This is a genomic window from Streptomyces sp. NPDC002669 (assembly GCF_042889165.1).
Lineage (GTDB): Bacteria > Actinomycetota > Actinomycetes > Streptomycetales > Streptomycetaceae > Streptomyces.
The window spans coordinates 1-56,543 of record NZ_JBIAQQ010000016.1; the positions used below are offsets into that span (position 1 = coordinate 1).

Here is a 56,543-nt window from a genome sequence, read left to right on the forward strand (position 1 = left end):
CCCCGGCCCGCCCCGCCACCCACCTCCCCGGCCCCGTCGACCCCCACCACTACCCCCTCCCGCCACCCACCACCGACTGAACACACCCCGGTCCGGCGTCCGCACGGCCTGCCGCCCCTTGTCCACCCCCGCTTCCCCTCCCTCAGCCGATCCGGAGAACCCCTGGTGCCCGTACTCACCCGTCCTCGGCGGACCGTCCCGTCGAAGAAGCTGCGCATCGTCCTGCTCGCCCTCGCCGGACTCGGACTCATCGGCGCCACGGCGTTCATGGTCCTGTCGAAACAGGAAGGGCCGCGCCCCGTCACCCTCGACGAGGCCCAGCGGCTGGCGTTGGCCCGCTTCACCATGTACGAGGCCGGAACCGTGAAGGTCGAGGCCACCGTCAAGGACGGCGGGGGCACCACGACGGTGCACGGCCTGGTCGACTACCGCGCACGGCACGCCGTCGGCCGGTACGCCGCGACCCGTGCCGGCGGCACGGAGTCCGGGATGATCGCCTGGGACGCCGCCGGACTCGCCGTCCTCTCCGACCCCGTCCCCGAACCTGCATCCGCATCCGCCTCCGCGCACGGCGCCGACGACGTGGCGGCGATCGTGAAGGCGGCCGCCGCCGCGAAGCCGCGCTCCTGGTCGCCCCGCGTCTACACCGGGGACCCGCTCGACAGCGCGCTGCGCCTGATGATGTCGCTGGCGGCCGACCGCCCCGAGAACCCCCAACTGCTGGCCCAGTCGGGCCCGCAGCACCTGCGCGAGGAGACCCTCGGCGGCACCGCCTACGCGGTGTTCTCCGGCCCCAGGCGCAGTGGCGGCGCACGTGACGGCCGTTCACCGCTGACGTACTGGGTCGATGGCGAAGGACGGCTCGCCCGCATGGAGGCCCGCCTCGCGCCGTTGCCGGATCCGGCCCGCCTGGACTTCGCCCCCGCACCGGCCGGCCTGCGCGTCCCCACCCGGCCCTGGCCGGAAGGCCCCGACGCCCCGCGGCCCTGAACCGTCGCGGGACGCGGGCCGGCCCCTCGCACGGGACCGCCACCGGGAGACCGCCGCGCGGGACCGGCCGGAAGACCACCGCACGGCCGTGAAGGGGTCACGGCCGTGCGGTGAGGAGGGTGATGTCCGCGCCCGCCGGTGTCTCCGCGTGACGCGTCCTCCCGCCGTGCGGCGGGAGGTAAGAGCCCCGCACGGCCCCGGGATCAGTCCAGTTGCTCCGGGCCGAGGGCCGGAATTCCGTCGGAGCCGAACCCTTCCCGCACCAACTGGTCGTCGTTCTTCGTGGCGGTGCTCTCCAGCGCGCGAATGGGCTTCTTGCTGCCGTAGATGTAGAGCCGGTCCCCGATCTCCAGCAGATCGAACAGCCGCTTCGCGTCCTTCACGTACATGTTGACGCAACCGGCCGAGCCGGACTGGAACAGGTCCACCTCGGTGCCGTGGAGTGCCTGGCCGCCGTTGAAGAACTGGGAGTAGGGCATGGGGGCGTTGTCGTAGATCGTGGAGAAGAAGGTCTTGTTCTTCTGGTAGACGCGCTGCCATCCAGTGCGTGTTTCGAGTCCGGGCCGGCCGCTGCGGATGGGGACGGGCGCGAAGATCACCTTGTCCTCCTTCTGCACCCACAGGATCTGCCGCGACAGATCGACGCAGGTCACGCGGTAGGACTTGACCGGGCACTCCTTGGCCGCGTTGGGGTTCTCGCGCACCTCGAACACCAGCAGCATCCGGTACGTGCGCAGGTCGGCCGCGCCGTCGACGGGCGTGGTGCCGATGCGCTCCTGCAGTTCCTTGATGGCGAGGCAGTCCTCCCCGGACATCCTGCCGTCCTGCGGGAGGCCGAGCTTCTTCTCCAACTGCCACTGGTAGGGGCCGGTCTCCGCGTCGCATTCGACCGCGGGGGGTTCGCCCCGGCCGGGTGCCGCTGCCGCGTGCGACGCGGGGGCGGCGTACAGGCCGACCGCGGAGCCTCCGGCGGCGAGGGCGAGGAGGGCGCAGAGGGAACGGAGTTCCCTCGCGAATCCAACGGTCACGTCATCTCCCTGATAGTCGGTCGCCGGTCGCGGGGGCACCGTGCCCGGCTTCCCTCTTCAATTATCCGTGACGGCCCCTCACCCGCCACGTGGAGTACGCCGTTGGGGTCCCGAGAATTCCGGTCAAGGGGCGGCGGGAGGCCGACGGTTGGCAAGAGGTTCCGCGAGGGGGTGTCATGGCGGGTCCGTCTCCGGAACCGTCGGACAATTCCCGGAGCCTTTGAGGGGCGGGTCGGATTTCTTGATATCGGAATGTCCCGTCGCGGAGCGAAAGTGCTCCGGGGCCGGGGGCCCGGGGCGTACGGCGGAGTGCGGGGTGACCCCTGAAACACGAGGTGAACCGCACTGCGGAGGGCGGTGGCCGGGGCGGAGGGAGAGTGCCCCTACCTCATGCGGCGAGGTGTCAGTACTCCGGGGCACGAGGGAAAGGCGGCCGCACGGGTTTCCACCGCCTCGCGGAACCCCGGCTGATCTGCGACGCTTCGGCAACCGGCGGAATTCCTGAATCGTTTCGGCTCGTCGGCCTTCCGGGTTCTTCTTTTTCCTTTCCTCGGGGCTTGATTGAGTGGCGATTTATTTTCCGCTTATATACGGCACCTATCCGTTGTTTCGTGAAACCACAGAAGGGCTGACGTGTGACAACGAAGAAGGGCAGAGCCGCTGCCCGGGCCGGAGGGTTGGCAGCGCTGTCGGCGAGCGTCGCGGTCACCGCCGTGCTGCCCGCCGCCCCGGCGGCGGTCGCCGACGCCGGGGACGGCAGCCTGACGGTACGTGTGGTGCGCGAGGTGAACGCGAACGGCAAATGGGACGACGTCCTGGAGCCCGGACTGGGCGGAGTGAAGGTGGTGCTCACCGACACCGCGGGCGCCTCCGTGACCGGCACCACCGAAGCGGACGGCACGGTACGCCTGGTGCCGGGCGACCGGCTCACGGGCGGCAAGTACCGCGTCGAGGTCAAGAACCCCGCGCCGGGAGTCCTCTTCCCCGGGTTCGCCCTGCCCAAGGGCGACCCGGGCGACCCGAGGACCCTGTCGTCCGACGTCGAGTTCGTCGACCTGGCCGGCGGCAGGAACGCCGAGGTGACCACCTCGTTCTGGAACCCCGGCGACTACTGCCGGAAGAACGCCGACCTGGTCACCGCCTGCATCAAGAGCGACGTACCGGGAATGAGCGACCCGGGGACGGCACGGACCCTGGTCTCCCACCCCTACAACGCGCGCGGCAACGACGCGGAGACCACGGACCTCTCCACCAAGGCGCAGACCGGGTCCCTGTGGGGCATCGGTTACAGCAAGCAGAAGAAGTGGATCTTCTCGTCCGCCTTCGCCAAGCGCGGCGCGAACTACGGGCCCGGAGGCCCCGGCGCGATCTACCTGAGCGACCGGAACACGGGAGAGCTGAGCCGGTTCACCACCGTGCCGGACGCCGGCAGCACCCCCCACGACGCCGGCACCGACATGGACCTCGCCTTCCGCACCGCGGTGGGCAAGGAGTCGCTGGGCGACGTCGACGTGAGCGAGGACGGCAAGGACCTGTACGTCGTCAACCTCAAGGACAAGAAGCTCTACCGCTACGACGCCACCGAGAAGACCGCGTCCGCGCCCGAGGCGTCCTACCCGATCCCCGACCCGGGGTGCTCCTCCGCGGGCGACTGGCGCCCCTTCGGCCTCGGCATCCAGGACGGCACCGTCTACGTCGGAGGTGTCTGCTCCGGCGAGTCCACGCAGAACCGCGACGACCTGCGGGCGGTCGTCCGGACCTTCGCGCCCGGCTCCGGCACCTTCACCGGCACGGTGATGGACCAGAAGCTCACCTACCCCCGGGGCAGGGTGAACGGCCCCGGTCCCTGCTACGGCGACAAGTGGTACCCCTGGCGCACCACCGTCCCGGACACCCAGGACGGAGTGGACTGCAAGTCCGCCCAGGCGGGCGGCCGGGAGGTGCCGAACCCGGCACCGCTGCTGTCGGACATCGTGGTGGACACCGACGGAGCGCTGATCCTCGGCTTCCGTGACCGCTACGCCGACCAGTACGGCAGCTTCATCGCGTACGAGGCGGACAGCCCGCGCACCGTGCAGACCTTCGCGGGCGGTGACCTCAACCGCGCGTGCCGGCGGGGCGCCGTGTTCGTCCTGGACGCCAACGGTGGCTGCCCCGACAACGCCACCCCCGCCAACAGCGGGAACCAGGCGGCGGACGTCAAGGAGTTCTACCCCGGCGACTTCCGGCTGGGCGGCTACCACCAGGAGACGGCCCTCGGCGGCGTGGCGCTGTCCAAGGCCGAGGGGACCCTCGCCTCCGGGGTGTACGACCCGGTCGACGTCGTCCACACCTCGGGCACGGGCTTCTTCGGCCGTGCGGACGGCACCGTCGCCGCGGGCATGGGCAACCAGCTGACCAACTCGTTCGGCAAGGCCGGTGGCCTGGGCGACCTCGAAGTGCTGTGCGACGAGGCGCCGTTCCAGATCGGCAACCGCGTCTGGTACGACAACGGCAAGAACATGAAGGACGGCCGGCAGGACCCGGACGAGAAGCCGGTCGTGGGCGCCACGGTCAACCTCTACGACCGCACCGGCAAGAAGATCGCGACGACGAGGACCAACGCCCGGGGCGAGTACTACTTCGACTCCGCCCTGGTCAAGAACGTCGAGCCGGAGGACTGGGTCGCCGGACGCGAGTACGTGGTACGGATGGACAACCCGGCCGACTACGGGCCGGGAGGCCCGCTCGACGGCTGGATGCCCACCCAGTTCGACCAGGGCGACACGGCGGCCAACTCCAAGGGCAGGACCGGCCCGGGTGAGGACGCGTACCCCTTCTACGGCTTCACCGCGGGCGGCCCCGGCGAGAACGACCACGACATCGACTTCGGGTTCGTCGAGCCGACGCGCATCATCCTCACCAAGAAGGACAGCCGTACCGGCGAGGTGGTGCCCGGCGCCGTCTTCCAGCTGTGGCGGGAGAGCAACGGCAGGCCCGGCCTCCAGCGCACCGGAGGCGACCGCGACACCCGGGTCGACGTCGGCTGCGCGACCGACTCCCGCGGCACGTGCACGTTCACACGCATCCAGGTCGGCTCCTACTACCTGTTCGAGACCGATGTCCCCGAGGGGTACCTGAAGCCCGAGAACCCCGTCACCCCGCTGGAGGTCACCACACGCAACTGCAAGGACAATCCGCTGGAGGTCACCCTCACCAACAAGCCCGGTGAGCCCGGAAAGAAGAACGGGCAGCGGTAGACCCGCCCGGTCCCAAAGGCCCGGAGCGCAACCCGGCCCCCCGGCAGGCGCAACCCGGCCCTCCCGGCAGGCGCTGCCCGCCGACGGACCGCAGGCACCGATGCCGGCCCCCGGAGCACGCGCTCCGGGGGCCGACGCCGTACGGAGAGCCGGGCGGTTCCCACCCGCTCGTTCCGGACGGCGTGTTCGAACCCCCTTGTGGAGTGCCGTGGTTGAGGCGGCCACCGCTATTCTTCTACAGTTGTGTAGAAGGTGCGGGGCGGGGTGCGCGTGCTCTGGTTCCCCGTGCTCGTCCGTTGCTTCTGGGAGGGTGTCATGGCTTCGATCGACCTGGACAAGGTGCTGGACAAGGCGTGGGCGGACAAGGCTCTGCCCGAGATCCTCGCGGCCCCGGTCGCCGCGCTCAAGGGGGTGTCCGACCGGGACGGCGAACTCCTTCAGGAAGCCTTCGGGGTCAAGACGGTCTCCGACCTCGCGGAACTGAAGTACGCGCGCTGGGCCCAGGCGCTCGCCGCGCTCGACGTCGCCCCGAAGTAGCCCGGCCGGCCGTCATCGGCGCCCTCCGCCCGGCGGGGGGCGCCGCTGCGGTCGAGGGCCGGTCGGCGGACACGCGCCGGAAAGACCGCGATCCTTCTGACCTCCGAGGTGTCGACCGTGCCGATCGATGAGACCGGATGGGAAATCGCCCTGCTCGACGGTGGGCCCGCCGACGGCGTGCGTGTCCGTGTGGCAGGGCGGCCCGATGTGATTCAGGTGACCCGTCCGTGCGAGACGGAGCCCCCGCACGGTCATGTGCGTGCGGCCGCCCTCTACGTCTACCGGCGAAACGGCTGTGAGGCCGAGGGGCTGCGCTACGGCTTCGATCCGGCGAGCCCCTGAGGCCGGCGGAGCCGGCGCGTCGCGGTGCGGGCGCTCTGCGCTCAGGGGGCGTTCCGGTGGGGAGCGACGGCCGGTGCGGGTCGCGCGGAGAGCTGTTCGGCCACGAGCCGTATCACGGTGAGGGCGGCGGGGGCTTCGATGAAGTACACCTGGCGCCGCCCGTCCCTGCGGGAGCCGACGAGCCCGGCCCTCTTGAGGGCGGCGAGGTGCTGACTGATGGTGGAGGGCGCCCCGCCGATCCGGTCCAAGAGGGTCGTCACGTTGGTTTCCCCCTGCGCCAGGGCCTGGAGGATGCGCAGGCGCGCCGGGGAGGCCAGGAGTCCGAAGGTCGCAGCCGTCTGTTCCAGGACCTCGCCGGGTGCGCCCCCGGGGGCGTCTTTGTCGTCCGCCGTCACCTGCGCGTACCCCTCTCCGGCCGGCGGTGGTGCGCGCTGTCCGAATCTGCGCGCCCCGCTCGGCTCCGGCTCGTTCCGGCGCGGCCCTCCCGCCCCGTGCTTCTACATGAATGTAGATGGTCTGAGGGTATACGGCCTGAAGTGCTGAACCACACACGCGGTTTGGAGGAGTGGGCGCCTCGTGGTGCTCAGGCGTCCGCTCGACTCGTTCGGCGTGTTGTGGACGATCGCCGCCGCTTCGGAGCGGTTCGATTCCCGCTCCTGACCGGTCGTCCGGGGCGAGGGGGTGACGTCCCCTCGCCCCGAACGGTCAGATGGGGGTGGCCGCCTGCAGGATGAGGACGAGCGTGAGCGCCGCGTTCGCCGATGACAGCGCCGACACGGCCGCGCCCGCCGCGGCCCCCCAGGCGGCCAGCCCGACGGTGGTGAACACCGGCGGCCAGACCCGCGTGGTGGGAGCCGGTCCGAGCAGGGCCGCGACCCGCCGCGGCACCGGCCCCGCGGCGGCGAAGTGGGCGAGCGTCGCCACGGGCGCGCCCTGGGAGAACAGGGCGGACTTGCCGACCGCCACGGCCACGGTCCGGCGGCTGCCGACCGCGAGTGCCGCCTCCTCGTCCGCCCATCGCTCCGCGGAGTAGGCCACGGCGGTGCGCAGCGGGCGCAGGAACGGGTTCGCGCGCGCCGCGAGCTGCACGGTGAGCAGGAAGCGGTGGTGGCGGCGGGTCAGATGGGCCCGCTCGTGGGCGAACAGGGCCCGTCGCTCGGGTCCGTCCAGTCCGGCCAGCATCCCGGTGGTGACGACGATCCTGTTCCGCCTGCCGGGCAGGGCGTAGGCGTACGGCACGTGGTCGGGGAGGACCGCCACGGATGTGCTGGGCAGGCCCGCCAGGGCGTGCTCGGCCCGCCGCCGTACCCGATGGTGCCGCCACACGGCCTGCGCGCACGCGGCGAGCACGGCGAGCAGGGCCGGAATGGCGGCGCGGCCGGCCACCTCGTCGTAGGGAACGGCTTTGCGCACCTCCGGGTCCGACCAGCCGTCCGGGAGCGGGTTGCCGGGCAACTGCGCGGTGCCGACCACCATCAGCAGGGCCAGGCACAGCGTGCTGCACACCGCGAGCACGGCGGCGGCACCCGTCAGCAACCAGGTTGCGGTTCTGGGGTGCAGGTGCTGCTCGGCGAGACGGGCGATCGGCCATGCCGTCAAGGGCAGTACCAGAGGAAGGAAGACGAAGACCCCCATGTGGCTACTCTTCCTCCTCCGCCGACGGTTTCGCCAGCAGGTCTCGCAGCAGCCGCTCGTCGCCGGGCGAGAGCGTGGTCACGAAACTCGCCAGCACGGCTTCGCGGTCCGCCCCGGAGTCCAGGACCTTCCGCATCCGCAGGGCGGCGAGACCGGCCTCGTCGGCGACCGCCGTCCACTTGAAGGAGCGGCCGGTGCGCTCGCGCACCACCGCGCCCTTGACCTGCAGCCGGGTGAGGATGGTCATCACCGTGGTGTAGGCCAGCCCCGCACCGAGGCGTTCCTGGACCCAGGCCGCGGTGACCGGCTCGGGTGCCTGGCGCAGCGCGGCAAGCACCTGCGTCTCCAGTTCCCCCTGGCCGCGTCGGCGCGTCGTGTGCTCGCTGTTGTGGTCCGTCATGCCGTCGGTCTCCCGCCTTCCTGCCCCGCCTGCCGCTGGGGCCGGTTCATCGTACTGACCTGCCACCCGGCCACCCCGTCATCTACATCGTTGTAGATTTTCCTCCTCCGGTCCCGCCGTTCCCTTCTCCGGCACCGGGTGTGTTCCGCCCGTAACTTCTACAGTGTTGTAGATTTTGCGGGAACCGGCGACGCGGCATCGAGCCGACACGCCTCGGCTCTGGAGGAGGAGCACGGTGGGAGTCACACTGACCAAGGGGCAGCGGGTCGGCCTGGACAAGGGGGACGGCGGGAAGCTGGACGTCGTGCGCATGGGCCTGGGCTGGCAGGCCGCGCCCCGCAAGGGTTTCCTCGCCAGGTTCGCGGCCAAGGAGATCGACCTCGACGCGTCCGCGGTGCTCTTCGCCGGCCGGGAGCCGGTGGACGTCGTCTTCTTCCAGCATCTGGTCAGCGACGACGGTTCGGTCCGTCACACCGGCGACAACCTCGTCGGCGGTGTGGGGCAGGGCGGCGACGACGAGTCGATCCTCGTGGATCTGGCACGTCTCCCCGCCCACGTGGACCAGATCGTCTTCACGGTCAACTGCTTCACCGGCCAGACCTTCGCGGAGGTGGAGAACGCCTTCTGCCGCCTCGTCGACGAGAACAGCGGCCGGGAGCTCGCCCGCTACACCCTCTCCGGCGGAGGGGCCCACACCGCTCAGGTCATGGCCAAGGTCCACCGCGTGGGCGGTGGATGGAGCATGTCCGCCATCGGGGAATCGGTCAACGGCCGTACGTTCCAGGACCTGATGCCGGCCATCGCCGGTCACCTCTGACCCGGCCGTTCCGACCTGACCGCCTCGTCACCTGCCATCGGGAAGAAGAAGACGGACGCCCATGCTCGGCATCAGCGAACTCGCCATCCTGCTCATCGTCGTCATACTGATCTTCGGTGCCAAAAAACTGCCCGAACTCGCCCGTTCCATGGGCAAGTCGGCCCGCATCCTCAAGAGCGAGGCCAAGGCGATGAAGTCCGATCAGGCATCGGACCCCTCTGCCGCGGCGGGCGCGCCGTCCCCCGGCCACGCCGGCCCGCAGGTCGTCCGGGCCGCCCCCGGCGACGTCACCGGCCCTCCCGCCCCGCGGCCCGACAACGGCACCCCTCGGACCTGACCCCGCTCGGGCCCTGCCCCCTCAACCGGCGGGGCATGCCGACGGGCCGTCATCGTCAACATCCCCGCACCGGAAGGAAACCCGCCCCATGGGCATCATCGGTTGGATCGTCCTCGGCCTCCTGGCCGGAGCCGTCGCCAAGCTCCTCCTGCCCGGACGTGACCCGGGCGGCCTCATCGGCACCACCCTCATCGGCATCGCCGGTGCCTTCATCGGGGGCTGGCTCTCCGCGAAGCTCCTCGACCGCCCCGTACAGAACCAGTTCTTCGACCTCGCCACCTGGGGCGCGGCCATCGGGGGTTCCCTCGTTCTGCTGATCGCGTATCGCCTCCTGTTCGGCGATTCCCGCGATTGATCCACCGGCGACCGGGCCCTCGACGGCGGGGGAGCGACCCGGGCCGGGGCGTTGTGCGTCAGTCCGGGTCCGTCGCGGACAGGGCTTCGGTGACCATGCGGGTGGCGAAGTCGCGGTCGTCGGTGAGCCGGTTGATGTGTTCCGCGAGCAGCAGGGCCGTGGCCTCCAGGGGGCTCATCTCGTTCTCCGTCCAGTCCCCGTACTGCTTGCGCCACAGGTTGGGGCTCAGACCGGTGCCGGCCGCGACCACCAGGCCGGTCATGGTGGGAATCGTCTCGGGAGGGATGCTCCTGGGCATCATCCGCATCGAGGCCACGAACCCCGGCACCACGTACTCGATGACGTCCTTGTCGTGCTCCTCGTAGGTCACCCGCAGCCACCGCATGAAGACGTAGACGAGGGTGCACATGCCGTCCACCACGTCATCGACTTCCTCGGGGCTCAGCGACGCGGCGAGCCGGTCCGTCAACTGCTGCTGTTCCGAGTCGGGTCCGGACGGGGTGCCGTGGATGGCCTTGAGCCGGGAGTCGATCGCCATGATCGCCATACCCACATCGCCGACCGGGGCGTGAGCGGGGTCGCAGAGTGATGACACAGGTTCCTCCTGGGGTGACCGTGGGCAACACGGCGTGTCCTTACGGTAGCGGCCGAAGGGGTGGAGACGGGGCGCTACCCGGACAGTGACTGCCGTGCGGAGGGAAGGAGGAAGGGGAGGAAGCCGGGATCGTCGGGGCCGGACGCGAGGGCGTACGCGAAGCCGGTGCGGCAGCCCGCCGTCACGCGGCTCCGGAGCCGCGCCGTCCCTTGTAGTTGATCTTCATGGTGTCCATGTCCGTCACCGTGGAGCGCAGTTCGCCGTGACCGCATCCGCGCTCCCGGAGGTAGGTCTCCGCACGGTCCTCGGCGATGGCCCCCGCCATCTCCTCGCCGTCCGCGGCGGCGGACACGACCACGTAGCGGAAGCTGAAGTGCTTGAGCACCCGGTCGTACGCGAGCGAGCCCTCCTCGGTGAACTGCATGGCGCTCAGCCCGTGTTCGTCCACCTCGGCCAGCAGCCGGGCACGTGCCTCGTCCGTCAGGCCGTCCCAGGTGCCCCGGACGATCACTCGGTAGGTGTGCTGCGCGCTCATCGTGTTCCGCTCCGCGTTCTTTTCCCGTACGGGCCGCATCGGCCACCGCTCGTGGGCCGTGAAGGGCCAAGGGTACGGCGGCACGGGGCCGGGCGCGCCCGGATTGTTGCCGCGCGGGGCGGGCCGGGGCGGTGCGCCGCCCGTTCCCTTTGCGGAAGTCTGACGGTGGAGCCCCTGGCCGGGGCGTTGTCCAGCGTGTTCCATGGTCATCGGGACGCCCGGACCCGCGGCGGCCCGCGCGAGGGAGCGAGGTTGCCTTGGCCACGACCGTACGACGTGCCGTACTGACTCTGCCCGCCGCACCACTGGGCCCGGAGAATCCACTGCCCGCCCTGCGGCCGCTCGACCGGACCCATGCCGTCGACGAACGCACCCGGGCCGCGCTGCCGCGCGACATGGCCCGCCAGATCGGCTGCGCGCAGCCGGCCACCGTGCTGCCGACGCGCGTCCTGGACGGTTACGGGCGCGAGCGCGTCCCCACCGGCCTGGACGTGATCGTCATCGAGAACGACCGGCTGCGGGCCACCGTCCTGCCCGGGCTCGGCGGTCGCGTCCACTCCCTCCACCACAAACCGACCGGCCGCGAACTCCTCTACACCAACCCCGTGCTGCAACCGGCCGACTTCGCGCTCAACGGCGCCTGGTTCTCCGGCGGCATCGAGTGGAACATCGGCGCCACCGGCCACACCACCCTGTCCTGCGCCCCGCTGCACGCCGCCCGGGTGCCCGCGCCCGACGGCGGCGAGATGCTCCGCCTCTGGGAGTGGGAACGGCTGCGCGACCTGCCGTTCCAGGTGGACCTGTGGCTGCCCGACGACTCCGACTTCCTCCACGTCGGCGTACGGATACGCAATCCGCACGAGCACACCGCCCCCGTCTACTGGTGGTCCAACACCGCCGTGCCCGAGGGCGGACGCACCCGCGTCCTGGCCCCCGCCGACGAGGCGTGGCACTTCGGGTACGAGCACGCCCTGACCCGGGTCCCGGTCCCGGTGTCCGGCTCCGTCGACCGTACGTACCCGACGCGCGGCGACTTCCCCGCCGACTACTTCTACGAGGTGCCCGACGGGGCCCGCCGCTGGATCGCCTCCCTCGACGGGGACGGCCACGGACTCGTCCAGACGTCGACCGATCTGCTGCGCGGCCGGAAACTGTTCCTCTGGGGCGGAGGCACGGGCGGCCGGCGCTGGCAGGAATGGCTCACCGAACCCGGCACCCCCGGCTACGCCGAGATCCAGGCCGGCCTCGCCCGCACCCAGCTGGAACACGTCCCCCTCGAACCGGGGGAGGAGTTCAGCTGGCTGGAGGCGTACGGGCCGCTGTCCGCGGACCCCCGCGCCGTGCACGGCGACGACTGGGCGGCGGCCCGTACGGAGACGGAACGGCGGCTGGACCGGGCGCTGCCGCGCGCCGACGTCGAGGCCGCGTACGCCGCCTGGCGCCCGTTCGCCGACACCGAACCCGGTGAGTCGCTCGCCACCGGTTCCGGCTGGGGCGCCCTGGAGGTCCGGCGCGGCGGGTACGAACTGCCCGGCACCCCGTTCGCCGGCACCACCCTCGGCGAACCGCAGCGCCCCTGGCTGGAGTTGCTGGAGCAGGGCACCTTCACCGAACCGCTCGGGGCGAAGCCGCCGGGCCCCTCCCTGGTCTCCCCGCCCTGGCGCGACATGTTGGAGACGGCGCCCCCCGACCCCCTCACCGAGTACCACCTCGGCGTCGCCCAGTGGCACGCGGGCGACCGCGCCCAGGCCGTGCGCAGCTGGGAACGCGGGCTGACGCTCGCCCCGTCCCGCTGGCCGCTGCTGCGGTGCCTGGCCGTCGCGGCCGGGGAGGGCGGCCGGCGGAGCCGGGCCGCGGACCTCTACGCCGAGGCGTTCGACGACCTGTGCGCGCGGCGCCACGACGACGGGGAGCGGACGGCCGCCGAGGCGGCGCTGGGCCGCGAGGCGATGGAGGCGCTGCTGGCGGCCGGGCGCCCCGAAGGGGCCAGGGCCGTATGGGCCGCGCTGGGCCCGGAGATCCGGCGGCGCGGCCGCTTCCGTCTGCTGGAGGCCCGGTTGCTGCTCGCCGAGGGGGACCGGGCGGGCGCCCGGTCCGTCTTCGACGAGGGCTTCGAGGTCGCGGACCTGCGGGAGGGCGCGGAGATCCTCGGCGAGGTGTGGGCCCTGATCACGGACGACCCGCTGCCGGAGAGGTACGACTACCGGATGCGTCCCACGCGTTGACGCCCGTCCGGTCCGGTCCGGGGCTCAGTCGACCGGGCCGGACGACAGGGTGCGGTCGACGTACTCGAAGACCGAACCGTCCGGGTGCACGGCGATCAGATTGCGGCCCACCGGCGTCGGCACCGGCCCGGCGAGCACGCGGGCCCCGACCCGGGAGAGGGCGGCGTGGGCGGCGTCGACGTCCTTGACCGCGATCGTCGCCGTCACCTTGCGCAGGATCTCCAGCTCCGACTCCGGGCCGCTCATCAGGAGGAAGCAACTGATCGCGGCGACCGAGACCCCGCCGCGCTCGAAGCGCAGTGCCGAACTGCCGGTGAGATCCTCGTAGAAGGCCACGGCGGCCTCCAGGTCGTCGACGCAGATGCGCAGCGTGGTTCCCAGAATGTCCATGCGGGCAAGGGTAGTTGGCGGCGCTCCGGCACGTGATCGATTCAGGGGCGCGCCCTCGCGGGGGGTGTACGGGGGCGGCTTCGTCCCCGTACACCCCGCGGGCTCAGGCCCGGCAGAGCACCTCGCCGTGCGGAACCATGAACCAGGCATCGTCCCGCGTGCCCCACTCGCGCCAGGCCGCGGCGATCGCGGACAGTTCGTCGGCGGTCGCGTGGCCGCCCTCGACGGCGCGTTCGGCGTAGAGCGAGTCGACCGTGCGCTCCGCCCACAGGCCGCTCCACCAGTCCCGGCTCCCCGGAGTGGCGAAGCACCAGCTGGCAGCGGTCGCGGTGACGTCGGTGAAGCCCGCCCGGCGGGCCCAGGACAGCAGCCGGCGGCCCGCGTCCGGCTCGCCGCCGTTGGCGCGGGCGACCCGGCGGTACAACTCCTGCCAGTCGTCCAGGACGGGGAGCTCGGGATACCAGGCCATCGACGCGTAGTCGCTGTCGCGGGCCGCCACGATGCCGCCGGGGCGGCAGACGCGCCGCATCTCGCGCAGGGCCCGCACCGGGTCGCCCACGTGCTGGAGCACCTGGTGGGCGTGGACCACGTCGAAGGAGTCGTCGGGGAAGGCCAGGTCGTGCACGTCGGCCACGGCGAACTCGACGTTCTCCAGGCCGCGCCCGGATGCCGTGCCGGCCGCCCGGGCCAGGATCCCGTCGGCGGTGTCGACGCCGGTCACCCGGCCGGGGGCGACCAGTTCGGCCAGATCGGCGGTGATGGTGCCCGGCCCGCAGCCGACGTCCAGCACGGTCATTCCCGGGCGGAGCTCACCGATCAGGTACGCGGCGGAGTTGGCGGCGGTGCGCCAGCTGTGCGAGCGCAGCACCGACTCGTGGTGCCCATGGGTGTAGACGGCGGTCTCGTTCGGCATGGCCGTGGATCCCTTCTCGGAACGCGGCCGGAGACCGGACCGCGAAGCGCTGATCGGTATGGCCACCGTACGCCGGTATTTCGAATCATGAGATATGCGTCTTGATATCTGGGACACCCTCTGCGGGACGGCGGGCGACGGGAGTTGGGCACGGACCGGCACGGCCCGCGCGGGGCCGGTGTGCGCTCGCGCCCCGGCCCCGGGCCGGGGAGAGTGGACGCATGACTTCTGTCTCCGCCGACGAGATCCTCGAACGCCACGGCGAGGCGCTCCGGCTCTTCACCGACCGGGTGCACGCGGTGCGCGACGACCAGTGGTCCGCGGCCACGCCGTGCACCGAATGGACCGTGCGCGACCTGGTGGCCCACCTCACCGCCGAACAGCTCTGGGTGCCGTCCCTGGTCACCGAGGGGCGCACCGTCGCCGAGGTCGGCGACGCCTTCGACGGAGACGTGCTGGGCGACGACCCCGTGGCCGCGTGGGACCGGGCGGCGGCCGGGGCGCGCGAGGCGTTCGGGGCACCGGGCGCCCTGGACCGGACCGTGAACCTGTCGTACGGGGACACCCCCGCCGACGCCTACTGCGCGCAGATGGTGACCGACGCGGTGGTGCACGCCTGGGACCTGTCCCGGGCGATCGGCGCCGACGAACGGCTGCCCGCCCTGCTGGTCGGGTTCGCGCGCCGCGAGGTCGGACCGTACGCGAAGGACCTCTCCGGCAGCGGCCTGTTCGCCCCGCCCGTCGGGACCCCGGCCGACGCCGACCCGCAGACCGAACTGCTCGCGCTGCTCGGCCGACGGTCCTGACACCTGAGGGCTGTCCCGTAATCCCCGGTGGATCGGCGCGCGGCGTCAGATGCGGTGCATCGCAAGGCGGAGGGGCGTCCGCATACTGGATGTATTCGGACGTTCCGACAACGCAGCGAGGAGTGGGGTCTCCCCTGCTCGAGCGCAGCCGAGAGCTTGGGGAAGTAGCTGTCGTCGTGCGCCCGCCGGGGATTACGGGACAGCCCTTAGCCCGGTCGCTACCCTGTGCCCGTGATTCCGGCCGTCGGCCGGAGCGCCGGAGGCGGGAGGCGGCAGGACCGCGTCCCCGGCCGGCCCGGACGTCGCGAGAGGCAGAAGTGAGCACCGCACACCTGGACGTGGCCGTACCCGAGCAGGCCGAACTGGGCGAGGGCCCGACCTGGGACCCGGCGACCGGCCGTGTCGTCTGGGTCGACATCGTCGCCGCGCGCGTGCACACCTACGACCCGGCGACCGGCCGTCGTACGGTGATGGCGACCGAGCAGCACGTCGGGGCCGCCAAGCCGCGGGCCGGCGGCGGACTCGTCGTCAACCTGCGCGACGGCATCGGCCTGTACGACCCCGACGGGGCCTTCCGCTGGCTGGTCCACGACCCGGTGCCCGGCCGGCGCGGCAACGACGCGGCGGTCGCCCCGGACGGATCGCTGTGGGCGGGCACCATGCGGTACGACGGGGCCGAGGGCGGGGGCGGTCTGGCCCGCGTCGCGGCCGACGGCGCGGTGACACCGGTGCCGACCCCCGTGTCCTGCGGCAACGGCGTCGGCTGGAGCCCCGACGGACGGTCGATGTACTTCGTCGACACGCCCACCCGCCGCATCGACGTCCTCGACTTCGACGGCGAACACGCCGTGAACCGGCGCCCGTTCGTCACGATCGAGGAAGGCGCCGGATTTCCCGACGGGCTGACGGTCGACGCCGAGGGGGCCGTCTGGGTCGCCCTGTGGGACGGTGCCGCGGTGCGCCGCCACACGCCGGACGGCGCCCTGGACCGGATCGTCGAACTGCCGGTGCGGCGCCCCACGGCCTGCGCCTTCGGCGGTGCGGAGCTGCGCGACCTCTACATCTCCACGGCCCGCACGGGCCTCGTCGCCCCGCACCCGCTGTCCGGTTCGCTGCTGGTGCTGCCGGACGCGGGCCGAGGGATGCCCGGTACGGCCTTCGCCGGCTGACTCCGCCTCCGGCCGTCACCCGGCCGGTTTCCGCCGGAACGCCCTCCCGCCGACGGGCGCCGTCGGCCGAACCCTCGTATAAAGGCCCTGGGGGCGGGCCCGAAGGACCCGGGGCGGGGACCGGAGCCCCGGTGCGGGACGGCGCGACAGGGTGACGGGCGGCGGCGAAGGAGTCCCGGATGGCGCGGCAGCAGACCGGACGGGCGGGACACGGGCACCGGGGCGTGCGGGAGGACCGGGGGCCCGTCCGCTACGGGCCGCCCGCCCACGACCCGGGACTCCCGGTCCTGCCCGAGCTGGCCGAGGTGCTGGCCGCCGCGGCGGGCCGCGCCGGGCCCGAACCGGCCGGCGGCGGCGACGCCCTGCGCGAGGCCGCCGTCGGGTACTGGCAGCGGCGCGGACTGCGCGGCGGCCCGGAACACGTCGCGGCCGCCCCGGGCGCCCCGGCGCTGCTGCTCGCCCTGCTCGCGGCGCACGGCGGCGACGTGCTCATGCCGCGCCCCTGTCCGGCCGCCTGGATCCCGCAGGCCCGGCTGCTGGGCAGGCCCGCCTACCACGTGCCGACCCCGGCGGAATGCGGCGGCGTGCCCGACCCGTACGCGCTGATGGAGACCGTGCGCCGGGTCCGCGCCGAGGGCGGCAGGCCCCGGCTGCTGCTGATCTCCGTCGTCGACGACCCGACCGCCACCGTCGCCCCGCCGGAGCTGGTTCGCGAGGCGTGCGAGGCGGCGGTGGCCGAGGGACTGCACGTCGTCAGCGACGAGACCTGGCGCGACACCCTGCACCGGCCGCGCGACACGGTCCTGCTCAGCCCGGCCGAGATGTGCCCCGACGACGTCACGGTCGTCTGCGACCTGGCCGGCGCGCTGACCCCGTCCGGCTGGCCGGTCGCGATCGCGCGGTTCCCGGACACCGGACGGGCCGCGGTGCGCCATGCCCGTACGCTCGACGTCCTCACCGCGCTCGGCGCGCTCGTCGCGGGGCCGGTCGCCGCGGCCGCCGCCCACGCGCTGCGCGAACCGGAGGCCGTCACCGACCGGATCCGCCGGGCCGCCGCCCTCCAGTCACGGATCGCCGCCGCGGCCCACCGGGCGGTCCTCGCGGCGGGCGCGCTGGCCAGGCCCCCGCAGGCGGGCCGCCACCTCTACGCGGACCTCGGACCGCTCAGGCCCCGGCTGGCCGACCGGGGCGTCACCGACTCGCTGGAGCTGGAGGAGTACCTGAGCGAGCGCCTCGGCACGCCGACACCGGGCGGGCACCGGTTCGGCGACGAGCTGGGGGCGCTGCGCGTGCGGCTGGGGACCGGGACGCTGCTGGGCGCGACGCCCGAGCAGCAGACGGAGGCCCTCACCGCTGTGGCGCCCCTGGAATTGCCGCACGTGGCCCGAGCCCTGAGCATTTTCGCAGCGGCCCTCGACGAACTGCGATGAACGCACTGCGAAGACGGGAGTCCCTCGATGGCGGAACAGACCGGGCACCCCCGCCCCGGAACCGGGCACGCCCTCCCCGGGGCCGAGCGCCCGCAGCCGGTGGACGGCGAGATCGTCGGACCGCGCCCGCTCGGCGAGGTCAGGGACTGGCCCAGAAGTTTCGCCGACCGGCTCACCACGCCCCTCCCTGGTGTCATGGGCATGTCTCGACTGGCGCGTGAACGGGCCCTGCGGCCCAACGCGGAGGGGCTGCGCGGCGCCCAGCGGCTCCCGTACGCCCCCGAGCCCCTGCCGGCCGTCCCCCCGGGGACCACGTCCGTCACCTGGGCCGGGCACGCCAGCTGGGTCGTCCGCACCGGCGGCCTCACCGTGCTCACCGACCCCGTCTGGTCCCGGCGCATCCTCGGCACCCCGGCCAGGCTCACCCCGGTCGGCATCCGCTGGGACGACCTGCCGCCCGTGGACGCCGTCGTCATCAGCCACAACCACTACGACCACCTCGACGCCCCCACCCTGCGCAGGCTTCCCAGGGACACCCCGCTGTTCGTCCCCGCCGGGCTCGGCCGCTGGTGCCGCCGTCGCCACTTCACCTGCGTCACCGAACTCGACTGGTGGGAATCGGCCGAGCTGAACGGCGTCCGCCTCTCCTTCGTCCCCGCCCACCACTGGTCCAAGCGCACCCTCACCGACACCTGCCGCTCCCTGTGGGGCGGCTGGATCATCGACGCCCCCGGGCCCGACGGGCCACGGATCCACTTCGCCGGGGACACCGGCTACGGGCACTGGTTCGGCGAGATCGGCAGCCGCTACCCCGGCATCGACCTGACCCTGCTGCCGATCGGGGCCTACGAACCGCGCTGGTGGCTCGGCGACGTGCACACCGACCCGGAGGAGGCCGTCCAGGCGTACGAGGACCTCGGCGCCCGCGCGATGGCGCCGATGCACTGGGCCACCTTCCTGCTCTCCGCGGAACCCGTGCTCGAACCGCTGACCCGGCTGCGCACCGCCTGGCAGCGGGCCGGCCACCCCCGGGACCGGCTCTGGGACCTGCCGATCGGCGGCTCCCGGCTGCTGGAACCGGCGCCCCGCACCCTCAGCGGCTGAACCGGGCCCGCGCCCTGCGCCACACCGCCGGCACCCCGCTGACCAGCAGCGTCAGCCCCACCGCCGCGACCACGCCCTGCCACGGCTCGGGGAAGATCCAACCGCCCAGGATCCCGATCAGCTGGTACGTCGCCGCCCAGGCCAGGCACGCCGGCACGTCGCCGCGCGCGAACCGGCGCAACGGCATCCGCCCCAGCAGACAGGCCAGCATCACCGGAATCCGCCCCGCCGGCACCAGCCGGGACAGCACCAGCACCACCCCGCCGTGCTCGTCCAGCTTCTGCCGCGCCTGCGCCAGCCGCTCCGGGGCGGCCCGGTCACTGAGCGCCCGGAGCCACTTCGAACCGTTCCGCGACCGCACCCCGCGCTGCCCGAGCCAGTACAGGCAGGTGTCGCCGAGGAACGCCGCGGCCGACGCCACCACGAAGACGGCCAGCAACGAGAACGGCGACGAATGGTGCAGTGCCACCACCGCGGCCGAACTCACCAGGGCGCCCGTCGGCACCACCGGCACCAGCGAACCCACCGCCACCAGCAGGAACAGGGAGGGGTAGCCGACCGCCTGCTGCGTCGACTCCGGGGGCAGCTGCCCCACCACGTCGTGGATCACCCGGCGGCCTCCGGCCGCACCCGCTCGCCGTGGGACAGCCGGTGCACGGCCACCTCCGGCGCCAGCAGAGCCGCCTTGCGGACGAACTCGTCGCCCGGCGCGTGGAACTCGTGCGGCCTGACCCCGTCCATGCCGATCGGCCAGTACGTGCCGTAGTGCACCGGCACGGCCGAGCGCGGCGCCAGCCGGGTCAGCGCCTGCGCGGCCCGGCCCGCGTCCAGATGGCCATGGCCCAGGTACGGGCCCCAGCCGCCCACCGGCAGCAGCGCGACGTCCACCGGACCGACCGCCTCCGCCATGTCGTCGAAGAGCCCCGTGTCACCCGCGAAATACGTACGGGCCCCGCCCTCGACCACGTAGCCCAGCGCGGGGGAGCGGTGCGGCCCCATGGGCAGTCGCCTGCCGTCGTGCAGGGCCGGGACCGCCCGCACCCGCACCGCGCCGACCCGCACCTCGTCGCCCGCCGCCACCTCGGTGATCAGCAGCCCGCGCTCCGAGCGCAGCCCCCGCAGCCCGGGCACGGAACGCGAAGCGCCCACCGGCACCACCAGCCGGGTGCCGGGGGCGAGCCGGGACAGGGACGGCAGGTGCAGATGGTCGGAGTGCAGGTGCGAGACGAGCACCACATCGGCGACCGCGGCCTCGGGGCCGGGCAGCTCGCCGCGCCGCCGCCGCAGATGAGCGAAGCGCCGTACGAAGAGGGGATCGGTCAGCACCCGGACCCCGGAGTCCTCGATCGTGCAGGTGGCATGACCCCACCAGGTGACTTCCACCGGCACGTGCCGCCTCCTCGTTCCCGGGCTTCTCCGTTCCGGCCCCGCGTCGAGCCTAAGGGCTCCCCGCCCCCGCCGGGCCGGTCCGGCGGAGGGGGCGCACACGTGTTCCAGGTTTCCGCCCCGCTCACTCCTCCCGCTTCCCCGTGCGCGGTGTGCGCCTTCTTGTACGCGGGCACGGAGGGTAAGGTCGCCGGTACGCCCAGGCAGCGCCCGGTGAATGCGCCCGGTGCGCGGGCGGACGACGGCATGTGCCGGACAGGGCCTACGGGGGATCGGTCATGGAGGACGTGAAGGACGTACGGGTGGCGGCCATCGCCAGTCTCACACCGCTCGAGGAGCTCGACGAGGACCCGTTCCTCGTCGACACCCGCAGCCAGCAGGACATGTGCGCCCGCTGGGCCGCCGACAAGGGGTACGTCGTCACCCGGCAGCTGCGCCTCTACGGGCTGCGCCCCGACCACCACGCCCTGTGGACCGACGTCGAGAACGGCGACGTCGAGGTGTTCGTCGCCGCCAATGACCGGGTCCTGGCCCGTGCCCTCACCTCCGTGCCCGACTTCGCCGCCGAGTGCGAGCGGCGCGGCGTGCGCCTGGAGGTCGCGGACCTCGTCGAGCCGAGGTACACCTCCCGCACGAAGGCGAGCGTGCACCGCAGACTCTCCATGCCGACCGCCGGTTACGACGGCTGCTGACCGGCCGCCCGCGGTCCCGCTGTGAAAGGCTGGGGGCCGAGGCCCGGAACGGCGGGGGCCGGACGTGAGGTGGAACGGCGTGGGTGACGGGCGATGGCGAGCGGCCGGCAGCGCCCTGATGCGGGTGGTGCTGGTGTGGGCGGTGTCGACGCTCACGATGCTGGTGCTCGCCGGGATCCTGCCGGACTTCCAGCTCCAGTCGGACGACGGCGACAGCACCACCAAGATCGCGTTCACCGCGGCCTGGGGCGCCGGTGCGTTCGGTCTGCTCTCCGCCCTGGTCTGGCCGCTCCTGGTCCGGGCGCTGCTCATCGTGCCCGCGCTCGTCCTCGGACTGCTGGTCTTCTTCCTGAACGGCTCGCTGCTGCTGCTCGCCCTGCGGCTCATCCCGGACGGGCGCGGAGCGGTGGCCCCCCAGACGGCGGTCGTCGTCGCGGCCGTGATGTCCGCCGTCGCCTCGGCGACCTCCACCGCGCTCGCCGTCCGCGACGACAACGCCTACCGGCGCCGGCTCTCCCGGCTCGCCGACCGCCGTCGCCGGCGCAGCGGCACGGACGCCGGGCGCAGCGGCCCCCCGGGCACCGTCTTCATCCAGCTCGACGGCGTCGGCCACGCCGCGCTCGCCCGCGCCGCCGACCAGGGCCTGATGCCGACCGTCGCGCGCTGGCTGGCGGACGAGGAGGGCCACCGGCTCACCCCGTGGCGCACCGACTGGTCCAGCCAGACCGGGGCCAGCCAGCTCGGCATCCTGCACGGCAGCAACCACGACGTCCCCGCCTTCCGCTGGTACGAGAAGGAGACCGGCGACGTCATGGTCTCCAGCAGACCCGCGAGCGCCCTCGAACTCCAGCGCAGGGCCATCGCGCGCACCCGCGACGGCGGACTGCTCACGGTGGACGGGGCCAGCCGCGGCAACCTCTTCAGCGGCGGCGCCGAACAACTGGCCCTGGTCCTGTCGATGGCGGCCCGGCGCGGCAAGGGCCGCCGCTCCAGGGCGGGGTACTTCGCCTACTTCTCCGATCCGGCCAACGCCGTCCGCACCGCGCTGTCCTTCGTCGCCGAGGTCTGCCGCGAGATCGGGCAGTCCATCGCCGCCCGGATCCGGAAGGACGCCCCCCGGATCAAGCGCGGTGGGCTCTACCCCTTCATCAGGGCCTTCGCGACCGTCGTCGAACGCGACGTGGTGGTCTCCGCCGTCATCGGCGACATGTTCGCCGGACGCACCGCCGTCTACGCCGACCTGGTCGCCTACGACGAGGTGGCGCACCACTCCGGACCCGACAGCCGCGACGCGGACAAGGTCCTCGCCCGCCTGGACCGTTCGCTCGCCCTGATCGCCAAGGTCGCCGAGCACACCCCGCGCACCTACCGGATCGTGCTCCTCTCCGACCACGGACAGAGCCCCGGGGAGACCTTCGCCGGGGCGTACGGGCTGACGCTCAAGGACCTGGTGCGGGCGGGCTGCGGGCTGCCCGTCTCCCGCCGGGCGCAGCGCACCCGCAGCGGCTCGGAGGCCCGTGACGCGGTACGGATCGCCCTGCACCGGCGGCCCGTCGAGGAGGGCGACGCGGAGCACCGCACGAAACCGTCCGACCCGGTCGTCCTCGCCTCCGGCAACCTCGGACTCGTCTCCTTCCCCGACATCGAGGGGCGTGCCTCGCGCGAGCGGCTCGACCGGGAGCGGCCCGCCCTGCTGGGCACCCTCGCCAACCACCCGGGCATCGGTTTCCTGCTGGTGCGCAGCGAGCGCCACGGATCGGTGGTGCTGGGCCGGGGCGGGGCGGAGGTCCCGGTGGCGGAACTGGAGGACGGGAAGGGGCCGTTGGCTCCGTTCGGCCCCGGCGCGGCGGACGCGGTGCGCCGCACCGACACCTTCCCGCACGTCGCCGACATCATGGTCAACTCGATGTACGACGGCGCCACGGGGCGGGTGCACGCCTTCGAGGAACAGATCGGCTCGCACGGCGGACTGGGCGGCGCGCAGTCCCGGCCCTTCCTGCTGTGGCCCGCGGACCTGTCCGCCCCGGTCGCGACGGGCGCGGAACTGGTGGGGGCCGAGCAGGTGCACGAGGTGCTGCGGCGCTGGCTGCGGGAGTGCTCCGGGCCACAGGTGCCGATCGGGCGACCGGGCGCGGAGAGCGGGGCGGACGGGGCCGAGGGCACGATCGGGGCGGCCGGCTGACGGCCGCGAGGACCGGCCGCCCGGCCGCGGGACGGCGTTGTCAGTGGTGGACGGCAGGATGGGGGCCATGACGAACTCAGCTGTTGTGCTCGCCGATGCCGCCGCCTACGCCGCCGCGGTCGAAGAAGCCTCGCAGGCCGCCGCCGCGTACTACGCCACGGGCGAGAGCACGCTCGACGACGACGCCTACGACCGGCTGGTGCGGGGGATCGCCGGGTACGAGCAGGAGCACCCGCAGGAGGTGCTGGCGAACTCGCCGACCGGCAAGGTGGCGGGCGGCGCCGCGACCGGGGACGTGCCGCACACGGTGCCGATGCTGTCCCTGGACAACGTCTTCTCGGCCGAACAGTTCGTCACGTGGACGGCGTCGCTGGAACGCCGGATAGGCCGCCCCGTCGCCGCCTGGAGCGTGGAGCCGAAGCTCGACGGACTGGCCGTCGCGGCGCGCTACCGGGCGGGCCGCCTGGAGCAGCTGATCACCCGGGGCGACGGCACCGCGGGCGAGGACGTGTCGCACGCGATCGGTACGGTGGTCGGCCTCCCCGGAGAGCTCGCCGAGCCGGTGACGATCGAGATGCGCGGCGAGATCCTCATGACGAACGAGCAGTTCGAGCAGGCCAACACCGTGCGCACCGAGCACGGCGGCGCCCCCTTCGCCAACCCGAGGAACGGCGCGGCGGGCACCCTGCGCGCCAAGGACCGCGCGTACACGGTGGAGATGACGTTCTTCGCCTACGGGGCCCTGCCGCTGCCCGATTCCGGCGAGCTGGCCGACACCCTCGCCGAACTTCCGCACAGCGAGGTCCTGGCGTACGTCGCCGGGCTCGGTGTGCACACCGCCGCGGACACGGACGTGGCGCCGCGCACGGTGACCACCGTCGAGGAGGTGCAGAGCCGGGTCGAGGAAGTCGCCGCCCTGCGCGCCTCGTTGCCGTTCGGCATCGACGGCATCGTGATCAAGGCCGACCTCGCCGCCGACCAGCGCGAGGCCGGTTCCGGGACCCGGGCGCCGCGCTGGGCCATCGCATACAAGCTGCCCGCCGTCGAGAAGGTCACCCGGCTCCTCGGCGTCGAGTGGAACGTGGGCCGGACCGGCATCATCGCCCCGCGCGCCGTGCTGGAGCCGGTCGAGATCGACGGCTCGACCGTCAGCTACGCCACGCTGCACAACCCCGCCGACATCACCCGCCGCGACCTGCGCCTGGGCGACCGGGTGATGGTCTACAAGGCGGGCGACATCATCCCCCGGATCGAGGCGCCGGTCGCCCATCTGCGGACCGGCGACGAGAAGCCCATCGAGTTCCCCGGGGCCTGCCCGCAGTGCGGCTCCGAGATCGACACCAGCGAGCAGCGCTGGCGCTGTGTGCGGGGCCGCAGCTGCCGCCTGGTCGCCTCCGTCTCGTACGCGGCGGGCCGCGACCAGCTCGACATCGAGGGCCTCGGCGCGACCCGGGTCGTCCAGCTCGTCGACGCCGGTCTGGTGACCGACTTCGCCGACCTCTTCACCCTCGAACGCGATCAGCTGCTCGGCCTGGAGCGGATGGGCGAGACCAGCACCGACAACCTCCTGGCCGCCATCGAGACGGCCCGGACCCAGCCGCTCTCCCGGGTCTTCTGCGCGCTGGGCGTACGTGGCACCGGCCGCTCCATGTCCCGGCGGATCGCCCGGTACTTCGCCGACATGGACCGGATCAGGGCCGCGGACGAGGAGGAGCTCCAGCGGGTCGACGGGATCGGCAAGGAGAAGGCCACAGGTGTCGTCGCCGAGCTGGTGGAGCTGGCCCCGCTGATCGAGAAGCTGGTGGCCGCCGGGGTCAACATGACGGAACCCGGCGCGACGCCCCCGCCCCCGCCGGGCGAGGAGGCCGAGGAGACGGCGGACGCCGCCGCGGACGGGGCGGGCGGTCTGCCGCTGGACGGCATGACCGTGGTGGTCACCGGGGCCATGACCGGCGCGCTGGAGAAGCTCTCCCGCAACGAGATGAACGAGCTGATCGAGCGGGCGGGCGGCAAGTCCTCGTCCAGCGTCTCCAAGCGCACCACGCTCCTGGTCGCCGGGGAGAAGGCCGGGTCCAAGCGCACCAAGGCCGAGGACCTCGGCATCCGGATCGCCGCGCCGGACGAGTTCGCCGAACTGCTCGCCGGATTCCTGCCGTCGGAGGTGTGACGCACGACGGGGACCCGGTGTGTCGCACGGAGCCGCGGTGCGGCGCACGGCGGCTTCCCTTGCGCCGCACGGCGGGGGCGTGGCGCGGCACACCGGGGCCGTGCTGCCCGAGCCCTTTGATTTTGCCCGGGAGTGGCTTTCTTTGCCTCCCTATTGCATAGTGAGGGCTCGGCCATGCCTCGCTATCAGCGGGTCCATGGGTGGGTGAACGGCTGTGGTGGACAGGCCGGAGGAGGGACGATGCGTTCTCTGCACTACGGACGCCGGCCCGACCGGCCGGCCGGTTCCGAGTACCGGGGCGCCACCCGCGGCCTCGCCATCGACCTCGGCAGTTCCCGCACCCGGGCCTGGATGCCCGGACACGGTGTCATCACCGACGCCCGCAGCGACTTCGGCACCGGAGCCGGGCGCGGCCACCCGGTCCGGCGCGGACGCATCGTCGACTTCGACTCCTGCGGCCGGATGCTCGGCCGCATCGCCGACATGGCCCTGGGCGAGGACCGCACGGGCACCGTGATCGTCCTCAGCCATCCCGTCCTCGCCGGGGCCGGGCACCGCGCCGCGGCGAAGGAACTGGTCGCCGCGCTCGGACCGGTGGACGTCATCGCGCTGGACAGCGCGCGGGCCGCCGCCGCGTACGCCGGACCGGGGGACGGCGGCCCGCTGCTCGTCGTCGACATCGGCGCCGAACTCACCGAGGCGACCCTGCTCGTCGACGGCCGGGTCCGGGACGCCCGCCAGGCCGAATCGGGGCTGAGCGACCTCGCCCCGTCCCAGCCCGCCGCCCCCGTCGTCCGCACCGTCCTGGACATGGTCACGGAGATGTGGAAGCAGGATCGGCACGGCGCCGTCCTGGGCGCCCTGCGCAGGGGTCCGTTGCTCACCGGCGGCGGTGCGGCCCGGTGCGACGTCACCGACGCGATAGCGGCCCGCCTCGGGGTGCCGGTGCGCCCCGCCGACGACCCGGCGACCACGGTCGTACGGGGCGCGGGAATGGTCCTCAGCTCCGTGCTCCGCCACGCGGGCGCGGTACCCGCCCTGCCCGGCCGACCGAGGTGACCCCCCTCCCGGGGCCGCCCCCGGGAAACGCGCACCCGGGGCCGCGTCCGGCGCACGCCACCGCACGGCCGCATGACGGGGCGTCGTCCCCGTGTCCGGCACACCCCGACGACACGGCCGGGACGCGTACCGGTCGCCGCACCCCGGACGACACGGGCCGGACCCGGCCGGGTGCCCCGGCCGGCGGCACCGCGCGGGCCGCCCGGCAGACGCTGGTCGCCCTGCTCCTCGCCGTCCTCGCCGTGGTCGGCGGTGCCCCCGCGTCCGCGTTCCCCGCCCGGCCGTTCGCCGGGGTGCCGCCCGCCGAGGCGCACTCGCCGGGCGGCCACCGCCCCACCCCGCACACCGACCGGACCGTCCGCACGGGCATCGTCGGCGACACCCGCCGCACCCGCGCGGGCACCGCCCCCGAGACCCGCCGGGGCCGCACCGCCACGGCGACCGGCCACCACCGGCCCGCACCGATCACCGGACCGGAACCCCGGCCCCGGGCCGGCGCCGACCAGGCCCGGCTCCCGCACCACCTTCCGCCGCCCGGCTCCCCCTTCACGCTGCCCGGCACCTTCGGCGTCCGCGCGCCCGACCGGGCCCGCCCGCGGGCCCCCGAAGCCGCTTCCCCCACCATCGACCGTTTCCGCGCCGCGCTTCCGGGCGTGCGCGGACCTCCGAGGACGGCCGTGCACCGGCCACCGGACCCGTTCCACGCAACAGCCGTACCGTCCTCGCCGAGGTGAGGACGCCCGGCGTCCCCTCGGAGGAAACCCATGACTCGCGCCACCACGGTGCGAGCGGTTCTGGCTGCGGCCGTTCTGCTCGTCTCCGTGTTCATCACGCTGACCATGTCGCCCAGACTCGGCCTCGACCTTCAGGGCGGCACCAGAATGGTGCTCCAGGCCAAGGACTCGGACACCGCGAAAGCGGACCGGGAGAGCACCGAGCACACCCTCGAAGTACTGCGCCGGCGCATCGACTCGCTCGGCGTCACCGAACCCACCCTGACCCGCTCCGGCGAGGACCGGATCATCGTCGAACTCCCCGACGTCCAGGACCCGCGCAAGGCCGCCGAGGTCATCGGGAAAACCGCACAGCTCAGCTTCCACGCCGTCCAGGGACCGGGCACCCCGGACGAACCGAAGCCCGGCGACAAGGACGCGCAGGACGGCAAGAAGTCCGACGGCGGGCGGACGCTTCCCGATGAGCAGGGCCGCCCCCTGGCCCTCGGCCCGTCCCGGCTCTCCGGCGCGGGCGTCAAGGACGCCACCGCCGCGTTCGACGGCCAGCAGGGCGCCGGGTGGACCGTCTCCCTCGACTTCCACAAGAAGGCGGGCCGGGACTGGACCGAGCTGACGGGCGAAGCCGCCTGCCACCCGGCACAGGACGACCGCCGCCGGGTCGCCATCGTCCTCGACGACCGGATCATCTCCTCCCCGCAGGTCTCCCCGTCGGTCGGCTGCGGGGTCGGCCTGCCGTCCGGATCCACCCAGATCACCGGCTCCTTCAGCGCGGACGAGGCCAGGGAACTGGCCCTGCTCATCAAGGGCGGCGCCCTGCCGCTGCCCGTCGAGATCGTCGAGCAGCGGACCGTGGGTCCGACGCTCGGTGCCGCCGCCATCGACGCCAGCGCCCGCGCCGCCCTCATCGGAGCCGCGGCCACCGCGCTCTTCATCACCCTCGTCTACCGGCTCTTCGGCGCGCTCGCGGCCGTCGCGCTCGCCGCCTACGGGCTGATCTCCTACGCGGCCCTGGTCGGCCTCGGCGTCACCCTCACCCTGCCCGGCCTCGCCGGATTCGTCCTGGCCATCGGGATGGCGGTCGACGCCAACGTGCTGGTCTTCGAACGGGCCAGGGAGGAACACGCGCAACATCCCGGCCGGACCCTGCGCTCCTCGCTGACCGCCGGGTTCCGCAACGCCTGGAGCGCCGTGGCGGACTCCAACGTGACGACCCTGATCGCGGCCGGACTGCTGTTCTTCCTCGGCTCGGGACCGGTGAAGGGCTTCGGGGTCACGCTCGCCATCGGCGTCATCGCCTCGATGTTCTCCGCGCTGGTCATCGCCCGCGCGCTCACCGAGATCGCCGCGCGCTCCCGCTTCGTCAGCGACTACCGGGGCATCAACGGCATCGCCACCCCCGGCCGGGTGCGCACCTGGCTGAGCCGCCGCGACCTCCGGCCGATGCGGCACCCGCGCCGCTGGCTGCTGATCTCCACCGCGCTGGTCGTCGTCGCCGTCCTCGGCATCGTCGTGCGCGGCGTCAACCTGGGCGTCGAGTTCACCGGTGGCCGGCTGGTCGAGTACTCGACCAGCAAGCCCGTCGACGTGGAGCGGGCCCGTACCGTCCTGGCCGACGCGGGCTTCGGCGACGCCGAGGTCACCACGGCGGGCGCGGGCGACCTCTCGGTACGGACCGGGAAGATCGACAACGACCAGGAACACGCCCTGCGTTCCGCGCTCGCGGCGGAGGGCGGCGAGACCACCAAGGTCCGCGACGAACTCATCGGCCCCAGCCTCGGCGACGAACTGCGGCGCAACGCCCTGATCGCGCTCGGCATCGCGGTCCTGGTGCAACTGGCGTACCTGGCGGCCCGGTTCCGCTGGACGTTCGCGGTGGGCTCGGTGGCGGCGCTCGTCCACGACGTCGTCATCCTGGTCGGCGCCTTCGCCTGGCTCGGCCGCACCGTCGACGGCATCTTCCTGGCCGCGCTCCTCACCGTCATCGGGTACTCCGTCAACGACTCGGTGGTGGTCTTCGACCGGGTCCGGGAGCTGTGGGCGAAGGCCCGGCGGGTGCCCGTCGCCACGATCGCCGACCGGGCCGTCCTCCAGACCGTCCCCCGAACGGTCAACACCGGAATGGGCGCGCTCTTCATCCTCACCGCGCTCGCCGTCCTCGGCGGCGACTCCCTCGCGGACTTCGCGCTCGCCCTGCTGATCGGTATCTGTGTCGGTACGTACTCCTCGGTGATGACCGCCGTACCGGCCGCGCTCGTCCTGGAGCGGAGCAGCAAGGCCCCGCCGCCCGCCCGGAAGCGGTCGCCCGGCCGCAAGTCAGGCACGGCCCGGGCCCGCCGGGACCCGCTGGACAACGGAGCACGGGTGTAGGGCCTCCGTCCGGTCCGGACCGGTCCAGACCGGACCGGACCGGGCGGGTGGTGCCGGTGACCGGCTGACCGGTGACCGGCGGGCGCGTGCCCGGCCGTCGTCCCCCGGCCGGGCACGCGTACCGACTCGTCGCCGGGGCCCGCGGAAAGGCCCCGGCGACGAGTCGCGCCCATGTCCCGGCCGTTCCCGCGGCGGACCGCGCGATCCGCTCCGCCGCCGTCCCGGGGACCCGGACGCGAACCCCTGCGCGACCCAGCAGTAGACGCCCTGGCCCCGGTGCCGGGCGTCGCCGACGAGGGCGGACAAATCACCCAGGAGCGCCTCGGCTACCCCCACGTCGATGAACTCGCCGTCCTCCGCGCGCCGTGCGACCCACGCGGCGGCGACGGCCCGCAACCCGGACGGTCCGGCCCCGGCGAGCGCGGCGGACAGCCGGGGCGAGAGCGCGAGGACGACGCACCCGTCGTCGTCCAGGCCGGCGACGACACGGGGCTCGCCGGCCTCGACGAGTTCCTCGAAGCTCCCACCGGCGAGCAGGCACTCCCATTCGATCAGGGCCTCCTCGGGATCGAAGTTGCCGAAGGAGAGCGACTCGAACGCGCGTCGCGGCCCGGTCGGAAGGACCAGGGCCGCCGACGCGTCGTCCGGTGCCACGAAGAACTCGACGAGGATGCTCACCCGGGCATCATGCCCGGCCGTGACCATGAGCGCCGAGGCGGGCGCCCGGCCCCGCGGAGCCTTCCATCAGCCGGGCGGTGAGCGGGTGCTGCGGAGCCGTGGACAGCCGGTGCGCGGGCCCCTCCTCGACGAGGGCGCCCGCCTCCAGCACGGCGACGCGGGTGGCCGACGCGGCCACGGCCGGGTCATGGGTGATCAGGACCAGGGACAGGCCGCCCCGGTCGCGCACCAGCCCGGCGAGCGTGTCGAGGATGTCCCGCCGGGTGACCGTGTCGAGGCCGGAGGTGATCTCGTCGCAGATCAGCACCCGGGGCCGGGCCAGCAGGGCACGGGCCAGCGCGGCCCGCTGGAGTTCGCCGCCGGAGAGCCCGCCGGGGCGGCGGCGTACGAGGTCCTCGCCCAGGCCGAGGCCGGTGAGAGTGGTGAGCGCCTCGACCAGGGCGTCCGGCCCGGCCGCCCCGCGCAGCCGTACCGCCGTCCGGGCGACCTGCTGGAGGACCGGGCGGTGTTCGTCGAACGCGGCCCCGGCGTCCTGGAAGACGTACTGGACGGCGGCCAGTTGCCGACGCGTGCGGTCCCGCAGGCTGCGCGGGAGAGGGACGTCGTCGAGGAGGATGTCGGCGTCGTGGTTCCGGTGCAGACCGGCCAGGCAGCGGGCCAGGGTGGTCTTCCCGCTGCCCGAGCGGCCGACAACGGCCAGGCACTCGCCGGTGCGGAGGGCGAGGCCGGGCACGCGGAGCACCGCCGTCCGGCCGTGCCGGGCGGTGAGGGGCCCCGTCCGGAGGACCACCTCGCCCCCGGACGCCGGTTCGACGCGGGCGGCGCCGGACCCGGACGACAGGAGTTCGGCCGTCCAGGGGTGTCGCGGCGCCCGCCACAGGCGCTCGGCCGGCGCGGACTCCACCACCCGCCCGTCACGCATGACCACGACCTCGTCGGCGAGCGCGCGTACGACGTCCAGGTCGTGGCTGAGCAGGACGACCGCGATCCCCTCCCGGGCCACGGCGGCGAGCCGGTCGACGATGCCCCGCTTCGTCAACGGGTCCTGGCCCGTGGTCGGCTCGTCGGCCACCACCACCTCGGCCCCGAGCAGCAACGCCTGGGCGAGGACGACGCGTTGCTGCTGCCCGCCCGACAGCTGATGGGGGTGGCGCCGCAGCATCGTCCCGGGGTCGGGGAGCCGGACCGAAGCCAGGGCCCCCAGCACCCGCTCGTGGACGGCGGCCCGGCGGGCCCGGTACGGCAGGTGCCGCACCCGCGCACGGGCGATGTCCCGCAACAGGGCCCCGACGCGACGCGCGGGATTGAGCACGGCGCCCGGGTGCTGGGGGACGTACCCGATCGGCCCGTCGGGCACGCGTACGTCGCCGGACACGCGGGCACCGGCCGGGTATTCGCCGAGCAGCGCGCGGCCCGTGGTCGTCTTGCCGCTGCCGGACGCGCCCACGACGGCCGTGATCCTGCCGGGGAGGACCCGGAGCGCGACCCCGTCGACGATCGCCCGGCCGCCGACCTCCACCCGCAGGTTCCTGATCTCCGCGACCGCGTTCACGGCGTCCACGGCCTTCATCTCCGTTTCCTCTTCTCCAGGCCGGCGTCCACGAGCAGATTGGTGCCCATGGTCAGGGCGACGACGAGCAGGGCGGGCACGACCACGGCCCACGGCTGCACGAACAGTCCGGTGCGGTTGCGGTCCACCATCACCGCCCAGTCGGCGGCGTCCGGCTCGACGCCCACGCCGAGGAACGCCGCGGTGGCGACGAGGTACAGCACCCCGGTCAGCCGTACGCCCGCGTCGGCGGCGAGCGTGCGGGCCACGGACCGCCCGACGTAGCCGACGGCCGTGCGCCACCAGGTCTCGCCCTGCATCCGCAGCGCCTCGACCGCCGGGCGCGACGCGGCCTCGGCCGCCGCGGCCCGGACGATGCGGGCGGCGTCCGGGATGTTGACGAGGGCCACCAGCAGGGCGAGGCCGGCAGGGCCCGGCGCGAGGACGGCGGCGACGAGCAGGACCATCAGCAGCGACGGCACGGCGAGCAGCACGTCCAACGGCCGCATCAACAGCTCTTCGAGCCAGCCGCGGTGGGTGAGGGCACCGATGACCCCGACGGGGAACGCGACCAGATAGGCCACGGCGGTCGCGGCCAGTGCCACCAGCACCACCGGGCGGCCGCCCAGCAGGACCTGGTGCCAGACGTCCCGGCCCACGAAGTCGGTACCGAGCGGGTGCCCGCCGCCGAGCGCGAACGAGGCGGCGCGGGGCCCGGGGCCGCCGACGAACAACGGTCCCGCGAGGGCCAGGACGAGGGGGACGCCCACGACGACGGAGCCGAGCACGAAACGGGACCTCACGCCGCCACCTCCGACCGCGGGGCGAAGCGACGCGCGACCAGGTCGGCGCCGAGGTTGAGCACGACGGTGGTGACGCCGAAGACCACGGCGAGGCCCTGGACCACGGGCACGTCCCGTTCGGCGACGGCGTTCATCAGAACGGTGCCGAGGCCCGGGATCACGTACAGCGCCTCCACGACGATGACGCCGCACAGCAGCCAGTCGACGGTGCGGGCCAGCTGCTGGGCGGCCGGCGCCATGGCGTTGGGGAGGGCGTGCCCGTACCGGACGCGGACGCCCGGGACGCCGCAACGGCGGGCGTGCGCCGCGTACGGGGCGGCCAGCGCGTCGATCATGCCGGCGCGCACCAGCCGGGCGAGGGAACACACCGGGCGGGAGAGCAGGACGAGGACGGGGAGCACCAGAGCGGCGGGATGGGCCAGGAGGTCGGTGCCGTAGCCGACGGCGGTCGGCGGGACCCAGCCCAGACGCAGCGCGAAGACGGTGACCAGCAGCACGCCGAGGGCGAACTCGGGCACGGCGTACGCGCCGAGCGTCACCGAACTGACCAGCCGGTCCACGAACCGGCCCTCGTGGCGGGCGGCGAGGACACCGAGGCCGACCCCGGCCGGGACGAGGAGAACGACCGTCAGGGCGGCGAGCAGCAGCGTCGGTCCGTAGCCGTCGGCGAGGTACGTGCCGACGGGCCGGCCGGAGACCAGGGACGTGCCGAGGTCTCCGTGCGCCAGTGCGGACACCCAGTCCGCCAGGCGCTCGTGCGCGGGCCGGTCCAGGCCCATCGCCTCGCGGATGGCGGCGATGCGCTCGGGGTCGGGCTGGTCACCGGCGAGGGCGACGGCGGCATCGCCCGGCAGCGCCTCGGTGAGGGCGAGGACGAGCAGTACGACGGCCGCCGTCTGCGCCGCACCGAGCAGCAGCCGCCGGGCGATCCAGGGAAGTGATCCGCTCACGCGAGCCACACCTTGTCGAAGCGCGCCCAGTCGAGGGAGTTGGCCGGTGCTGCCGCCGCCACGCCGCGGACGTCGCGGGCGGTGCCGAGGATCCAGTCGGCGAAGCCCCAGACCAGGAAACCGCCCTCGGCGTGCAGGCGCCGCTGCATGCGGTGGTAGACGGCGGTGCGGGCGGCCCTGTCCTCGGTGGACTGCGCCTGCCGGTAGAGGGCGTCGAAGTCCTTGTGGTGCCACTTGGTGGCGTTGGTGGTGGAACCGCTGAGCAGACGCTGGGAGATGTGGGTCTCGATGGGCATGGCGCCGGAGCGGTAGGAGCAGAGGGTGCCGGAGTCGAGGATGTCCTTCCAGTAGCTGTCCTTGCTGCCGGTCCTGACGGTGATGGTGACGCCCGCCTTCGCCGCCTGGTCCCGGAAGATGGTGGCGGCCTCGGTGAATCCGGCGGCCACGGGCGAGGTGTCGAGGGTGACCTTCAGCCCCTCGGCGCCCGCCTGCCGGAGGAGCGCCCTGGCCCGGTCGAGGTCCTGCTCCCGCTGGGGCAGGTCCGCGGCGTAGTACTCGTAGCCCCGGCCGAACAGGTCGTTGCCCACCTCGCCGGCACCGGACAGGGCGCCGTCCACCAGTTCCCCGCGGTCGGCGATCAGGAAGAACGCCTCCCGTACGCGTCCGTCGTCGAAGGGCGGCCGGTCGGTCTTCATCGCGAAGGACTGCATGGCGCTGTTGCGGAGCCGGACGATCTCGATCCGGTCCCCGCCCTCGTGGGCGCGGGCGGTGGTGGGGGCGAGCTCATGGGCGTACTCGACCTGGCCGCCGAGGAGGGCGTTGACACGGGCGGACTCCTCGTTGGCGACGATGAACTCCAGCTCGTCCAGGTACGGGGCGCCGTCCCAGTAGTCCTCGTTGCGCCGGAGGACGGCGGACTTCCCGGGGGCGAAGGAGACGAAGCGGAACGGTCCGCTGCCGACCGGCTCGTGGTCGAAGTCCTGCTCGCCCTCGGGCACGACGTACGCGCCGAAGGCGGCGAGCACGTTGGGGAACTCGGCGGTGGGGCGCTTGAGGACGAACTCGACGGTCCTTGCGTCCGGCGCGCGGCTGGCCCCGAGGTCGATGGGTTCCAGGGACGCCCTGGCACGGAACGCCCGCTTCGGATCCGCGATGCGCCGGTAGCTGTACAGGACGTCGTCGGCGGTCACCGGCCGGCCGTCGTGGAAGACGGCCTCGCGCAGGGTGACCCGCCAGCGGTCCAGCCCGGCGGCGGACTCCCACCGGGCGGCGAGGCGCGGCCGGGCGGACAGATCGGGGCCGTGGTCGGCGAGCTTGTCGAAGAGGGCCTTGGCGCGGGCCACGTCCGCGAAGAGGTTGGCGAGGTGCGGGTCGAGCGTCTCGCTCGCCCCGCCGCCGGCGAACGCGGCGCGCAGCCGCCCGCCCCGCCGGGGCTTTCCGCCGGCCTTCGCGGTGCCGGCGGCCGGGCCGGGACCGGCACAGCCGGTGAGGCCGAGGGCGCCGAGGCCGACGGCGCCCGTGGCGGCGGAGAGGAAGTCCCGGCGGTGGACACCGGACGGGCGCGGACCGGGCGCGGGGGCGGCGCCCGACGTGGCGTCGGACAGGGATATGCCGTTCATGAAGGTGTTCCTTGCTGCTGTGCGAGCGGACGGGGCGCGGGTTTCAGGGACGGGGAGGGGCGGCGAGACGGGCCACCAGGTGCAGCCGGTCGCCGTCGGCGGTCGCGGCGGGCAGGTCGCCCTCCCGCCACGGCGGCTCGGTGCGCGGGCCCGGCCCGTCGTGCAGGGCGAGCACCTCGAAGCCGTGGACCGCGAGCAGGTGGCGCAGTTCCTGGGGGAGGAGCAGGCGCCACGCGGAGCGCTGCTCGACCGGCGGGGAACCGTCGTCGGCGGTCCACACCCGGACGCGGCGCAGCAACTGGGCGGCCCTGTCCACGGACAGGGTGGTGGTGGAGCGGTAGCCGGTGCCCTGCCAGGTGAAACCGTTGACGGACGGGGAGTCGAGGAGTTCCGTGCGGCCCAGGAAGAACGCCCCGTTGCGCATCTCCGCGACGAGCAGACCACCGGGCGCCAGCGCGCGGCGGCAGGACGCCAGGAACCCGTCGAGCTGGTCGTTGGTGTGGCAGTACAACAGGGCGCTGTCCAGGCACACGACGGCGTCGAAGGCCCCTGCCCCGAGGTCGAAACCGTGCAGGTCGGCCCGGACGTACGCGGGGCCGGGGTGCCGGTCGTCGGCGTACGCCAGCATCGCGGCGGACAGGTCGGCGCCGGTGACGGTGCGACCGGCGCGGTGCAGGTGGGCGGCGTCGCGGCCGGTGCCGCAGCCGATGTCCAGGACGCGGGGGCCGGGCGCCCCGTACCGGCGCAGGCAGTCCTCGGCCCAGCGGCCGGCGATCCGTCCGGGGTCGGGGAAGCGCGCCTCGTACAGCGCCGGGTTGTCGGTGAGCAGGTTCGCGGCGGTGGCGGACATGGGGGTGCTCCTCACGCTGTCGCGGGGTGGGCGGGCAGGATCCGGTGACGGTGCAGCAGGGCGACGGCGGCGGCGGAGCCGAGCCCGAGGGCCAGGCAGCACACCCATGGCAGCCATGGCGCGTCCGTGCGGTCACCGGTGTCCATGGCCCAGCCGACGAGTGTGTTGCCGAGGGCGGCCGCGATGCCGGAGACCATGTGGAACAGGCCGAAACAGGTACCGGTGAGTTCGGGCCGGCCGAAGCCGGATATCAGCTCCATCACGAACGGCTGGGCCAGCATCAGCCCCAGATGGAGCAGCAGCGCACCGGCCAGCACGGGCAGCGCGCGCAGCGCCGCGTCCGCGAGGTTCTCGGGGGCCGTGCCGTCTCCCGGCACCGCCATCGGCGGTACGAAGGACAGCCCCATCAGCGCGAGTCCGGCGCCGACCCAGTGCGCCCTGCTCGCCCGCTCCTTCAGCGCGGCGGTGACCCGCATCTGGAGACAGAGGTTGGCGAGGGCCCCCACGAGGAGGACGAGCCCGGCGGCGCCTTCCCAGCCGGTCGCCCGCCGGGCCCCGTCGGGCAGCAGCAGGTACAGCTGGTTCTGCAGGGTGAACATGCCGACCGTGGCCAGGGCGAAGGCGAGGAAGCCGCGGTTGCCGATCACCTCGCGCCAGTCGTCGACGATCCGGCCGCCGGTCGGCACGGCCCGGCGGGCCGGGAGCACCAGGGCCTGGGCGAGGGTGAGCAGCGCGAAGATCCCGGCCGCGGTGAGCGCGGAGGCACGGAAGTCGACCAGCAGCAGGGCGCTGCCGAGCAGCGGGCCGAGCAGGGCACCGGTGGTGGCGAAGACGTTGAACAGGGCGAACGCCTCGACCTTGCGCTCCCCGGCCTCCAGGGCGAGAAAGGCCCGCACGGCCGGGTTGAACAGCGCCCCGGCCAGCCCGCTGAGCACGGAGGCGGCGAGGAGCACGGGCAGCCCGTCGCCGAGCGCGAACAGCCCGAAGCCGACGGTGCGCAGGGCGCACCCGGCGATGATCACGCCGCGGGCCCCGAGCCGGTCCGACGCCGTCCCGCCGACGAGGAACAGCCCCTGCTGGCTGAGGGTGCGCACGCCGAGCACGGTGCCGACGACGGCCGCGGACATCCCCAGGTCCTCGCTCAGGTGCAGGGCGAGGTAGGGAACGAGCAGGTAGAAGCCGGTGTTGACGCCGAGTTGGTTCACCAGCAGGAGCCGGACGGCGGGCGGGAAGCCGCGTATCTCGTGCCACGTCCTCACGCCCGGGTCCCCCCGGTGCCGCGCTCGCGCACGCCCAGGCCCGGGGCCCCGCCCGCCCGGACGGTGCCGTCGGTGCCGCCGATGCCCGTCCACGGGTCGTCGGCGAGCAGCAGATGGCCGTCGAGGTCGACCCAGCGGGCGCGGTCGGCGAGGTGGACGGCCGGGGCGATGCCGAGGGTGCTGGCGGTCAGGCAGCCGAGCATCAGCCCGGTTCCGCTGCCCGCGACCAGTGCGGCGATCCGGAGCGCGGCGCCGACGCCGCCGCACTTGGCCAGCTTGACGTTGATGCCCTGGACCCGTCCGGCGAGCCGGCGGGCGTCCTCGACGTCGACCGCGTCCTCGTCGGCGACGACGGGCAGCGCGGAGCGCTCCGCGAGCCGTGCCAGAGCCTCCGGATCGCCCGGGGCCAGGGGCTGTTCGACGGCCTCGACCCCCAGTTCCGCGAAGAGCGGCAGCAGCCGCTCGGCCTCCCGGACGGTCCACGCCCCGTTGGGGTCGAGCAGCAGCCGGGTGCCGGGCGCGGCGGTGCGGACGGCCCGGACCCGGGCCAGGTCCTCGTCCGGGTCCGGGGCACCGGCCTTGAGCTTGAGGACGCGGAACCCGTCGCGCGCGAGGCGGGCGGCCTGCGCCCCGGCCCGCTCCGGCGCGACGATGCCGATGGTGCGGGCGGTCGCGGCCCGGGGCGGGACTCCCCGGCCGCCCAGGAGCCGGTGGACCGGGACGCCCGCGCGCTTGCCCGCGAGGTCGAGCAGCGCGGACTCCACGGCCGCGGTCACGGCCGGTGGGGCGGCGGCCCGTCCGGTACCGCTCCGCAGGGCCTCCAACGCGCTCTCGGGATCGGGGAAACGCGTCAGCCACCGGCACTCCGTGTGCAGCAGCCGTCCCAGGGCGGCGGTGTCGAGCCCGTAGTACACGCTGGTGACGGCCTCCCCGTGACCGCACAGTCCGTCGTGTTTGACGGTCAGCCAGACGGCCTCGCGGGCCGCCATGGTGGAACGGGAGATGCGCAGCGGCTCGGTGAGGTCGAGGCGCACGGTGCGCAGAGCGGCCCTCACGGCTGCTGCTCCGGGGCGGTGGCGGGCGGTCCGGTGACGGTGCGGCAGCGGACCCAGCCGGTGGCCTCCACGGCCCGGGGGTGCGGGATCTCGACGGGGCGGACGGCGGCGGTGGCGGGGTCGATGCCGTGGGCGGTGGTGAACCCGTCGTCGAAGACGCTGCCGAGGTAGCGGTGCGGGCCGTCGGGGAAGACGGTGGCGACGACCGCGCCGGGGTGGACGCGGGCGGCCCAGGCGGAGACGAGGGCGACGGCGCCGGTGCTCCAGCCGCCGCTGACGAAGGCGCCGCGGGCCAGTCGGCGGCAGGCGTCGACGGCCTCGGCGGGCCCGACCCAGTGGACCTCGTCGAAGGCGCCGTGGGCGACGTTGCGCGGGTGGATGCTGCTGCCGAGGCCGCGCATGAGACGGGGTCTGGCGGGCTGGCCGAAGATGGTGGAGCCGGTGGCGTCCACACCGATGAGCCGCAGGCCGGGCCAGTGGCGCCGCAGCGGTCCGACGAGCCCGGCGCTGTGGCCGCCGGTTCCGACGCTGCACACCAGCACGTCGAGGTGGCCGAGCTGGGCGGTCAGCTCGGCCGCCAGGGAGGCGTAACCCGCCGTGCTGTCCGGGTTGTTGTACTGGTCGGGCCAGTACGCGTCCGGGAGCAGCGTCAGCAGCTCGCGCAGCCGGGCGAGCCGGGCGGCCTGCCAGCCGCCCTCGGCGGCCGGACGGTCGACGAGCTCCAGGCGGACGCCGTACGCGCCCAGCAGCTGCCGCATCGAGGGCTCCAGCTCGATGTCGCCGACCAGCACGACGGGATGGCCGAGGGCCTGCCCGGCGAAGGCCAGCCCGATGCCGAGCGTCCCCGAGGTGGACTCCACCACGGGGGCGCCCGGCCGCAGTTCGCCGCGGTCCCGGGCGCCCAGCAGCATGGCGACGGCGGCGCGTGCCTTCATGCCGCCGACGCCGAACCCTTCGAGCTTGGCCCAGAAGCCCGGCTGCGGGCCCGGCAGGTCGACGGTGACGCGGGCGAGCGGGGTGCGGCCGAGCAGGCCGAGGAGCTCCCGGTTGCCCGCGGCGCGCGCGGTACCGAGGACGACGGTGGTCACAGGACGCCTCCGTAGCGGTGGATGGTCCCCGGGCCGCCGTCCAGCCAGAAGAAGGGGTACGGCTCCGCGCACACCGCGGTGACGCCGGAACCGATCAGGCGCGGCAGGACCGCGCTGCCGGTCTGCGCGAACATCACCAGGGGGATGCCGCTGCGCCGTGCCCGCCGGCGCAGCGGCTCGAAGCTGCCGTTGCCGAGGGTCATGCCGGAGGCGAGGACGGCGTCGCAGCGCTCCAGCTCGGCCAGGGCGTCGGTGCGCACCGGCTCGCCCCATTCGGTCGTGCCGCCCTTGAGGTCGCAGGGGACGTACGCGAGGCCGCGCGCCCGCAAAGCCTCCAGCAGCGAGTTGACCACGCCCACGACGAGCACGCTCGCCCCGGGCGCGACGTCGATCAGTTCCACCACGGAGCGGGCCCTGGCCCGGGACTTCTCCAGCGAGGTGCCGGCGGGCAGCGGGCAGGGCCGGCCCCCGTTCCCGGGCCCGTGCGGCAGGACGTGCATGAGGTACGCGTCGAGGGCGGCGACCCGGACGGGCGGCAGTTCGTGTTCCAGGAGGCGCGCGATGTCGGCGCCGACGCAGTCCTCGACGGCGTCGTCGGGCAGTTCGCCCGGCTCGACCGCGCAGGATCCCACGGCTTCGGCGAGACGCAGGCTCAGCACCTCGTTGCGGTAGCCGGAGCCGCGCCCTTCGTGGCGCACCGCCTGCCGGGTGGTGAAGGCCACCGCGATCCGCCGGGTGCGCGGGTCGGGGCCGAGGTCGCCGGCCAGGACGCGCCCGACGAGGTCGTCGTACGAACGGGCCGTGACGGGCGCGCCGGTGAGGGCGGTCATCCGGCCACCACCCGGGGGGACAGCCGGGCGAGGAGGGCTTCGACCAGGGCCCGGGCGGCCGGGCCCCGCGCGTCGCCGGCCATGACGTGGCCGAGGTAGTCGTTGTTGCTGCCCGCGGCCCTGACGGTGCTGCCGGGGTCGGTGAGCCGGAGCTCCAGCAGACCGTCCGCGGCACGGACGGCGTCGGCGCCGTCGACCGCCTCCAGCACGCCGTCCCGGTCCGGCACCAGGAAACCGATCGCGGCGCTGGTCAGCCCGGTGGCACGGCGGCGCAGGTCCGGCTCGCGGCCGAGGGCGACGTCCACGCAGGCGGCGGCGAGGTCGATGCCGGTCACATGACGCACGAGTTCGGTGATGCGGTTGCCGGCGGGACGGGGGTTGACCTCGATCAGACGGGGCCCGTCGGCCGTCAGCTTGAGCTCGGTGTGGGCGACGACCCCGTCCAGGCCCAGCGCCCGGAGCGCGCGACGCGCGGTCTCCCCGGCGGCCGCGACGTCCGCCGGGTCCAGTGCGGCGGGGAACATGTGGCCGGTCTCGATGAAGGCCGGGGCCCCGCCGACGCTCTTGTCCGTGACGCCGACGACCTCCACGGTCCCCCCGTGGGACACGGTCTCCACGCTCACCTCCGGCCCTTCGAGGAGCTCTTCGAGCAGGACCCCGGGGTCGCGGCGCTGGCCGCGGGCGTTGACGGGGAAGGCGGCGAGCGCGCGGTGGGCGTGGGCCAGTTCGGCCTCGTCGTCGACGCGGCGCACGAACATCCCCGCGCACAGGTCCACCGGCTTGAGCACCAGCGGATAGCCGATGTCGCGGGCCGCGGCGGCGGTCTGTGCCCAGTCCTCGCACACCGCGAACCGCGGCCCCGGGAGGCCCGCCCCGGCCAGGACCCGGCGGGTCGCGTCCTTGCGGCAGGCGTTCTCGACCGCCTCGGGCGCGGGGCCGGGCAGTCCCAGCCGCCCCGCGATCCGCGCGGCCGTCGGGAGGTAGTAGTCGCAGGAGGTGATCACCCCGTCGAAGCGCAGGGCCGCATGGGCCTGTTCGACGAAGGGCAGCAGCGCGTCGGTGTCGTTGGTCTCCGCGGTGAGCACATGGCGGGCCGAGAGGAGGGGGTGCGCGGTGCCCTCCGGGGCGGAACGCAGGTAGTGGTGCAGGTCGCGGGTCAGCAGGGTGAACTCGTCCCCCGCCTCGCGGACGGCCCTTGGCAGCAGTCTGCTCATGGACCCGACCCAGCTCTCGACCATCAGCAGATGAGCCACGACTTCCCCTTCTCACGGCGCGGTTGAGGTGTGATCCGGTCACGGCGGCAGCGCCGGCCAGGGCGTGCTCGCTTGACCGAGAGGGACCTTATCGGCAATCGTTTTCATTGTCATCTGATGGGGGCGCAGCTTCTCCGCCCGTGAGACGCGCGCCCGCCGTCGTACGCCCTCGCCGGGCGCGAGGGATGCCGCGCCCTTCGCGCATGCTCAGGAGATCCCGATGAACCACCCCCCGAACCCGCCCTACACCGTGCGTCCCGCCGGTCCGGCCGATGTGGAGGGCGCCCGCCAGGTCATGCTCGACACCTTCTACCGGGACTTCGGCTACGGCTACGTGCCCGAATGGCACCGCGACGTCGTCGAGATCGAGAGCACCTACCTGGACGACCCCCGCCACCTGCTGCTGGTCGCCGCGCACGGCGACCGGGTGGTGGCCACCACCGGAATCCGCTCGACGGGACCGGCCCATCCGCCGCATCCGCGCTGGCTCGCCGAGCGCTACCCCCCGGGCACCACCGCACAGCTCGTGCGGGTCTACGTGAGCCCGGAGCACCGGCGGCACGGTCTGGCCCGCACCCTCGTGGAGCGGGCATGCGCCTTCGCCGCCGGGACGCCCGGGTACGACAGCATCTACCTGCACACCAACGTCGACGTCGAGGGCGCGGAGGCGTTCTGGCGCAGTATGGCCAAGGAGATCTTCGACGCCCGCACGACGGGGGAGCACGGGCCCGGCGTCGGCACCGTGCACTTCGAGATCCCGTTGCCGTGACGCGGCCGGCCCGGGCCCGGAGGGCAGTCGGGCGGGGCGGAACGGGCGCATGACGCGCCGGGGCGCGGCCGTCGGCCGCGCCCCGGACCCGCGCCTCCGGCCGCCCGCGCGGCAACCCCGGCCGTCAGGCGATGAGCGAGCGCAGCAGGTCGGCGGTGTCCCGGTCGGCGGGGAGGAACGTCTCGATCGCCAGCTCGGCCACCGTCACGTCCATCGGCGTGTTGAACGTCGCGATGGAGGAGACGAACGAGAGCACCTGCCCGCCGTGCTCGATCAGCATGGGCAGCGCGAAGGGCAGGGACGCGCCGGACCCGTCGTCCGCGCCGGCCTCGGGCCCCTCGGGGCTCCCCTCGCCCTCCGGTACGGGATAGGCGGCGACCTCCTCGTACAGTTCGCGCAGCTCCGCCGAACGCACCAGGGCGATCTGACGCCGCATCTGCGCCAGCAGGTCGGCCCGCCACGCCCGCAGGTTCCGGATGCGCGGGGCCAGGCCCTCCGGGTGCAGGGTGATCCGCATGACGTTCAGCGGCGGCACGAGCAGGTGCTCGGCCACGCCGTCCAGCAGCATCGCGACGGCCCGGTTGGCCGCCACCACGTCGTACCTGCCGTCGAGGACGAGCGCCGGATACGGTTCGTATCCCTCCAACAGCCGTTCCACCCCCTCGCGCAGCGCGCCCATGGCCGGGTCGTCGAGCGGGGTGTGGGCGTAGCGCGGGGCGTAACCGGCCACCACCAGAAGGGCGTTGCGTTCCCTGACAGGGACCTCCAGATGCTCGGCGAGGCGCAGGATCATCTCCTCGCTGGGTCGGGAGCGGCCCGTTTCGATGAAGGAGATGTGCCGGGCGGAGGAGTCCGCGCGCAGCGCCAGTTCCAGCTGGCTGATCCTGCGCTGTTCCCGCCAGCTGCGCAGCAGCGGCCCTACCCCCGTGTCGAGCGCGACAGTAGTCATGCCCAGACCGTAACGTCACCGGCACCGCCGACCGGAACCGACCGTTGACGAGGGAGTCGCCGCATGCCCGCCGCACCGCTGTCGCAGGAGGAGATCGAGGACCGTCTGGGCGATCTGCCCGGCTGGTCGCTGGAGGGGGACCGGATCACCCGCACCTACCGGCTGCCCACCCACTTCGCGGCCGCCGGGCTGACCGTGCACGTCGCCGCGATCCAGGACGAGCTGAACCACCACTCCGACCTGACCCTCGGATACAACACCGTCACCCTCCGCGTGAACACGCACGACGCCGGTGGCGCGGTCACGGAGAAGGACCTGGACCTGGCGGCGCGGGTGGCGGCGGTCGCCGCCGGGCACGGCGCGAGGTAGCCGCGGGCGGTACGGGCCGACGGGTCACAGCGCCGCGCCGAACCGCGGATGCGCGGTGAGCCAGCGGGTGTAGCTCTCGCTGCGCTCCACCGCCTCCGCGTACGCCGCCCGGGTGTGGCCGCTCACTGCCCCGGCCGCGCTCCCGGCCGCCGCCGAGCGGGGATGCCAGCCCAGCAGGTGGCGCCAGCTCAGCGGCGAACCGGCGATCGGCCGGGTCACCACCCCCGGCGTCGGCGGGAAGGTCGCCCGGCACAGCCCGACGGCCCGCCCCACCTGGACCAGATGGACGACGGACGTGGTGTCCGTCTCGTACACCGAGACCGGACTGAAACCGGCCCGGGCACAGGCCCCGACGAAGCAGTCGGCGAAGCAGCCGTCGCCCGGCACGTCCGCCCAGCACTCCTCGGCCAGCGCGGAGAGGTCGAGCTCCCGCTCGCCGGCGAGCGGATGGGAGTCGGGCAGCATCACGAAGACCGGATCGACGCCGATGACCTGCCACGTCAGCCGGTCGTTCGCCGGCGGCGGGCTCTCCCCGCAGGTGCCGATCAGGGCGAAATCGAGCCGCCCGTCCACCAGCTGGGAGGCGATCTCGGCCACCGACCAGGAGGTGTACGTCGAGACCGGCGCGGTCGGGTGCGCCGTGACCAGGCGGTCCACGAGACCGCCCAGCAGCGGCCCGTGCGTGCCGCCCAGCCGGAAGCGCTCCATCGTGCCCCAGGCATTGGCGAACCGGACCGCCTCCTCCTGGAGCTCGCTCACCGCGGGCAGCACCACCCGGGCCCGTTCGAGCACCAGCTCGCCGAGGAGCGTGGGCCGGGCACCGGTGTGGTCCCGGTCGAAGAGCGGACCGCCGAGCGCTTTCTCGATCCGGCGCAGCTGTGCGCTCAGCGCGGGCTGGGCGAGCCCGAGGGTCGCGGCCGCCTTGGTCAGGCTTCCGGTGTCGGCAATGGCACGTACGGTTCGCAGATGGCGCAACTCCAGCTCCATAAACGCAAGTTATGGGCCCGGGGGCCCACCGGCAATATCCCGGTGACGATTCGGCGGGATGTGTCCCGGAGTCACCGACCGCAGGGATGTGGCGCCCCTCTGCCGCCCGGCGGCCCGGAGCACGGGGAGCGGGGCGGCGGACGGCTTGCCGAACCGGCAACAAATCTGGCGAGGGAGCCGGGCGGCGGTGAGGCTGGTGCCATGAGTCAGCACACCCACGGCTGCCACGAGAGCGCCGCCCACGACCCCCGCCAGGCCCCTTCCCGCGGCCGCCACGACCACTCCGCCCACGCCGGTCACGGGACGGCCGACGGCATCGGCTGGGACGCCGTGGGGCCGCTGCTGGAGCAGAACGCCGAGATCAGCCGCCCGCAGTACGAGGAGGCGGCCCGCTGGATCGCCGGGCTCCCCACGGCCCCGCAGGTGCGCCGCGTGCTCGACATCGGCAGCGGCCCCGGGGTGGTCACCTGTCTGCTCGCCGAGATGTTTCCCGAGGCGGAGGTCGTCGCCGTCGACGGCACCCCGGCGCTCCTGGAACGCGCCGGGGAGCGCGCCGAACGGCTCGGCCTCGGCGACCGGGTCCGGGTGCGGCAGGCCGACCTCCCCGACGATCTCGGCGGGCTGGGCGAGGCGGACCTGATCTGGATGGGCAACACCCTGCACCACATGGGCGACCAGCGCGCCGCGCTCGCCGGGTTCGCTGCACTGCTGCGCCCCGGCGGGACCGTCGCCCTGGTCGAGGGCGGGCTGCAGCCCCGTCGGCTCCCGCGCGACATCGGCTTCGGGCGGCCGGGCCTGGAGACCAGGCTCGAAGCGATCAACACGGACCGGTTCGAAGACATGCGGGCGGCACTGCCCGGCACCAAGCGGGAGTCCGAGGACTGGAGCGCCCTGTTCGCCGCGGTGGGGCTGGAACCGCAGGGCACCCGCAGTTTCCTGCTGGACGTCCCGGCCCCGGTCCCCGAGCCGGTCCGCGACGACGCGGTCATCGAGTTCGGCCGGTGGCGCGAGGGCTTCGCGGAGTACCTCACGGCCGAGGACGCCGCCGCGCTCGACCGGCTGCTCGACCCCGACGACCCGGCCGGGCTGCGCCGCCGCCCCGACCTCTTCCTGCTCTCGGTACGCACCGTTCACCTGGGCCGACGGGCCTGACGGGAGCCCCGTCGCGGTATGCCCGCAGGCCGTTTTCCATGGGTTTCGGGCGGGGCCGGAAGGCAGATTTCCCCCGGTCCGGGCGCTGTCAAGAAAAGACACGCTTCTGCCGGGGTGAGCGGGCATCAGAAAGTCCCCTGAGCAGACTAATGGCACATCAACTCCCGTTATCTTTCGGTGAGTTGATGTGCGGTCTAATGATATGAAAATAGCATATGGCGTATTTTCGTACCTCGATCAGAGTGTGGACGCCGATCTCCGCCGTGTCCGATATGACACATATGAGGATCGTTCAGTACGTTCATTCACAGATCGACTGCCCGGTCGATCTCTCTGAGACAGGAGAAGCGAAATGATCACCCGTTCCACCATCGTCACGGCCGCCGTCGCGGCCGCTGCCGCCCTGGCCGCCACCGGCATCACCTACGCCTCGGCTGCCGGCACCGCGCCGGTCGAGGTGGCCCGCCCCGTTCAGCAGGCCGTTCCCAGCTCGGCTCTCGGTGGCGGCGACGTCGGCAAGGGCAACGAGGGCAAGGGCAACGAGCGAGGTGGCCACGACGAGGGTCGTGACTACTACGAGGGTCGCATCCACATCAACGAGCGGACGTACAGCGACCACCCGGGTGGCTGCATGACCGTGGTCAGCGGCCTCGGCTCCAAGACCCTCAACATCCGCAACGACAGCCGCCGGACCGTCGAGGTCTTCCGCGGGGCCACCTGCGACAACGGCGCCCCCATCGCCACCGTCGGACCGCACAGCGACAGCAACGGGGTGCACCCCGGGCACGTCGAGGGCGGCGTGTGGGTCAAGAACGGCGTCGTGGGCAGCTTCCGGGTGATCGAGCGTCACCACGACGACGACCGCGGCGGCAAGAGCTGGTAACCGATTCGCTCGGGTGACGCAGAACCCCGGCCCGCCGTAATCGGGCCGGGGTTCCAGTCAGGATATCCGGGTGCGGGTGTCCGCTCGGATGCCTGCACCCGAAGGACGACTGACACGTCCGAAAACCTGTCAGACCATAGTAAAGCCGGACGGCGAGGTGCTGCCAGCCGACCGGAACGGCCGTGCCGCACACGGTCGCCGGGCTCCGGTTCCTTCCCGGTTCCGGAGTCCGGCCCTCGGACCCGTCCCCGGTCCGCGGCCCTCGGCGGGGCCCGGCGACCGGGCGGCGGAACGTGGTGACGGCGTGGCAGACGCCGCCCATGTCCCGGCCGCCGGAGGACCGGCGGGCCGCCCTGGTCCAGTCGGGTGACGGCCCGGCCGGCGCGCTCCCGAAGGGCCGGCCGGATCCCGGTCCGCGGGCGTCCGCGCACATGCCCGGGCCGGCCCGAGTCCGGCTACGTCCCGGAGGCGTCGTCCCGCACCGGCTCCAGCCGCCACCACTGGCCGGGGGAGTCGGTGTCCTCCCACTGCTGGACCCGGGCGCCGTCCGCGGTGCTGCCGTCGGCCACCTCCAGGACGAGCCCGCTGACGAAGCTGACCAGCGTCACCACCCCCGGCGCCTCCAGGTGCCGCTCGATCAGCCATTCCTGGGCGCCGTAGTTGTTGGCCCGCCACTGCTGGATCACGGCGCCGTTCTCGGTGGAGGCGTTGGCCACGTCCAGGCGCTTCTCGCTGTGGACGTTGACCAGGTGGTACAGCGCCGCGCCCTCGTGCACCGGCGAGAGCTGCCAGAGCTGGTCCGGCGAGCCGCTCTCCTCGGCCTGCCGGACCGGGGCGCCGCCGCCCTTGGCGGCGCCGTGCACCCCCAGCAGCAGGCCGCTCCCCACGTTGCGCAGCCGGTAGCGGCCCGCTGCGACGACGGGCGCGCCGTCCCCGTTCATGTTGTCCCGGTCCTTCCCGCGTGGCGGACCGCCGCCCGGCTCGAAGGCCGGGCGGCGGTCCGCTCCGTGTTCCGCCGGGCGTGCCCGAAGGGGCGTGCCCGGTGCTGTTGTGTCGCCTCGTGAGGGTGTGTCCCGCCACCGTGCCGTGCGTTCCGGCGGTGTCCGGAAGGGGGTGTCAGGCCCCGACGTTGAAGTCGGCGGGGTCCGGGCCGAGGCGCTTGCCCTCGTCCAGGGCGGCGAGCGCGGCCAGGTCGTCCGCGTCCAGCTCGAAGTCGAACACGTCGATGTTCTCCGCGATCCGGGACGGCGTCACGGACTTCGGGATCACCACGTTGCCGATCCGGAGGTGCCAGCGGAGCACCACCTGGGCGGGGGTGCGCTCGTGCTTCCGGGCGATCGCGACGATCGTCGGGACCTCCAGGAGGCCCTTGCCCTGGCCCAGCGGCGACCACGCCTCGGTCCGGATGCCGTGCTCGGCGTGGAAGGCGCGCGACTCGGCCTGCTGGAGCTGCGGGTGGAGCTCGATCTGGTTGAGCACCGGGACCACGGAGGTCTCGCCGAGCAGGCGCTCCAGGTGCGCGGGCAGGAAGTTCGAGACGCCGATGGCCTTCGCGCGGCCCTCGGAGTGGATCTTCTCGAAGGCCCGGTACGTGTCGACGTACGCGTCCTTGGCGGGCACCGGCCAGTGGATCAGGTACAGGTCGACGTAGTCGAGGCCCAGCCGGTCGAGCGAGGCGTCGAAGGTGCGCAGGGTCGCGTCGTGGCCCTGGTCGCCGTTCCACAGCTTGGTGGTGACGAAGAGCTCCTCGCGGGGGACGCCGGAGGCGGCCACGGCCTTGCCCGTGCCCCGCTCGTTCTCGTAGATCGCGGCGGTGTCGATGCTCCGGTACCCGGACTCGATGGCCGTCGCGACCGCCTTCTCGGCCTCGTCGTCCGGCACCTGCCAGACGCCGTAACCGAGCTGCGGCATCTCGACGCCGTTGTTGAGGGTGATGGAGGGGACCTGGCTCACGAGCGGTCGATCCTTACGTCGTCGGGTGGTACGTCCAAGAAGAACGTCCGGGGCGCGCCACGCATTCCCCGTGACCCGGTCTTCCTCGGTCGATCCGTCCGGCCCGGCGCCGCTCGTGGACCAACACGCTTGATCCTCACGGGATTTGGGCCCGCGAGGGGCATTGACAGATCGCCCCGCAGGGAATCCCATGCAGTATCGGTTAGGAACCTTTCCTAACACCGAGAACCGGAAGGGACCACCCGTGCACCCTGCCGCACCCCCACGCCGCTCGGCGGCAGTCCTCACAGGCATCGGCTGTCTGCTCCTGCCCCTGCTCGCCGTGCCGTCCGCCGAGGCGGTGACCACCCCGCCGGCCACCACCGCGGCGGCCACCCGGTACGAGGCCGAGGACGCCCTGCTGACCCGGGCGGCCGTGGCGACGAACCACACCGGCTACTCGGGCACCGGCTTCGTCGACTACACCAACGCGACCGGGTCGGCCGTCGAATTCACGGTCGGCACCACCGCCGGCGGCGACTCGCTCGCCGTCCGCTACGCCAACGGGACCACCACCGACCGACCGATGGACATCAGCGTCGACGGCACCGTCGTCGCGTCCGGCGTCCCGTTCGGCTCCACCGGCTCCTGGGACACCTGGGCGACGAAGACCGTCGCCGTCCGCCTCGCCGCCGGCACCCACACCGTCCGGGCCACCGCGACCACGGCGAACGGCGGCCCCAACCTCGACCGCCTCGACATCGGGGCCCCCGCCACCGGCGGACCCGCGGTGCCCTTCGGCAGCCACCTGTTCCCCTACGCGGCGGGGACGCTGAAGCCGTCCGGCGCGCAGTCCACGCTCGACCAGGCCGTGATCAAGGCGTACGACGCCTGGAAGTCCGCTTTCGTCCGGCAGAACTGCGGCAACGGCTGGTACCAGGTCATCTCGCCGGACGCCGACCACCTCTACGTCGCCGAGGCCCAGGGCTACGGCATGGTCGTCACCGCCACGATGGCGGGCGCCGACCCACAGGCCAGGACCGTCTTCGACGGCATGGTCAAGTACATGCTGGCCCACCCCTCGGTGAACAACCCCGACCTCCTCGCCGCCGAACAGGACACCTCCTGCCGGAGCGTCGACGGCTCCGACTCCGCCACCGACGGGGACCTCGACGTCGCCTACGGCCTGCTCCTCGCCGACAAGCAGTGGGGATCCACCGGCACGTACGACTACAAGGACCTCGCGATCAAGCACATCGAGGCGATCAAGGAGAGCGAGGTCAACCCGACCACGCACCTGATGCTGTTCGGCGACTGGTCGGACTCCGGCGAGTCCCACTACTGGATGACCCGCTCCTCGGACTGGATGATCGACCACTTCCGCGCCTTCGAGGCCGCCACCGGCGACAGCACCTGGGGCACCGTGCGCACGGCCCATCAGAAGCTGATCACCTCCCAGCAGGCCAAGTACGCGCCCGACACGGGGCTGTTGGCGGACTTCGTCGTCAATACCGACGGCACGCCCGAGCCCGCGCCGGGCGAGGTGCTCGAATCGCCCAACGACGGCGACTACTCCTGGAACGCCTGCCGCGACCCGTGGCGCATCGGCACCGACGCCGTCACCAGCGGGGACGCCGCCTCGCTCGCCGCGGCCCGCAAGCTCAACTCCTGGATCAAGAAGGCCACCGGTGGCGACCCGGACCGGATCGGCAGCGGCTACCACCTGAACGGCTCGGCGTTCGACAACAGCGGCGACATGGCGTTCACCGCCCCGTTCGTCGTGACCGCGCTGACCGACCCCGGTTCCCAGGTCTGGCTCGACGCGCTGTGGGACAAGCTCGCCACCACCCCGATCGACCCCGATCTCTACTACGGCGCGAGCGTCCAGCTCCAGACCATGATCGTCGCGTCCGGCAACTACTGGGTCCCCTGACGGAGGTGTCGAAGATGCGTACCACAACACCCACTGCGGCACGGGGCGCGACCGCGGCCCTCACGGCGGTGCTGCTCTGCGCGGTGCTGGTGCAGGCGGCCCCGCGATCGGCGGCCGCGGCCGCCACCCGGTACGAGGCGGAGTCCGCGACGATCGTCGGGGGCGCTGCCGAGTCCAACCACTCCGGCTACTCGGGGACGGGCTTCGTCAACGGCGACAACGTCGTGGGCAGCCATGTGGAGTTCACCGTCACCGCGGCCACCGCGGGAACCGGGAAGATCGCCATCCGCTACTCCAACGGCACGACGGCCGACCGGCCCGCGGACGTCGCCGTCGGCGGCACGGTCGTCTCGGCGGCCCGCGCCTTCGCCCCCACCGCGGACTGGGACACCTGGGCCACCTCCACCCTCACCACCCCGCTGAAGGCGGGCACCAACAAGATCCGGCTGACGTCCACGACGGCCGGCGGGCTGCCCAACCTCGACTACCTCGACGTCACGGTCACCCCCTCGGACACCGAGGCGCCCACCGCCCCCGGCCGGCCCACCTGCACCGGGATCACCGAGAACAGCATCACGCTGAACTGGACCGCGTCCACGGACGACGTGGGCGTCGCCGCGTACGACATCTACGAACACGGCAACAAGTTCGGCGAGGCGCCGGGCACCGCCACGACGAAGAACCTGACCGGGCTCGCCCCCGGCACCACGTACAACCTCACGCTGTTCGCCCGGGACGCGGCCGGCAACGTGTCCTCGGTCAGCCCGGTCGTGGACTGCACCACCCTGCGCAGCGACGACACCACCGCCCCCTCGGCCCCCGGCACCCTGTCGGCCTCGGACCTCACCGCGAACGGCGTCGTCCTGAAGTGGGGCGCGGCCACCGACGACAAGGGCGTCACCGCCTACGAGGTGCGCAGCGGCAGCACCGTCTACAAGACCGTCACCGGCACCCCGCCGGCCACCACGACCACCCTCACCGGGCTCGCCTGCGCCAGCCCCTACACCCTGGAGGTCGTCGCCAAGGACGCGGCGGGCAACGTCTCCCCGCCGGGCAACCCGGTCACCTTCACCACCCCGGCCTGCGCCACCGACGGCGGCGTCCCGTCCGGCATCACCACCGTCTCCACCGGCTGGTCCATCCCCTGGGGCACCTACTGGATGCCCGACGGAAAGACCGCCCTGGTCACCGAGCGGGACAGCTTCAAGGTCTTCCGGGCCACGGCCGACGGCGCCCGCACCCAGGTCGGGTCGGTGCCCGAGGCCGTCACGACCGATGGCGAGGGCGGCCTGCTCGGCGTCGCCGTCGACCCGAAGTGGTCCACCAACCACCGCGTGTACTTCATGCACACCGCGTCGGAGGGCAACCGGATCGCCCGGATGACCTACGACGGCAGCTCGCTCGGCGGGTACGAGGTACTGCTCCGGGGCATCAAGAAGAGCCGGTACCACAACGGCGGACGGCTCGCCTTCGGCCCCGACGGCTACCTGTACGCGTCGACCGGCGAGGCCCAGACCCCCGACCTCGCCCAGGACAAGGACTCGCTGAACGGCAAGATCCTGCGGATGACCACGGACGGCGGGCCCGCCCCCGGCAACCCGTTCGGCAACCACGTCTACAGCTACGGCCACCGCAACCCGCAGGGCCTCGCCTTCGACCGCAACGGCCGCCTGTGGGAAGCGGAGTTCGGCGACAGCAAGAAGGACGAACTCAACCTCATCAAGCCGGGGAAGAACTACGGCTGGCCCATCTGCGAGGGCAGCTGCACCACGTCCGGCATGACCAATCCGAAGAAGACCTGGAACATCTCCGAGGCGTCGCCCAGCGGAATCGCCATCGTCCGCAACGTCATCTACATGGCAGCCCTGAAGGGCGAACGGCTGTGGCGGGTGCCGATCACCGGTGACACCGAGAACCTCGGCACGCCGAGTGCCTACTATGTAGGGACGTACGGTCGGCTGCGCACCGTCACCGAGGTGCCCGGCCGGGACCAGCTGTGGCTGTCCACCACCAACTGCGACAACAAGGGGAACGAACCGGACGGCTCGGACAAGCTGTTCCGCGTCTCGATCACCTAGGGCCTCTCGTTCGGATCATGCCGGGCTCGCGTGCCCCGGTGTGCGCGCTCGCGGCGTTGTCGTCGGTCGCCGACGCTCCGCGTCCACTCCCTCCTCCGCCTTGCGATCACACGCACCGGACTCCGCTCACTGGTCCGGCCTGATCCGAACGAAAGACACTAGCCCGGCACCGTGCGGCACGTCGTACGCGCCGTACCGCCGGGGCACCCCGGTGCCTCAGTGGTACAGCGCGTCGACCTCCGTCGCGTACGCCGTCTCGATCGCCCGGCGCTTCAGCTTCAGCGACGGCGTGAGCAGACCGTGCTCCTCGCTGAACGGATGCGCCAGGATCCGGAACGTACGGATCGACTCGGCCTGCGAGACCGCCGTGTTGGCGGCCACCACCGCCCGCCGGATCTCCATCTCCAGGTCCGGGTCGCGCACCAGCTCCCGCGGATCCAGCGGCGGCCGCCCCTGCATCGACAGCCAGTGGTCCACCGCCTCCTGGTCGACCGTGACCAGCGCCGCGATGTAGGGCCGGTCGTTGCCCACCACGATGCACTGCGCGACCAGCGGATGCGCCCGCACCCGCTCCTCCAGACCGGCCGGCGACACGCTCTTGCCGCCCGAGGTCACCAGGATCTCCTTCTTCCGCCCGGTGATCGTCAGATAGCCGTCCCCGTCGAGCGAGCCCAGGTCGCCGGTGGCCAGCCAGCCGTCGCGCAGCACCGCCTCGGTGGCGTCGGGGTCGCCGAGGTAACCGGAGAACACGTGGTCGCCGTGGACCCACACCTCGCCGTCCTCGGCGATGTGCACGGTCGTGCCGGGAACCGGCTGCCCGACCGTCCCGTACCGGGGACGCTCCGGAGGGTTGGCGGTGGCCGCGGCCGACGTCTCGGTCAGCCCGTACCCCTCGAAGATCCGGACGCCCGCGCCCTCGAAGAACAGCCCGAGCCGCCGGTCCATGCCCGAACCGCCGGACATGGCGTGCCGGATCCGGCCGCCCATCGCCTCGCGCACCCTGCGGTACACGACCTTGTCGAAGAACTGGTGCTGCACCCGCAGCCCGGCGGACGGTCCGGGGCCGGTCCCGAAGGCCCGCTCCTCCATGGCCTCGGCATACTTCACGGCGACGTCCACCGCCTTGTCGAACGGCCCCGCCCGGCCCTCCGCCTCGGCCCTGCGCCGGGCGACGCCGAAGACCTTCTCGAACACGTACGGCACCGCCAGGACGAACGTCGGCCGGAACGACACCAGGTCCGGCAGCAGCGCCTTGGCCGACATCTCCGGCTGGTGGCCCAGCCGCACCCGGCCGCGGAGCGCCGCGATCTCGACCATCCGGCCGAAGACGTGGGACAGCGGCAGGAAGAGCAGGGTGGACGCCTCGTCGCCGGGCGCGGAGCGGAACACCTCCTGCCAGCGGGAGACCATGGTGTCCGTCTCGAACATGAAGTTGGCGTGCGTGATCACGCAGCCCTTGGGGCGGCCCGTCGTCCCCGACGTGTAGATGACGGTCGCCACCGACTCGGGCGTCACCGCGCGCCGGTGACGGTGCACCACCTCGTCCTCGATCCGGGTGCCCGCGGCGACCAGGTCGGCCACCGCGTCGGCGTCCAGCTGCCACAGCCGTTCGAGCCGGGGCAGCTGGTCGATCACCGACGCGACGGTCATCGCGTGGTCCTCGTGCTCGACCACGACGGCGGACACATCGGCGTCGTGCAGCATCCACCGGACCTGCTCGGCCGAGGACGTCGGATAGACCGGCACGGACTGCGCGCCGACCGACCACAGGGCGAGGTCGAAGAGCGTCCACTCGTAGCGCGTGCGCGACATCAGGGCCACCCGGTCGCCGAATCTGACGCCCTGGGCGATCAGCCCCTTGGCCAGCGCCAGCACCTCGTCGCGGAACGCGGCGGCGGTGACATCCCGCCAGTTTCCGTTCGCGTCCTTGCGGCCGAGCGCGACCCGGTGCGGGTCGTCCTCGGCCCGGTCGAACACCACGTCGGCCAGCCCGCCCACGAGGGGCGCGGCCGTCATGGGCGGGACAGTGAACTCGCGCAATGACCTGCTCCTCATGGGCTCAGCACAGCGCCGTGACGCTACCCCACGGAGCGGCGCGACGGGAGGGCTCCGTATCGGCCGACACCATGGCATATGCACAGCTCAGCCACCGAAATCCGGCCAGATGGGCAAGGCTCGGGCGCGGTCGGGGACGGGGAGCGACCGGCGGGCACCGGAATCTCCACCGAATCTGTACGCCGCTGCCACTCCCGATACCGGGCGGTGCGCGGCGATTCATCCGCACTCGCCCGGTCGGTGCGGACCGGTGCCCGCGGCCGCCCCGACCTGCACGGGCCCCTGGTCAGGCGCCGTCCCGTACGACAGTCGCCCCGGCCTCCCGGACCAGCCGGTCGCCGCCCGCGAGGATCGCCGCCGCCAGGGCGTCGGCGGCCTCGCGCGCGCCCTCGCGCCGGTGCCCGTGCGACAGGACGAAGTCCACCCCGCCCAGCTCCGGCAGCCCCGCCCTGGCCGGAACCGGCGCCAGCCCCGGCGGGATCAGCCCCCGGCTGTGGGCCATCACGCCCAGCCCCGCCCGGGCCGCCGCGACCAGCCCGCTCAGACTGGTGCTGGTGCAGGCGATCCGCCAGGAACGGCCGTGCTCCTCCAGGACCTCCAGGGCGCGGGCCCGGGTGATGCCCGGTGGCGGGAACAGCACCAGCGGGACCGGCCGGTCCGGATCGATCCGCAGCCGCGGCGCGCCGATCCAGGCCAACGTGTCCTGCCGCACCAGCTCGCCGTGCGTGTCCCCGGCGCGCCGCTTGGCCAGGACGAGATCGAGCCGGCCGGCCGCGAGGCGCTGGTGCAGCGTCCCGGACAGCTCCACCGTCAGCTCCAGCTCGACCTCCGGGTGGTCGTGGCGGAACGACTCCAGGATCTCCGGGAGCCGGGTCAGCACGAAGTCCTCGGAGGCCCCGAACCGCAGCCGCCCGCGCAGCCGGGTACCGGTGAAGAAGGCCGCGGCCCGCTCGTGGGCGTCGAGTATCGTCCGGGCGAAACCGAGCATCGCCTCACCGTCCACGGTGAGGTCCACCCGGTGCGTGTCCCGGGCGAACAGCTGCCGCCCCGCCGCCTCCTCCAGCCGCCGCACGTGCTGGCTCACCGTGGACTGCCGCACCCCCAGCCGCCGGGCCGCCCGGGTGAAACTCAGCGTCTGGGCGACGGCGAGGAAGGTGCGCAACTGCGCCGGGTCGTACATGCCCCCAGGCTATCGCCGAACGTGATGACAGTCAGAGCGGTGTACGGGATTCCCGATCGCACGGATCGGGAGCAGCATGGTGCGGGCACGATCCGAACCAAGAGGACACGTGGAGCACATGAGCCGCCGCACCCCGAAACTGCCGTCCTGGCTGCCGGTCGACCCGTACATCCTGGCCCTGATCGGTACGGTGGCGCTCGCGGCGACACTGCCCGCCTCGGGCACCGCGGCGGAGGTGGCGAAGGGCGCCTCGACCGGAGCCGTCGCCCTCCTCTTCTTCCTGTACGGGGCCCGGCTCTCCACCGCCGAGACCCTGGAGGGGCTCCGGCACTGGCGGCTCCACCTCACCGTGCTGATCTGCACCTTCGTCGCGTTCCCGCTGCTCGGGCTGGCGGCCGGGGGACTGGTCCCGTACGTCCTGACGCCGCAGCTGCACAGCGGTCTGCTCTTCCTCTGCCTCGTCCCGTCGACCATCCAGTCGTCCATCGCCTTCACCTCGATCGCCCGCGGCAACGTGTCCGCCGCGATCTGCGCGGGCTCCTTCTCCTCGATCGCCGGGATCTTCCTCACCCCGCTGTTCGCGGCCGTCCTGCTCGGCGAGGAGGGCGGCGGGTTCTCGGCGGACGCACTGCTGAGGATCGCGGTCCAGCTGCTGCTGCCGTTCGTCGCCGGGCAGCTGCTGCGCCGCTGGATCGGCGGTTTCCTCACCCGCCGCAAGAAGATCCTCGGCCGGGTCGACCGGGGCTCGATCCTGCTCGTCGTCTACACGGCCTTCAGCGCGGGCATGGTCACCGGTGTCTGGCACCAGGTCACCCCGGCCAGGCTCGGCGCGCTGCTCGGCGTCGAGGCGCTGCTGCTCGCGCTGATGCTCACGATCGGCTGGTACGG

52 protein-coding genes (1 of these 52 running past the window's edge) are annotated in these 56,543 nt (G+C 73.3%); 25 read left to right on the forward strand and 27 right to left on the reverse strand.

Annotation, left to right across the window (positions count from 1 at the left end):
• Positions 1 to 165 precede the first annotated feature (165 nt).
• On the forward strand, positions 166 to 990 hold the full coding sequence (locus ACFYW1_RS22985; protein ID WP_388996133.1) for a hypothetical protein: 825 nt from the start codon (positions 166 to 168) through the stop codon (positions 988 to 990).
• A gap of 203 nt (positions 991 to 1,193) precedes the next feature.
• Here the strand turns inward: ACFYW1_RS22985 and ACFYW1_RS22990 are convergent, their stop codons facing one another.
• Positions 1,194 to 2,018 (reverse strand): L,D-transpeptidase, encoded by an 825-nt coding sequence (locus ACFYW1_RS22990; protein WP_388996136.1) that lies wholly within the window; start codon positions 2,016 to 2,018, stop codon positions 1,194 to 1,196.
• 635 nt (positions 2,019 to 2,653) lie between these two features.
• Between ACFYW1_RS22990 and ACFYW1_RS22995 the strand changes: the two genes are divergently transcribed.
• The 3 genes from ACFYW1_RS22995 to ACFYW1_RS23005 all read left to right on the forward strand — a co-directional run bounded on the left by ACFYW1_RS22995 (position 2,654) and on the right by ACFYW1_RS23005 (position 6,136).
• Positions 2,654 to 5,257, forward strand: a complete 2,604-nt coding sequence (locus ACFYW1_RS22995) for an SdrD B-like domain-containing protein (protein WP_388996139.1) — start codon at positions 2,654 to 2,656, stop codon at positions 5,255 to 5,257.
• Positions 5,258 to 5,572: 315 nt separating this feature from the next.
• On the forward strand, positions 5,573 to 5,794 hold the full coding sequence (locus tag ACFYW1_RS23000) for a hypothetical protein (RefSeq protein ID WP_388996142.1): 222 nt from the start codon (positions 5,573 to 5,575) through the stop codon (positions 5,792 to 5,794).
• Between the two features lie 117 nt (positions 5,795 to 5,911).
• The gene (locus ACFYW1_RS23005) at positions 5,912 to 6,136 is read left to right on the forward strand and encodes a hypothetical protein (protein ID WP_388996145.1); all 225 of its coding nucleotides are present in this window, start codon (positions 5,912 to 5,914) and stop codon (positions 6,134 to 6,136) included.
• A 41-nt stretch (positions 6,137 to 6,177) separates the two neighbouring features.
• Here ACFYW1_RS23005 and ACFYW1_RS23010 read toward each other — a convergent pair whose 3' ends face one another.
• From ACFYW1_RS23010 to ACFYW1_RS23020, 3 genes are all read right to left on the reverse strand, one after another.
• A complete protein-coding gene (locus tag ACFYW1_RS23010; RefSeq protein WP_388996148.1) occupies positions 6,178 to 6,531 on the reverse strand; it encodes an ArsR/SmtB family transcription factor in 354 nt (117 codons plus the stop codon).
• Positions 6,532 to 6,841: 310 nt separating this feature from the next.
• Positions 6,842 to 7,771, reverse strand: a complete 930-nt coding sequence (locus ACFYW1_RS23015; RefSeq protein WP_388996151.1) for a M56 family metallopeptidase — start codon at positions 7,769 to 7,771, stop codon at positions 6,842 to 6,844.
• 4 nt (positions 7,772 to 7,775) lie between these two features.
• Positions 7,776 to 8,171: a BlaI/MecI/CopY family transcriptional regulator gene (locus ACFYW1_RS23020; RefSeq protein WP_388996154.1), complete on the reverse strand. Its 396-nt coding sequence runs from the start codon at positions 8,169 to 8,171 to the stop codon at positions 7,776 to 7,778.
• A gap of 235 nt (positions 8,172 to 8,406) precedes the next feature.
• Between ACFYW1_RS23020 and ACFYW1_RS23025 the strand changes: the two genes are divergently transcribed.
• The 3 genes from ACFYW1_RS23025 to ACFYW1_RS23035 all read left to right on the forward strand — a co-directional run bounded on the left by ACFYW1_RS23025 (position 8,407) and on the right by ACFYW1_RS23035 (position 9,680).
• Entirely contained in the window at positions 8,407 to 8,988 is a 582-nt protein-coding gene (locus ACFYW1_RS23025; protein ID WP_388996157.1) for a TerD family protein, read from the forward strand.
• A 61-nt stretch (positions 8,989 to 9,049) separates the two neighbouring features.
• Positions 9,050 to 9,325, forward strand: coding sequence for a Sec-independent protein translocase subunit TatA (gene tatA / locus ACFYW1_RS23030; protein WP_388996160.1), 276 nt, complete (start codon positions 9,050 to 9,052; stop codon positions 9,323 to 9,325).
• Between the two features lie 88 nt (positions 9,326 to 9,413).
• Positions 9,414 to 9,680, forward strand: a complete 267-nt coding sequence (locus ACFYW1_RS23035; protein WP_388996163.1) for a GlsB/YeaQ/YmgE family stress response membrane protein — start codon at positions 9,414 to 9,416, stop codon at positions 9,678 to 9,680.
• 58 nt (positions 9,681 to 9,738) lie between these two features.
• On the opposite strand, the gene ACFYW1_RS23040 is transcribed toward ACFYW1_RS23035, so the two are convergent.
• Positions 9,739 to 10,275 carry a hypothetical protein gene (locus ACFYW1_RS23040; protein WP_388996166.1) on the reverse strand — a complete coding sequence of 179 codons (537 nt, stop codon included), beginning with the start codon at positions 10,273 to 10,275 and terminating at the stop codon, positions 9,739 to 9,741.
• 181 nt (positions 10,276 to 10,456) lie between these two features.
• Entirely contained in the window at positions 10,457 to 10,810 is a 354-nt protein-coding gene (locus tag ACFYW1_RS23045) for a DUF6204 family protein (RefSeq protein WP_388996168.1), read from the reverse strand.
• 257 nt (positions 10,811 to 11,067) lie between these two features.
• Between ACFYW1_RS23045 and ACFYW1_RS23050 the strand changes: the two genes are divergently transcribed.
• Positions 11,068 to 13,035, forward strand: coding sequence for a DUF5107 domain-containing protein (locus ACFYW1_RS23050; RefSeq protein ID WP_388996172.1), 1,968 nt, complete (start codon positions 11,068 to 11,070; stop codon positions 13,033 to 13,035).
• 24 nt (positions 13,036 to 13,059) lie between these two features.
• Here the strand turns inward: ACFYW1_RS23050 and ACFYW1_RS23055 are convergent, their stop codons facing one another.
• Together ACFYW1_RS23055 and ACFYW1_RS23060 are read right to left on the reverse strand one after the other, a co-directional pair.
• On the reverse strand, positions 13,060 to 13,425 hold the full coding sequence (locus ACFYW1_RS23055; RefSeq protein WP_388996175.1) for a VOC family protein: 366 nt from the start codon (positions 13,423 to 13,425) through the stop codon (positions 13,060 to 13,062).
• Between the two features lie 103 nt (positions 13,426 to 13,528).
• Positions 13,529 to 14,338: a methyltransferase domain-containing protein gene (locus ACFYW1_RS23060; protein ID WP_388996178.1), complete on the reverse strand. Its 810-nt coding sequence runs from the start codon at positions 14,336 to 14,338 to the stop codon at positions 13,529 to 13,531.
• Positions 14,339 to 14,559: 221 nt separating this feature from the next.
• On the opposite strand from ACFYW1_RS23060, the gene ACFYW1_RS23065 reads away from it, so the two are divergent.
• From ACFYW1_RS23065 to ACFYW1_RS23080, 4 genes are all read left to right on the forward strand, one after another.
• Positions 14,560 to 15,144: a TIGR03086 family metal-binding protein gene (locus ACFYW1_RS23065; RefSeq protein ID WP_388996182.1), complete on the forward strand. Its 585-nt coding sequence runs from the start codon at positions 14,560 to 14,562 to the stop codon at positions 15,142 to 15,144.
• Between the two features lie 317 nt (positions 15,145 to 15,461).
• Positions 15,462 to 16,313, forward strand: a complete 852-nt coding sequence (locus ACFYW1_RS23070; protein ID WP_388996185.1) for an SMP-30/gluconolactonase/LRE family protein — start codon at positions 15,462 to 15,464, stop codon at positions 16,311 to 16,313.
• A 179-nt stretch (positions 16,314 to 16,492) separates the two neighbouring features.
• A complete protein-coding gene (locus ACFYW1_RS23075) occupies positions 16,493 to 17,743 on the forward strand; it encodes an aminotransferase class I/II-fold pyridoxal phosphate-dependent enzyme (RefSeq protein ID WP_388996188.1) in 1,251 nt (416 codons plus the stop codon).
• A gap of 27 nt (positions 17,744 to 17,770) precedes the next feature.
• Positions 17,771 to 18,847, forward strand: a complete 1,077-nt coding sequence (locus ACFYW1_RS23080; protein WP_388996191.1) for an MBL fold metallo-hydrolase — start codon at positions 17,771 to 17,773, stop codon at positions 18,845 to 18,847.
• Here ACFYW1_RS23080 and ACFYW1_RS23085 read toward each other — a convergent pair.
• Positions 18,837 to 19,457 carry a DedA family protein gene (locus tag ACFYW1_RS23085; RefSeq protein WP_388996194.1) on the reverse strand — a complete coding sequence of 207 codons (621 nt, stop codon included), beginning with the start codon at positions 19,455 to 19,457 and terminating at the stop codon, positions 18,837 to 18,839. The genes ACFYW1_RS23080 and ACFYW1_RS23085 overlap by 11 nt on opposite strands.
• On the reverse strand, positions 19,454 to 20,236 hold the full coding sequence (locus ACFYW1_RS23090; RefSeq protein ID WP_388996198.1) for an MBL fold metallo-hydrolase: 783 nt from the start codon (positions 20,234 to 20,236) through the stop codon (positions 19,454 to 19,456). Before ACFYW1_RS23090 ends, ACFYW1_RS23085 begins: the two co-directional genes overlap by 4 nt.
• A gap of 275 nt (positions 20,237 to 20,511) precedes the next feature.
• Here ACFYW1_RS23090 and ACFYW1_RS23095 point away from each other — a divergent pair, with 275 nt between their 5' ends.
• The 6 genes from ACFYW1_RS23095 (at position 20,512) to secD (ending at position 29,434) form a co-directional block, all read left to right on the forward strand.
• Complete coding sequence (locus ACFYW1_RS23095; RefSeq protein WP_388996201.1) at positions 20,512 to 20,925, forward strand: hypothetical protein; 414 nt, start codon at positions 20,512 to 20,514, stop codon at positions 20,923 to 20,925.
• Positions 20,926 to 21,004: 79 nt separating this feature from the next.
• Complete coding sequence (locus ACFYW1_RS23100) at positions 21,005 to 23,107, forward strand: phage holin family protein (protein ID WP_388996204.1); 2,103 nt, start codon at positions 21,005 to 21,007, stop codon at positions 23,105 to 23,107.
• A gap of 58 nt (positions 23,108 to 23,165) precedes the next feature.
• Entirely contained in the window at positions 23,166 to 25,274 is a 2,109-nt protein-coding gene (gene ligA, locus ACFYW1_RS23105; RefSeq protein ID WP_388996206.1) for an NAD-dependent DNA ligase LigA, read from the forward strand.
• Between the two features lie 240 nt (positions 25,275 to 25,514).
• Positions 25,515 to 26,333 carry a rod shape-determining protein gene (locus ACFYW1_RS23110; RefSeq protein WP_388996209.1) on the forward strand — a complete coding sequence of 273 codons (819 nt, stop codon included), beginning with the start codon at positions 25,515 to 25,517 and terminating at the stop codon, positions 26,331 to 26,333.
• Entirely contained in the window at positions 26,330 to 27,067 is a 738-nt protein-coding gene (locus ACFYW1_RS23115) for a hypothetical protein (RefSeq protein ID WP_388996212.1), read from the forward strand. The genes ACFYW1_RS23110 and ACFYW1_RS23115 overlap by 4 nt, the downstream gene beginning before the upstream one ends.
• Positions 27,068 to 27,097: 30 nt before the next feature.
• A complete protein-coding gene (secD, locus tag ACFYW1_RS23120) occupies positions 27,098 to 29,434 on the forward strand; it encodes a protein translocase subunit SecD (protein ID WP_388996214.1) in 2,337 nt (778 codons plus the stop codon).
• Here the strand turns inward: secD and ACFYW1_RS23125 are convergent.
• The 11 genes from ACFYW1_RS23125 to ACFYW1_RS23175 are packed head-to-tail and all read right to left on the reverse strand — an operon-like array spanning position 29,381 to position 41,368.
• The gene (locus ACFYW1_RS23125; RefSeq protein ID WP_388996218.1) at positions 29,381 to 30,112 is read right to left on the reverse strand and encodes a hypothetical protein; all 732 of its coding nucleotides are present in this window, start codon (positions 30,110 to 30,112) and stop codon (positions 29,381 to 29,383) included. The two genes, secD and ACFYW1_RS23125, sit on opposite strands and share 54 nt — an antisense overlap.
• Positions 30,113 to 30,119: 7 nt before the next feature.
• Positions 30,120 to 31,682 carry an ABC transporter ATP-binding protein gene (locus ACFYW1_RS23130; RefSeq protein ID WP_388996221.1) on the reverse strand — a complete coding sequence of 521 codons (1,563 nt, stop codon included), beginning with the start codon at positions 31,680 to 31,682 and terminating at the stop codon, positions 30,120 to 30,122.
• Entirely contained in the window at positions 31,679 to 32,464 is a 786-nt protein-coding gene (locus ACFYW1_RS23135) for an ABC transporter permease (RefSeq protein ID WP_388996224.1), read from the reverse strand. Before ACFYW1_RS23135 ends, ACFYW1_RS23130 begins: the two co-directional genes overlap by 4 nt.
• Positions 32,461 to 33,414: an ABC transporter permease gene (locus tag ACFYW1_RS23140; protein WP_388996227.1), complete on the reverse strand. Its 954-nt coding sequence runs from the start codon at positions 33,412 to 33,414 to the stop codon at positions 32,461 to 32,463. The genes ACFYW1_RS23135 and ACFYW1_RS23140 overlap by 4 nt, the downstream gene beginning before the upstream one ends.
• Positions 33,411 to 35,033, reverse strand: coding sequence for an ABC transporter substrate-binding protein (locus tag ACFYW1_RS23145; protein ID WP_388996230.1), 1,623 nt, complete (start codon positions 35,031 to 35,033; stop codon positions 33,411 to 33,413). Before ACFYW1_RS23145 ends, ACFYW1_RS23140 begins: the two co-directional genes overlap by 4 nt.
• Positions 35,034 to 35,076: 43 nt before the next feature.
• Positions 35,077 to 35,883 carry a class I SAM-dependent methyltransferase gene (locus ACFYW1_RS23150; RefSeq protein ID WP_388996232.1) on the reverse strand — a complete coding sequence of 269 codons (807 nt, stop codon included), beginning with the start codon at positions 35,881 to 35,883 and terminating at the stop codon, positions 35,077 to 35,079.
• A gap of 11 nt (positions 35,884 to 35,894) precedes the next feature.
• On the reverse strand, positions 35,895 to 37,142 hold the full coding sequence (locus ACFYW1_RS23155) for an MFS transporter (protein WP_388996235.1): 1,248 nt from the start codon (positions 37,140 to 37,142) through the stop codon (positions 35,895 to 35,897).
• Entirely contained in the window at positions 37,139 to 38,197 is a 1,059-nt protein-coding gene (locus ACFYW1_RS23160; RefSeq protein ID WP_388996238.1) for a mandelate racemase/muconate lactonizing enzyme family protein, read from the reverse strand. The genes ACFYW1_RS23155 and ACFYW1_RS23160 overlap by 4 nt, the downstream gene beginning before the upstream one ends.
• Complete coding sequence (locus tag ACFYW1_RS23165; protein WP_388996241.1) at positions 38,194 to 39,285, reverse strand: PLP-dependent cysteine synthase family protein; 1,092 nt, start codon at positions 39,283 to 39,285, stop codon at positions 38,194 to 38,196. The genes ACFYW1_RS23160 and ACFYW1_RS23165 overlap by 4 nt, the downstream gene beginning before the upstream one ends.
• Positions 39,282 to 40,115 carry a Rossmann-like domain-containing protein gene (locus tag ACFYW1_RS23170; protein WP_388996244.1) on the reverse strand — a complete coding sequence of 278 codons (834 nt, stop codon included), beginning with the start codon at positions 40,113 to 40,115 and terminating at the stop codon, positions 39,282 to 39,284. The genes ACFYW1_RS23165 and ACFYW1_RS23170 overlap by 4 nt, the downstream gene beginning before the upstream one ends.
• Positions 40,112 to 41,368 carry an ATP-grasp domain-containing protein gene (locus ACFYW1_RS23175; RefSeq protein ID WP_388996248.1) on the reverse strand — a complete coding sequence of 419 codons (1,257 nt, stop codon included), beginning with the start codon at positions 41,366 to 41,368 and terminating at the stop codon, positions 40,112 to 40,114. Before ACFYW1_RS23175 ends, ACFYW1_RS23170 begins: the two co-directional genes overlap by 4 nt.
• A 220-nt stretch (positions 41,369 to 41,588) precedes the next feature.
• On the opposite strand from ACFYW1_RS23175, the gene ACFYW1_RS23180 reads away from it, so the two are divergent.
• Positions 41,589 to 42,137, forward strand: a complete 549-nt coding sequence (locus tag ACFYW1_RS23180; protein ID WP_388996251.1) for a GNAT family N-acetyltransferase — start codon at positions 41,589 to 41,591, stop codon at positions 42,135 to 42,137.
• 124 nt (positions 42,138 to 42,261) lie between these two features.
• Here ACFYW1_RS23180 and ACFYW1_RS23185 read toward each other — a convergent pair whose 3' ends face one another.
• Positions 42,262 to 43,086 carry a helix-turn-helix domain-containing protein gene (locus ACFYW1_RS23185; RefSeq protein ID WP_388996254.1) on the reverse strand — a complete coding sequence of 275 codons (825 nt, stop codon included), beginning with the start codon at positions 43,084 to 43,086 and terminating at the stop codon, positions 42,262 to 42,264.
• Positions 43,087 to 43,149: 63 nt separating this feature from the next.
• On the opposite strand from ACFYW1_RS23185, the gene ACFYW1_RS23190 reads away from it, so the two are divergent.
• Positions 43,150 to 43,455: a 4a-hydroxytetrahydrobiopterin dehydratase gene (locus tag ACFYW1_RS23190; RefSeq protein ID WP_388996257.1), complete on the forward strand. Its 306-nt coding sequence runs from the start codon at positions 43,150 to 43,152 to the stop codon at positions 43,453 to 43,455.
• Positions 43,456 to 43,479: 24 nt separating this feature from the next.
• Here ACFYW1_RS23190 and ACFYW1_RS23195 read toward each other — a convergent pair whose 3' ends face one another.
• Complete coding sequence (locus ACFYW1_RS23195; RefSeq protein ID WP_388996260.1) at positions 43,480 to 44,442, reverse strand: LysR family transcriptional regulator; 963 nt, start codon at positions 44,440 to 44,442, stop codon at positions 43,480 to 43,482.
• 201 nt (positions 44,443 to 44,643) lie between these two features.
• Between ACFYW1_RS23195 and ACFYW1_RS23200 the strand changes: the two genes are divergently transcribed.
• Both ACFYW1_RS23200 and ACFYW1_RS23205 read left to right on the forward strand, forming a co-directional pair.
• On the forward strand, positions 44,644 to 45,594 hold the full coding sequence (locus ACFYW1_RS23200; RefSeq protein WP_388996263.1) for a class I SAM-dependent methyltransferase: 951 nt from the start codon (positions 44,644 to 44,646) through the stop codon (positions 45,592 to 45,594).
• Between the two features lie 352 nt (positions 45,595 to 45,946).
• Positions 45,947 to 46,477 (forward strand): hypothetical protein, encoded by a 531-nt coding sequence (locus ACFYW1_RS23205; RefSeq protein WP_388996266.1) that lies wholly within the window; start codon positions 45,947 to 45,949, stop codon positions 46,475 to 46,477.
• A 455-nt stretch (positions 46,478 to 46,932) separates the two neighbouring features.
• On the opposite strand, the gene ACFYW1_RS23210 is transcribed toward ACFYW1_RS23205, so the two are convergent.
• Positions 46,933 to 47,418, reverse strand: a complete 486-nt coding sequence (locus ACFYW1_RS23210) for an RICIN domain-containing protein (protein WP_388996269.1) — start codon at positions 47,416 to 47,418, stop codon at positions 46,933 to 46,935.
• Between the two features lie 175 nt (positions 47,419 to 47,593).
• Entirely contained in the window at positions 47,594 to 48,430 is an 837-nt protein-coding gene (locus ACFYW1_RS23215) for an aldo/keto reductase (RefSeq protein ID WP_388996272.1), read from the reverse strand.
• Positions 48,431 to 48,674: 244 nt separating this feature from the next.
• Here ACFYW1_RS23215 and ACFYW1_RS23220 point away from each other — a divergent pair, with 244 nt between their 5' ends.
• On the forward strand, positions 48,675 to 50,342 hold the full coding sequence (locus tag ACFYW1_RS23220; protein ID WP_388996275.1) for a glycosyl hydrolase family 8: 1,668 nt from the start codon (positions 48,675 to 48,677) through the stop codon (positions 50,340 to 50,342).
• A 14-nt stretch (positions 50,343 to 50,356) separates the two neighbouring features.
• Entirely contained in the window at positions 50,357 to 52,420 is a 2,064-nt protein-coding gene (locus tag ACFYW1_RS23225; protein WP_388996278.1) for a PQQ-dependent sugar dehydrogenase, read from the forward strand.
• Between the two features lie 216 nt (positions 52,421 to 52,636).
• On the opposite strand, the gene ACFYW1_RS23230 is transcribed toward ACFYW1_RS23225, so the two are convergent.
• Positions 52,637 to 54,436, reverse strand: a complete 1,800-nt coding sequence (locus ACFYW1_RS23230) for an AMP-dependent synthetase/ligase (RefSeq protein ID WP_388996281.1) — start codon at positions 54,434 to 54,436, stop codon at positions 52,637 to 52,639.
• Positions 54,437 to 54,761: 325 nt separating this feature from the next.
• Positions 54,762 to 55,655 carry a LysR substrate-binding domain-containing protein gene (locus tag ACFYW1_RS23235; RefSeq protein ID WP_388996284.1) on the reverse strand — a complete coding sequence of 298 codons (894 nt, stop codon included), beginning with the start codon at positions 55,653 to 55,655 and terminating at the stop codon, positions 54,762 to 54,764.
• Between the two features lie 118 nt (positions 55,656 to 55,773).
• Between ACFYW1_RS23235 and ACFYW1_RS23240 the strand changes: the two genes are divergently transcribed.
• Positions 55,774 to 56,543, forward strand: partial view of a bile acid:sodium symporter family protein gene (locus ACFYW1_RS23240; RefSeq protein ID WP_388996287.1) — the 5' portion only. 259 nt of this gene lie beyond the right edge of the window; only the first 770 of its 1,029 coding nucleotides appear in the window; its start codon is at positions 55,774 to 55,776; its stop codon lies beyond the right edge, outside the window.

What these genes read in the sequence shown, in the direction of transcription:
- ACFYW1_RS23205 (WP_388996266.1), top strand. Translation starts at nt 45,947, where the DNA reads ATGATCACCCGTTCCACCATCGTCACGGCCGCCGTCGCGGCCGCTGCC.
- ACFYW1_RS23015 (WP_388996151.1), bottom strand. Translation starts at nt 7,771, where the DNA reads ATGGGGGTCTTCGTCTTCCTTCCTCTGGTACTGCCCTTGACGGCATGG.
- ACFYW1_RS23055 (WP_388996175.1), bottom strand. Translation starts at nt 13,425, where the DNA reads ATGGACATTCTGGGAACCACGCTGCGCATCTGCGTCGACGACCTGGAG.
- ACFYW1_RS23000 (WP_388996142.1), top strand. Translation starts at nt 5,573, where the DNA reads ATGGCTTCGATCGACCTGGACAAGGTGCTGGACAAGGCGTGGGCGGAC.
- ACFYW1_RS23110 (WP_388996209.1), top strand. Translation starts at nt 25,515, where the DNA reads ATGCGTTCTCTGCACTACGGACGCCGGCCCGACCGGCCGGCCGGTTCC.
- ACFYW1_RS23145 (WP_388996230.1), bottom strand. Translation starts at nt 35,033, where the DNA reads ATGAACGGCATATCCCTGTCCGACGCCACGTCGGGCGCCGCCCCCGCG.
- ACFYW1_RS23045 (WP_388996168.1), bottom strand. Translation starts at nt 10,810, where the DNA reads ATGAGCGCGCAGCACACCTACCGAGTGATCGTCCGGGGCACCTGGGAC.
- ACFYW1_RS23200 (WP_388996263.1), top strand. Translation starts at nt 44,644, where the DNA reads ATGAGTCAGCACACCCACGGCTGCCACGAGAGCGCCGCCCACGACCCC.
- ACFYW1_RS23065 (WP_388996182.1), top strand. Translation starts at nt 14,560, where the DNA reads ATGACTTCTGTCTCCGCCGACGAGATCCTCGAACGCCACGGCGAGGCG.
- secD (WP_388996214.1), top strand. Translation starts at nt 27,098, where the DNA reads ATGACTCGCGCCACCACGGTGCGAGCGGTTCTGGCTGCGGCCGTTCTG.
- ACFYW1_RS23075 (WP_388996188.1), top strand. Translation starts at nt 16,493, where the DNA reads ATGGCGCGGCAGCAGACCGGACGGGCGGGACACGGGCACCGGGGCGTG.
- ACFYW1_RS23225 (WP_388996278.1), top strand. Translation starts at nt 50,357, where the DNA reads ATGCGTACCACAACACCCACTGCGGCACGGGGCGCGACCGCGGCCCTC.
- ACFYW1_RS23060 (WP_388996178.1), bottom strand. Translation starts at nt 14,338, where the DNA reads ATGCCGAACGAGACCGCCGTCTACACCCATGGGCACCACGAGTCGGTG.
- ACFYW1_RS23180 (WP_388996251.1), top strand. Translation starts at nt 41,589, where the DNA reads ATGAACCACCCCCCGAACCCGCCCTACACCGTGCGTCCCGCCGGTCCG.
- ACFYW1_RS23080 (WP_388996191.1), top strand. Translation starts at nt 17,771, where the DNA reads ATGGCGGAACAGACCGGGCACCCCCGCCCCGGAACCGGGCACGCCCTC.
- ACFYW1_RS23195 (WP_388996260.1), bottom strand. Translation starts at nt 44,442, where the DNA reads ATGGAGCTGGAGTTGCGCCATCTGCGAACCGTACGTGCCATTGCCGAC.
- ACFYW1_RS23130 (WP_388996221.1), bottom strand. Translation starts at nt 31,682, where the DNA reads ATGAAGGCCGTGGACGCCGTGAACGCGGTCGCGGAGATCAGGAACCTG.
- ACFYW1_RS23190 (WP_388996257.1), top strand. Translation starts at nt 43,150, where the DNA reads ATGCCCGCCGCACCGCTGTCGCAGGAGGAGATCGAGGACCGTCTGGGC.
- tatA (WP_388996160.1), top strand. Translation starts at nt 9,050, where the DNA reads ATGCTCGGCATCAGCGAACTCGCCATCCTGCTCATCGTCGTCATACTG.
- ACFYW1_RS23210 (WP_388996269.1), bottom strand. Translation starts at nt 47,418, where the DNA reads ATGAACGGGGACGGCGCGCCCGTCGTCGCAGCGGGCCGCTACCGGCTG.
- ACFYW1_RS23230 (WP_388996281.1), bottom strand. Translation starts at nt 54,436, where the DNA reads ATGACGGCCGCGCCCCTCGTGGGCGGGCTGGCCGACGTGGTGTTCGAC.
- ligA (WP_388996206.1), top strand. Translation starts at nt 23,166, where the DNA reads ATGGGGGCCATGACGAACTCAGCTGTTGTGCTCGCCGATGCCGCCGCC.
- ACFYW1_RS23235 (WP_388996284.1), bottom strand. Translation starts at nt 55,655, where the DNA reads ATGTACGACCCGGCGCAGTTGCGCACCTTCCTCGCCGTCGCCCAGACG.
- ACFYW1_RS23035 (WP_388996163.1), top strand. Translation starts at nt 9,414, where the DNA reads ATGGGCATCATCGGTTGGATCGTCCTCGGCCTCCTGGCCGGAGCCGTC.
- ACFYW1_RS23170 (WP_388996244.1), bottom strand. Translation starts at nt 40,115, where the DNA reads ATGACCGCCCTCACCGGCGCGCCCGTCACGGCCCGTTCGTACGACGAC.
- ACFYW1_RS23095 (WP_388996201.1), top strand. Translation starts at nt 20,512, where the DNA reads ATGGAGGACGTGAAGGACGTACGGGTGGCGGCCATCGCCAGTCTCACA.
- ACFYW1_RS23020 (WP_388996154.1), bottom strand. Translation starts at nt 8,171, where the DNA reads ATGACGGACCACAACAGCGAGCACACGACGCGCCGACGCGGCCAGGGG.
- ACFYW1_RS23185 (WP_388996254.1), bottom strand. Translation starts at nt 43,086, where the DNA reads ATGACTACTGTCGCGCTCGACACGGGGGTAGGGCCGCTGCTGCGCAGC.
- ACFYW1_RS23150 (WP_388996232.1), bottom strand. Translation starts at nt 35,883, where the DNA reads ATGTCCGCCACCGCCGCGAACCTGCTCACCGACAACCCGGCGCTGTAC.